Origin of the sequence: Streptomyces sp. NPDC050422 (assembly GCF_044458665.1) — a bacterium.
Taxonomy (GTDB): domain Bacteria; phylum Actinomycetota; class Actinomycetes; order Streptomycetales; family Streptomycetaceae; genus Streptomyces.
In genome coordinates, this window is the sequence record NZ_JBITIE010000022.1 from 1 (window position 1) to 55,511 (window position 55,511).

Below are 55,511 nucleotides of genomic sequence, written 5' to 3' on the forward strand. Positions count from 1 at the left end.
GGGCTACCTCGCCGCGGGGCGGCGCGGGGGGTGGGCGGCCTCGCACGGCGGGGGGCGGCACCGCGGCTGTGCAGCCTGACCCACCGGCACCGTCCCCCCGGGGCGGGGCCACGGACCCCGTGCCACCGCCCCGGCGTCATTCGCGCACCCGGGCCACCAGCAGGGCCACGTCGTCAAGGCCCTGGGGGGCTCGCAGCTCGCGCAGCAGCCGGTCGCAGAACTCCTCCAACGAAGGATCCGGTTCCTGCGACAGCCCGAGCAGGGCGTCCAGCCGGTTGTCGATGTCGTCGTCCCGCGTCTCCACCAGACCGTCCGTGTACAGCACGAGTCGGTCGCCGGGGCCGAAGGGAACGGTGACGTCGCTGAACGGCACACCGCCCACACCGAGGGGCGCCCCGGGCGGCAGGTCGAGCAGTCTTGGCGCGCCGCCCCGCGGAATCAGTACCGGCGGGAGGTGACCGGCGGTACTCACCCGGCACTCGCCGGTGGCCGGGTCGTACACGGCGTACACGCAGGTGGCGAAAGCCGGGTCCAGATCGGCGGTGATCTCGTCGAGGTGCCCCAGTACCTCGGCGGGCTGGAGGCCGAGCCTGGACAGGGTCTGGGTGGCGGTACGAAGCCGCCCCATCGTGGTGGCCGCGTTGATGCCGCTGCCCATCACATCGCCCACCACCAGAGCGGTCCGCCCCTCCCGCAGCCCGATCACGTCGAACCAGTCCCCGCCGACCTCGTACCGCGATGCGGCCGGCTGGTAGCGGGAGGCCACCTCCAGACCCACCGGATCGTGGTGGTCGCGCGGCAGCATGCTGCGCTGGAGGGTGAGCGCGGTCTCCCGCTGCTGCCGGTACAGCCGCGCGTTGTCGATACTGATCGCCGCACGGGCGGCCAGCTCGCACGCCATCAGCTCGTCGTCCTCGGTGAACGGCAGCGGATTGTCCGTCCGTATGAGGTCGATCGCGCCCAGCACCTCACCCCGCGCGATCAACGGCACCGCCAGGTAGGAGTGCGCACCCGCCTTCGCGAGCAACGCGGCCGAACGGCTGTCCCGGGCTATGTGCGCGAGTATCCCCGCGTCCAGGTACGGCTCCCGGACCGGCTGAGCAGTCCGCACACAGCGGGTGATCAGCCGGTCGGCGCCGTACTGCGCGGCATGGCCCGGCGGATCCGCGGCCTCCACCACGGGGTTCGGCCGTGCCGCGACGACAGCCAGGGCCTGGATGAGGAGTGGCCCCTCCGCCAGGCCGGGGCGCCCCTTCAGGACACTGTCCAGCACATCGACGGCGGCGACGTCGGCGAGCTCCGGCACGGTGACCTCGGCCAGCTCCCGGGCCGTCTGCTCCAGATCCAGCGTGGTGCCGATTCGTACCGAGGCATCGGCGACCAGCGACAGGCGGTGCCGGGCGCGCTCCGCCTCGGCCGCAGCCCGGTAGCGGTCGGTCACATCGATCAGCGACACGGCGATCCCGAGCACCCGGCCCCCGGAGTCGTCCAGCCGGTACAGCGACACCCTCCAGGCACGGTCCGTGTCCGGATCGGCCGGCGTACGCCCCACCACCTCGTGCGACACCTGCGGCACGCCACTCCTGAGGACCTCCTGCATCGCCGCCTCCAGGGTGGCGGAGTCCAGGAACGGCAGGGCCTCTCCCACCCTGCGGCCCAGGTGGCCGGCGGCGCTCAGCCCGTCCATCCGCTCCAGCGCGGGATTGGCGGCCAGATAGCGCAGATCGTGGTCCAGGACCGCCAGACCGATCGGCGACTGGTCGACCAGGCGCACGGACAGCGCGAGGTCGCGTTCGACCGCGCGGAGCGTCGCCCCGTCCGTGGCCAGCCCCAGCGCGTAGAAGGCACCGCGGTCGTCCTGGAGCCGCATGTTGCGGAACTCCAGCAGCCGGGAGGTGCCGTCCTTGTGCCGTACGGGAAAGACACCCGCCCACGCTTCGCCGCTGCTCATCACCTCGGTGAACAGCCTCAGCACCAGCTCGTAGTGTTCCTCGTCCACCAGGATCCGGGCGGCGAACCGGCCCAGCGCCTCTTCGGGGGAGTAGCCGAGCAGCCGCTCCGCCTGCGGGCTCCACAGCACGATGCGTCCCTCGGTGTCCAGCACCATCGCCGCCACCCCGAGGACATCGAGCAGGCCCCCCTCGGGTGACCGGTGCACGCCCTCCTGGCGCGCACCGCCCCAGCCGGTCCGCATGTCATCAGTGCCGCCCACAGACGATCCTTCCCATGCAGTCACCGCGCCCGGACGCAGGTCCGCTGTCTCCCATGGTCGCCCCGGAGCCACCACCCCCGCAGCTTCGGCGGCCGCAGGGCGTGTGCCGCAGGGGGTTTCGCACGCGCGACAGCGGTCACCCGCAGCGTACGGAGCCGAACGGACGAAAACGACCCTCAGGAGAGTGAGACCGCATGGAGAACTGGCGCACGCACGCGGCCTGCCGCGACGAGGACCCCGACCTGTTCTTCCCCATCGGGAGCACCGGCCCCGCACTGGTGCAGACCGAGGACGCCAAGGCGGTGTGCCATGGCTGTCCCGTGCGGGAGGAATGCCTGCGGTGGGCGTTGGAGAACGGCCAGGACGCCGGTGTGTGGGGTGGCCTCGGCGAGGCCGAGCGACGCGCACTGAAGCGCCGCTCGCGCAGGCAGGCGAAGGATTCCCGCTAGCGGCGAGGGCATCGTCACAGCCGTGACCGGCACCCTCACCTGGTGACTGACCGGCCGGCGGGTACACCATGAGGCATGGACACCACGGCTTGGATCGTCATCGGCGCGGCTCTCGTGCTGCTCACCGTGGGCGTCGCCGGCGTCCTCCTGCTGCGGGTACTGCGCGCCAGGAAGCTGCTGGCCGACGCCGGAATCCCGCTGCGTGACAAGGCACTGGTCTGGGCCGCGGTGATCTACACGGTGTCGCCCGTCGACCTGCTTCCGGACCCCGTCTACCTCGACGACATCGGCTTCCTGCTGCTGGCCCTGCGCTCCCTGCACACCGCCGCGCGGGCGGTCGGAGCCGGCAGGCGCGCGGAACGGCCGGTGGAGGCCGCGAGCCTCGTGCCGTAGGGCGGTCCAGGGCGCGGGTGGTACCGCCGGTGGGGGAGCAGCGTCCGGATTCCGGGCGTCCGTCACGTCCAGGGACCTGGATCCGTCACGCTCGTTGACAGCTGAGCGCGTACACGCCACTCTCCTGGGAGAGCGCTCTCCCATCCGGTTCCGGGACACCGGTCCCGCACTCTTCCGCCAGGAGAGAATGTGCACAGACCCCGTGCAGCCCTGCCCACGAGATCGCGTCCGGCCACGCTGCTGATCACTCTTCTAGCCCTTCTCGCGTCGTCGCTCGTGATGCTGACCGCACCCCCCGTCCGAGCCGCCGAGTCCCTGCTCTCACAGGGCAGGGCCGCGACGGACTCCTCCCACGAGGGGCCCGGCCTCGCGGCCTCCGCCGCCGTGGACGGAGACCTGACCGGCACGCGCTGGGCCAGCGAATGGCGCGATCCTCAGTGGATCCAGGTGGACCTGGGTGCCACCGCCGACCTCGGCAGGGTCGTACTGACCTGGGAGTCCGCCTACGGCAAGGCGTACGAGATCCAGGCCTCCGACAACGGATCGGACTGGCGGACCCTCAAGACCGTGACCGACGGGGACGGAGGTACGGACGACCTCGCCGTCTCCGGATCCGGCCGGTACGTCCGGATGTACGGCACCGTCCGCGCCGGGGGATACGGCTACTCCCTCTGGGAGTTCCAGGTGTACGGCACCACCGGCCCGCCGCCGGCGGGCGCGGGCGCCGTCCGCGTCTCCGGTTCGCAGGGGAACTGGCAGCTGACCGTCGACGGCAAGCCGTACCAGGTCAAGGGCCTGACCTGGGGGCCCTCCGTGGCCGACGCGGGCCGCTACCTCCCCGACCTGAGGTCGATGGGCGTCAACACCATCCGCACCTGGGGCACCGACGGTTCCTCCAAGCCGCTGCTGGACGCGGCCGCGGCCAACGGAATCCGGGTCGTCAGCGGCTTCTGGCTGCAGCCGGGCGGCGGCCCGGGCAGCGGAGGATGCGTCGACTACCTCACCGACGCGGCGTACAAAGCCGGCTCGCTCGCCGAGTTCGCCAAGTGGGTCGACACGTACAGGAACCACCCTGGCGTGCTCATGTGGAACGTCGGCAACGAATCGGTCCTCGGACTGCAGAACTGCTACAGCGGCGACGCGCTGGAGCAGCAGCGCAACGCCTACACGACCTTCGTCAACGACGTGGCCAAGAAGATCCACACGATCGACCCGAACCACCCGGTCACCTCGACCGACGCCTGGACCGGCGCCTGGCCCTACTACAAGCGCAACGCCCCGGACCTGGACCTGTACTCGGTCAACTCCTACGGCGACATCTGCGGGGTACGCGGCGCCTGGGAGTCCGGCGGCTACACCAAGCCCTACCTCATCACCGAGGGCGGCCCGGCCGGTGAATGGGAGGTTCCCGACGACGCCAACGGCGTCCCTGACGAGCCCACCGACGTCCAGAAGGCCGAGGGCTACACCAAGGCCTGGAACTGCGTCACCACCCACCAGGGCGTCGCCCTGGGCGCGACGCTCTTCCACTACGGAACGGAGCACGACTTCGGCGGCGTCTGGTTCAACGTGGTGCCCGACGGCAAGAAGCGGCTCTCGTACTACGCGCTGAAGAAGGCGTACGCCGGTTCGACGGCCGGGGACAACACCCCGCCCGTCATCACCGGAATGACGGTCCGCAACGCCAACGGGGCTGCGGCGGGTGCCGAGTTCACCGTCGGCGCCGACATCCGGGACCCGGACAACGACCCGTTGACGTACCGGATCTTCCTGAGCGGGAACTACGCCACCGGCGACAAGGCCCTGATCGAGGCCGCCTGGCGGGCCACGGGCAACGGCACCTTCGCGGTGAAGGCGCCGGAGCGGCTCGGGGTGTGGAAGGTCTACATCCAGGCCGAGGACGGACACGGCAACGCCGGCATCGAGACCAGGTCCGTGAAGGTCGTGGTGCCCCCGGTCACCGGCACCGACCTGGCCCTCGGACAGCCCGCCACGGCCACATCCGCGCAGACCGGCAGCAGTGGCTGCCCCTGCACCGCCGCGATGGCGACCGACGGCAGGATGGACACCCGCTGGGCGAGCGACTGGAGCGACCCGCAGTCGATCCAGGTCGACCTGGGCGAACGGAAGTCCTTCCGCCACCTCCAACTGGTGTGGGACCCGGCCTATGCCAAGGCGTACGAGGTACTGGTCTCGGACGACGGCGGCAACTGGCGGTCCGTGTACTCCACCACCACGGGCAACGGCGACGCCGACGACCTCGACCTCGCGCAGACCGCCCGCTACGTGAAGCTCAACCTCACGCAGCGGGGCACGGGTTGGGGCTACTCGCTCTGGGAGTTCGGCATCTACGGCTGACGGAGGGGTGGTGCCGGTGAGGTCAGGGGCGGCCCCTCACCGGCACCACCCGCGCGGGCGTGTCGATGGCGGTGCGCGGGCGGGGGAGCGGCCAAGGTGAGGGCATGAACGTCGCAGACATGCTGACCGATGGATACACCCGCATCAGGGAGACGGTGCACGCGGCCGTCGAGGGTCTCGAACCCGACGACCTCAACGCCCGCCTGGACGAGGGGGCGAACTCGATCGCCTGGCTGGTCTGGCACCTGACCCGCGTCCAGGACGACCACATCGCGGACGCGGCGGGCACCGAACAGATCTGGTTCACCGAGGACTGGGCCACACGTTTCGACCTGCCCGTCGCCAAGGCCGCCACCGGCTACGGACACAGCAGCAAGCAGGTCGGCGCGGTCCAGGTCGCCTCGGCGGAACTGCTGCTCGGGTACTACGACGCCGTGCACGCAAGGTCGGCCGAATTCGTCCGGGATCTCGACGCCGAGGCGCTCGACCGCATCGTCGACGAGGCATGGTCGCCGCCGGTCACCCTGGGCGTGCGCCTGGTCAGCGTCCTGTCGGACGACCTCCAGCACGCCGGGCAGGCGGCTTTCGTCCGGGGATGCCTGGAACGCCGGTAGGGAGCGCATCGGCTTGCGGCCACGGGCCGGCGGATCACCCGTGGAGCGAGCGGGCTCCTGGGCTGTCGCCCTGGAAGCACATGCCCGCGGCGATCCCCTCGCCGGCCACCGACCAAACGGTCCCTCGTCCTGGAAGGGGAGCGGGTCGACGCCGGCCGGAGTCCTCGTCGGGCTCACGCAGCAGGAGCGTCCCGGTGGGCACGCCGACGGTCCGCAGGAGGCGGGCGCCCCTCGGTGCCCCGGCGGAGCGCGGGAAGGCGGCGGCGGGCAGGGCCGCGAGCCGGTCCGCGCCGAGGACGTCGGCGAGTTCGTTGCGGCTGACGTCGAAGAGCACTGCCGGAACTCCGAACTCGGCGGCGGCTCGGGAGCCGTGGGACGCTGACTCGTCCGTCCGCGGGACGAGCGGTGAGCGTGCGGTCTGTTGCCGCACTTTCCCACGCGGCGCAGCGCGCTCCGTACCCGGTGGTGCCGGTACGCGGCGTCCCGTACGGTCGGTGAGTGATGATCGAAGCGGGCGAGCCGCGCAGGCTCGGCGTTCCGGAGGCCGAGGCGCGGTTGCGCTTCGAGGCGGAACAGCGGGAGTCCGGCGGCGGGCCGGGGCGCAGACTGCTCGTGGTGGACGGGCAACCCGCCTTCGAGCTCAGCTTCTGGTGCGGAACGTGCCCGTTCCTGTTCCGCCGGTTGGAGACCGCCCAGCAGAAGTTGTCGCTGGAGGGCGTGCAGGAGCGGCTCGAAGGGGCGCTGGCCGCTCCGGACGACGACGGCGTGATCGACGCGTTCGGTGCGTTGCTGCCGGAGGGGGAGTACCTTCCGGTGCTGCTCCGGGTGGAGCCCCGTCCGGTCGTCCCCGGCCGGGCAGGCGACTACTTCAGCGGGGAACAGGTGGCCACGTGGGGTGTCGACCAGTTCTGGGGCCTCCCCGTGTACCCGCACACCCCGTACTACCGGACCTTCGAGACCGCGGTCGGCGCGTCCGCTCACCTCTATGAGTTCGTCGTGCCCATGGTGCCCCCGACGTGGAACGAGAGGGAGCGTGTCGAGGAGTACGTCGAACTCATGGGCAGGGGAGAGGTCCCGACCGCTGTGGCGGTCTCCACGCTGGACGTGTGTGAGCCCGCCGTCGGTGCCCCGGACGACCGCTACCAGCACTGGGGCCTGACGCACTTCCTCCTCGACGGGCACCACAAACTGGAGGCCGCAGCCGCGACCGGCCGCCCGGTACAGCTCCTCGCGCTCCTGGCCCTGGGGGAAGGCCTGGCCACACCTGAGGACTGGGCCCGGCTTCCCGGCCTGCGCACGCGACCCCGCTCAGTCCGGGCGACCGGAGCCTGAACCCCCCGGCGCCGGACGCGGCGCACGACACCGCACGTGGGGGAAGCGTCGAACCGAGCAGTCTGTTCGACGACTACGCCGAATCGTCGATACCCTCCGTCGTCATGATGCGTGCGTGGATTCTGCCGATGCTGTTCGTGCTCTGCGGCTCGTTCGTCGCAGTCGGGGTTCTCCTCTCGGGTAGCCCTGGGGAGGCAGCGGCGCTCCTGGTGCTGTTCGTCCTGCTCGCAGGCGTGAACTCGCCCCTGATCTTCCCGAGGTCCATCGGTGCGCTGGAGGCGCAACGCCGCAGCGCGATCGATGGCCGGCCTGTCGTGTTCTGGCGGCCGGGCTGCACGTACTGTCTGCGACTGCGCTTCCGGTTGGGCCGCGGCGCCGGCCGGTTGCACTGGGTCGACATCTGGCGTGACCCGGAGGGGGCGGCAGTCGTCCGGGCCGCCAACGAGGGCAACGAGACCGTGCCGACCGTCGTCGTCGCGGGCCGGCCCCACGTCAACCCGGATCCCGCATGGGTGCGCGAACAGATCTCCTCGTAAGAGGGCTGGACCCCACTACCGCAAAGCCCCCGTACCGCCTTCCGGCTGCTGGTTGCCCGGTCCGGCCGCGTAAGCCTGCGGAGGGGCGATCGCCTGGGCATCGGCCCCCTCACCGACCCAGAGCGCGATGAACAACGCGGCGGTCGCCTCCAGGAGGCCCGCCCGTGCGAGGCCGCCCCCGGACACGGGTTCACAGCCCGCGTCCTGCACCAACTCGCGTACACGCGCGAGGGCCGCCTCGTCGTCTCCGCAGACGGGCACGGCCAGTGGCCTCCCGTCGAAGACGGGCGGCCGCATACGCCACACGTTCTCGTGACAGAGATTGAACGCCTTGATCACGTGGGCTCCCGGCGCTGCCGCGCCCGCCTCGCCTTCGACCTGTTCTCCAACACGTGGAACGCCGTGGTGCTCTGGGCGTTGCGCGACGGCCCCATGCGCCCGGTCGAACTACGCGAGCGCATCGGGGCATCAGTTCCAAGGTCCTCACCGAGACCCTCCGCCGACAGCAGTTCAACGGTCTGGTCGACCGGCAGGCACACCCCGACGCCACACGGGTCGAGTACCGGCTCACTGCCTTGGGCCGGACGTTGCCGGCTCCCATCGACGCCGTCGGCGCATGGGGCTTCGAGCACGGCGATGAGGTCATGACAGCCCAGGAAGCAGCATGCACGTCCGACCCGCAGCCCTCTCCTCTCGTCCTGCTCCCTGGACCGGTCGATCCGGGGGCCTCTGGCCGCTGCGTGGCCTGGCGGTCCGTTCGAACCGATGACGGGCGGAGGGCGGGCATCGAAGGACGGCCCACCGGGTTCCGGCTTCCTGAAGGGGCCTGGTGGGACGGGGACGGGTCACCTTCGAGGCCGTCGCCGGCAGGCCGCGTACCCGGGTTGATGGCGGCAGCGCCGGAGCCGGGCCATCACACCCGGGCGGCCGCGCCGCGGGTGCGGGCGTAGTGTCCCGGACCAGTGCCCACGACCCGCTTGAAGTGGCGCGTCAGATGGGACTGGTCGTAGAACCCCACGGCGCTCGCCACGTCCGACGCGGGGAGGCCCTGGAGGAGCAGCCCGCGCGCGAGATCGACGCGGCGGCCCGTCACGTACTGGTGCGGCGCCATGCCGAACTCGCGGCTGAAGGCCCGCACCAGGTGCGCGTGATGGGCGTGCAGCCGCAGGGCCGCCTCCTGGAGCGTGATCCCTTCCACGAACCGTTCGTCGAGCAAGTCCCGCAGCCGGTGGGCGATCCTGCGGTCGTGGACGTGCCGTACGGGCTCCGGGCGGCTGCGCAGATGCAGGTCGAGACGTTCGGAGACCAGGGCGAGACGGCTTGCCGCCTCCAGTTCGTCGCCCGGTCCGGCGAGCGTCGTGTGCAGGCGGTCGATCCCCCGGCGCAGAGCCGGATCGTGGAGGACGGGCCGGTCCACGGCCATACCGATGAGGTCCTCGTCGACCTGGGCGACGTCGAGGTACAGAACTCGCTTGCGGAACCCGGCTGCTGTGGCGGCGCCGCCGTTGTGCGGGACGTGCGGGGGCAGCAGGGTCACCACGTCGGTGAGCACCCCGTGCTCGTGATGGTCCAGGTCGTAGCGGACCATGCCCTCGTCCACGATGAGCAGCGTCCAGGCGTCGTGCGTGTGCATCGGGTAGGTGTGGTCGGTGAAGTGGGCGTGGAATACCTCGTCGATTCCCGCCACCGACGGACGCCACGCGGTGATGTCCGGACGTGCAGCCATGAACCGATCGTACGCCCGGCCCACCGGCCGCGGATCCGGTGGCGGCCGTGCAAAGTTCGTACAAGACGGGGCGGCGCACGGCCCGGCAGGCTCGGTCCCATGACAGAAGAACTCGCCCCCGTCCGCTTCGACACCAAGATCGCCGTGCTGCTCCGGGAGGACCTGGAGACCTGGCAGCGGCTCAACGTGACGGCCTTCCTGGTCAGCGGGCTCGGCACGGCCGTGCCCGAGGTGATCGGCGAGCCGTATGTCGATGCCGATGACACCCCCTATCTGCCGATGTTCCGTCAGCCGGTGATGGTCTTCGAAGGACCGAAGGAACTGCTGACGACGGCACACACCCGGGCTGTCAGCCGGGGGGTGGCCCTGTCGGTGTTCACCTCCGACCTCTTCGCGACGGGCAACGACCGGGACAACCGGGCCGCTGTCCGCGCGGTGCGGCGGGACGGTATGGACCTGGTCGGGCTGGCCGTTCACGGACCCCGCAACGCCGTGGACAAGATCCTCAAGGGCGCGTCGATGCACCCCTGAGCACGGTAGCCGGATGTGCGGCCGGCGGGCGGACCTCTGTCCGTCCGCCGGCCGCCCGGGACGTCATACGGTGCGTTCGGCGAAATACGGCAGCAGGGCGAGGAGGTCCGCCAGCGGGTCCGGCGCCAGCGTCACGCTCTCCAGACAGGCGCGGGCACTCTCCAGATGCCGGTCCGCCTCGGCCAGAGCCGCCTCCCGGCCGCCGGCCTCCTCGATCAGCCCGGCCGCCCGGCGGGCGCCCTCGTCGTCCAGCGCCTCGCCGGTACGCAGCAGCGCACCCAGTCGCAGAGCGGCGGGGCGACCGGTGGCGAGGGCGGTGAGGACGGGGTACGTCTTCTTCCGGCGGCGCAGATCGCTGTGGACCGGCTTGCCCGTGACCTCCGGGTCCCCCCAGATCCCGAGCACGTCGTCCACGGCCTGGAAGGCCACACCGAGGTGGCGCCCCGCCGCCGTGAGGGCATCGGTCTCCGAGCGCCCGGCGCCGCCGAGAACGGCGCCCAGACCCGTCGCGCAGCCCAGCAGCGCGCCCGTCTTCTGCTCGGCCATCCGCTGGTACTCGTACGGTTCCACGGCATCGGGTCCGGTCCAGGGCCGCGACTCGAAGAGCAGGTCGTCGGCCTGACCGCGGACCAGGTCGTTGAGCGTCCCGGCCAGCAGCCGGACCGCCGGGACGCAGGTGCCGCCCGGGGCCCCGGCGAGCGTCTGTACGGCCAGGGCGAAGAGCGCGTCCCCGGCGAGGACCGCGGGCCCTGTCCCGTAGGCCTTCCACGCGGTGGCCCGCTGCCTGCGGGTCTCGTCGCCGTCCATGATGTCGTCGTGGAGCAGCGAGAACGTGTGGATCAGCTCGACGGCGACCGCGCCGAGGACCGCGCTCTCCGCCTGCGCGCCGACGGCCTCCGCACCGAGTACGGCCAGCGCCTGCCGGACCCCTTTACCCTGCGCACCGGGGGCGGCGCGGCCGTCCGCCCCGTTCCAGCCGAGGGAGAACGCGGTGATCTCGGCATGCCACGGATGCAGCTGCCCGACCGCCCGGCCGAGCGCCGGACGGACGAGGTCGCGGCAGCGGGCGAGTATCCGTGGCGCGTCGGTCCGCTGGGCCACGGGGGGCGTCATCGTCGGCCGCCCGCCGGGGCCGCCGCACCGTCGGCCGGGGTCACGTCATCGGCCGGTGCCACATCCAGCTCCGCGTACGCCTTGTCCACCATGTCGCGGGCGTTGATCAGCCCGATCCGGTCCAGCGTGCCGCGCAGCTCGTCCAGCTCCGCGGCGGTCCCGGCACGGTCGCGGCCGAGCCGGGCCAGCGACTTCACGAGCCCGAGCCGGGCCAGCGCCTCGCCCCGGGGCTCGGTCATCGCGCGGAACTCGCCCAGCGCCTCCTCGTAGACCGACCGGGCCTCCTCGTACCGCCCGGCACGGTAGAGCACATTGGCGCGCATCTTGTGGTTGTAGGCGAGAGCGCTCGACAACTTCATCGCACGGCAGGTGAGTTCCGCCTCGGCGAGCAGGCCGAGTGCGCGTTCCGGGTCGTTGTCCCGTACGGAGATGATGTCGGCCATCCCCCGCAGCGCCCAGGCCCGCCCGCGCCGGTCGTCGGCGTCCCCGGCCAGCTGGGCCGCCTCCTCGAACATCTCCAGAGCGGTGTCGAACGATCCGGTGTTGCGGTGGATCTGGGCGATGCCCTCCAGGGCCCAGACGGTGTGGCGGGCCTCACCGCGCGCACGTGCCTCCGCGAGGAGCTGCTCATGCAGCGCGGCGACGGTCCGGTAGTCGCCCTGGATGCGCCCGGTCTCCGCGAGGCCGGCGAGTGAGTAGCCGCGCGCGACCACGTCCCCGCCCGCCTTCCCCAGGTCCGCGGCCAGCCGCAGGAGGCGGAAGGCGAGCCGCAGCCGGCCGCACTGGCGGGCGAGTGTCCCGCCGCTCCACAGCGCCCAGGCCATGGCTCCCGTGTCACCGGCCGACCGCGCGGCCCGGTAGCTGGCCTTCCAGGCCCGGTCGGCGTCCTGTACGTGCCCCAGCCTGCGGTGGGCCTCGGCCACCGCGAGTCCGGTGCGGGCGACTTCCTGGGGGGAGCCGGCCAGCTCGGCCTCCTTCAGATGGCGTTCTCCCTCGGCCAGTACGTCCGTGAGGGATGCGTTCACGGACAGCTTGGTGAGGGCGCCCTGGTACTCGGGCGCCATTGCTTTGCTGTGCATGGGAGCCTTTCGCGCGCGAAGGGGGCGGCCCGATGGCGTCATCTAAACACACTGTGTATACATCATGCGTATAGAGGCGTGGCGGTCGGACCCCTGCGCTCGTGGGGGGTTGGTTCGAGGTCGGTCGTGTGCGGTGTGCCGCCTTCTTGTGGATCAAGACGGCGAATGTGCGCGCAGGGTTGCTCGGCGATCAGGGAAACCATGTGAGACGCGGGGGTGAACGTCGGCCCCCGGGGCGAGGGGCAGCCGACGGGTGGGCCCCGCCTCAGGCGGATCGCGCGGCCAGATGTCCGGTGAACCACTCCCGCGCCAGTCCGGCGACTTCGTCGAGCGCGCCAGGCTCCTCGAAGAGATGCGTGGCACCGGCGACGACATCGAGCCGGCTCTCGCAGTGCAGTTGGGCCTGCGCCTGCCGGTTCAGCTCCAGGACACGGGTGTCGTCGCCGCCCACGATGAGAAGCGTCGGGGCCCGTACGTCGCCGAGGCAGTCACGCGCGAGATCGGGCCGTCCGCCCCGGGAGACGACGGCGCCGATGCCCGCACCGCGCTCCGTGCCGACGGTCGCGGCTGCCCGCAGTGCCGCCGCGGCCCCGGTGCTCGCCCCGAACACGCCGACCGGGACCGGGGTGCGGCGCTGCACCCAGGCGGTGGCGTCCACCAGCCGCCCTGCCAGGGTCACGATGTCGAAGACGTTGGCCCGGTCGGCCTCCTCGTCGGGGGTGAGCAGGTCGAACAGCAGGGTGCCGAGCCCCGCCCGGTTCAGGGCCTCGGCCACCGCGCGGTTTCGGGGGCTGTGCCTGCTGCTGCCGGAGCCATGGGCGAACACGACGAGCGCACCGGCGTCCCCGGGCTCGGTGAGCGCGCCGGGCAGCACCACGCCACCCGCTTCCACCGCCACCTCGACGGTGGGCCGGGTCGAGGCAGGCGCCGCGGCCCGGGCCAGCAACGAGACGACCTCCTCGTCCGGGGTCTGACCGAAGTCCCGGTACCACTCGCCCACGGCGGAGAAGCCGTGCGGTGTCGACAGGCAGACCAGCTCGTCGACCTGCCCGCCCAGCCGTTCGGCAGCCTCCGGCGGAGCCACCGGGACGGCCAGCACCACGCGCGCCGCGCCCTGGGCCCGGGCCACCTCGCACGCTGCCAGCGCGGTCGCGCCGGTCGCGATCCCGTCGTCGACGACGATCACGGTGCGCCCCGCCAGCGGGATGCGGGGCCGCTTGCCCCGGAACGCCCGCGCCCGCCGCAACAGCTCCGCCTCCTCGGCGTGCTCGACCGCGGCGACATCCGCCTCCGACACCCGGCCGCGGCGGACGATGTCCTCGCTGATGACCCGTACACCGCCCTCGCCGATGGCGCCGAAGCCCAGCTCCGGGTGGTGCGGGACGCCGAGCTTGCGCACCACGATCACATCGAGTGCGGCGCCGAGTTCCCGGGCGACGCGGTAGGCCACGGGCACTCCGCCGCGGGGCAGCCCCAGCACGACGGGGTCGCTTGCCGCCAGCGGGCGGAGGGCCTCGGCCAGCCGTTGTCCCGCGTCGGCGCGGTCGGCGAAGAGCACGAGGGTTCACCCCCGGATCGGGGAAGCGGGCGGTCGCTCGGACGGCACCTACTTCGAATCAACACCGTGCCCCGCCGGCCCGCAACCGCCGGAGGCCGCGCTGCCGCCATGAAGCGAGCCGGGGTGGCGCCCCGGGGAGAGTCCCCGCCCGCTAGATGACAATGAAAACGATTGTCGATAACGTGTGCCGAGTCAGGCGCGAGGCTCCCCGACGGGTGCTGACGCCTGCCCGAGTCCTGAACTGCATGACGAAGAGGGGTAGTCGTGGCGCATCTGCTGATGGTCGAGAGCTGGGTCGGATCGATGAGCAGGCTTCTGCCACGGGCGATCCGGGAGGGCGGGCACGAGTTCACCCTCCTCACCCGCGATCTGCACCACTACCTGCGCGCCGCGCCCGAGGGTGTCGCGCACCCGCTGCTCTCGGCCCGCCACGTGCTCACGGCGGACACCAACGACGCCGAGCTGCTGCTGCCGTTCGCCGAAGCGGCCCACGAGGCCCTGGGGTTCGACGGCGTGATCACGTCCTGCGACTACTACCTCCCCATGGCCGCCCGCATCGCCGCCCGGCTGAACCTGCCCGGGCCCGCTCCCGCTGCGGTGGAGAACGCCTGCCGGAAGGACGCCACGCGGCGGGTGCTCGCCGAAGCGGGGGTGCCGGGGCCGCGGTTCGCCGTCTGCGGTGACCATGCGGAAGCCGTGCGAGCCGCCCGGGAGCTGGGTCTGCCGCTGGTCCTCAAGCCCGTGGACCTGTGTGCCGGGATGTTCGTGCGGCGCGTCGACGACGAGGCGGGACTGGCCGAGGCCCACCGCGCGCTCACCGGCTTCCCCGTCAACGCGCGCGGCCAGCGTCGCGCACCCGTGGTGCTGCTGGAGGAGTTCCTCCCCGGACCCGAAGTCAGCGTGGAGACCGTCACGTTCGCCGGCCGGACCGAAGTCGTCGGGGTGACGGACAAGACCACCGGGGGAGAACCGGCCTTCGTGGAGACCGGCCACATGTTTCCCGCGGCGCTCGGCGACAAGGACGCCCGCGTGGCCAGGGAGACCGCGGTGCGGGCCGTCGACGCGCTCGGCCTGGACTCCGTGGTGGCGCACACCGAGATCAAGCTGACTCCGGACGGCCCGCGCGTGGTGGAGGTCAACCCCCGCCCGGCCGGCAACCGCATCACCGAACTGGTCCGCCATGTGACCGGCATCGACCTCGCGGCGGCATGCGTGGACCTGGCGCTCGGGCAAACACCGGACCTGCGCCCACGCGCCACCGGCCTGCACAGCGCGGCCATCGCCTTCCTGGTGCCCGGAACCGCGGGAGTCCTGGAAGGGGTCGACGGCGCCGACGGGGTGGGCGAGGCGTCCGACGTCCTCGAGCTCAGCGTCGCGGCACCCGGCACCCGGGTCGGCGCCGCGAGCAGCAACAACGACTACCTGGGCCATGTGATGGCCGGCGACGCCGACGGGCCGGGCGCCCGGGACCGCGTCGAGGCACTCCTTGCCCGGCTGCGCCCCCAGGTGGTGAACCGATGACCACGACAGCCCGCACCGCCCCCGCCCCCACCGCGGCCTCGTACGAGGATCTCGTCACCGGAGTTCTGGCCGGCCGCTTCGGTCCCGACCCGCGAACCCGCCACATCGCCATGGCCTTCACCACCCGGCAGTCCGTACGGCACCCGGGGCGCGGGAGCGGATACCGCAACGAAGTACTGAGCATGCGCCTCGGCGCGGCCGTCGGTTCCTGCGCCGTCGAGCCCGGGGAACTGCCCGCCGGAGTCGTCGACGACTGCGTCGGCGCGGATGTCGCCGCGCTGCTCGTCCACCGGCTGCGCCCGGTGCGGGTCGCCGCGCTCGACACGTATCTGATGGATGTGCTGCCCCACGGCCCGGGCACCGGCGCGCGGCCGTGCCCGCTGCCGGCCGGCGGTTCACTGGAGAAGTCCCGCGCACGGGCACGCGCCGTCGTCGGTCTGCTCGACACCCCGCCGGGCAGCACCGTGCTCGTCGTCGGCGTGGTCAACTCGCTGCTGGAGGCGCTGCGTGAGCGCGGCCTCGCCTACGTGCCGTGCGATCTCAAGGGCGGTACGACGGAATGGGGCGAGCCGGTACGGACCGAAGCGCCGGCCGAACAGGAGCGCTGCGACGCGGTCCTGGCCTCCGGCATGACACTCGGCAACGGAAGTTTCGAACCGCTGCGGGAGCACGCCCAGCGGCACGGTAAGCCGCTGGTCGTGTTCGCCCAGACCGGCAGCGCGGTGCTGCCCCGGCTCATCGGCGCCGGAGTGACCGCCGTGTCCGCGGAGCCGTACCCGTTCTTCTGGCTCGACGGCGGCGCAGGGACCGTGCACCACTACGGAGGCGCCCTGTGACCACGGCACTCCTGCGCCCCGCGGGCAACCGGGAACTCCTCGGACTCGTCGGCCGCACCCCGCTCGCCCGCATCACCGCCGATCTGCCCTGTCCGCACCCCGGCTTCTGGGCCAAACTCGAAGGCTTCGCCGTGGGGGGCATGAAGGCGCGAGCCGCCGTGTCCATGCTGCTGGGAGCCGAGCAGCGCGGCGAACTACGCCCCGGCGCACCGGTGGTGGAGTCGACCTCCGGCACCCTCGGCATCGGGCTCGCCTTCGCGGGCCAGGCGCTCGGCCATCCGGTGGTGCTGGTCGGCGACACCGAACTCGAACCGTCGATGCGCAGTCTCCTGCACGCCCATGGTGCCGGGCTGGAACTCGTCGACCGACCGGCCCCCGAAGGCGGCTGGCAGGCCGCCCGGCTGGCCAGGCTGCGGGAACTCCTCGCCGAACTGCCGGGCGCGTACTGGCCCGACCAGTACAACAACCCGGACAACACCGCCGGTTACGCCTCACTCGCCGCCGAGATCGCCGATCGTCTCGATCACGTGGACGTCCTGGTGTGCAGTGTCGGAACGGGCGGACACAGTGCGGGAGTCGTCGGTCCGCTGCGCAGACGCTGGCCCGGACTGCGCTTGATCGGCGTCGACGCCACCGGCTCGACGATCTTCGGACAGCCCGCACGGCCCCGCCTGATGCGTGGACTGGGCAGCAGCATCCATCCACGCAACGTGGCCCACGACCAGTTCGACGAGGTCCACTGGGTCGGACCGGCGGAGGCCGCGGACAGTTGCCGGCGGCTGGCCCGGGACAACTTCGTCAGTGGCGGCTGGAGCACCGGTGCCGTCGCACTCGTCGCGGCCTGGGCGGCCCGCGTCCACCCGGGCGCCGTCGTCGCGACGGTCTTCCCCGACGGACCGCACCGCTATCTCGGCAGCATCTTCGACGACGGGTTCAACGCCCTGCACGGGCTGGGCCCGGAGGCCGCGGCCGCCCGCCCGGTGGAGATCCGCCACCCGCAGGCCGTGGAGGCGACCGGCTGGACCCGCTGCCGCGCGGTCGCCGGGCGGTGGGAGGAGCGACGGCCCGCACGCCTGCCGGTGTCCCGTGTGCCCGGGGGCGCGACGGCCCCTCTCGTGCCCGGGCGAAACACCCCGCCGCACTCCCGCCCGTACACCGTCCGACTGCCGTACGAACCCGGGGAGGCCCGATGAAGGCGAGCCTGCGCACCGTGCGGCTGCGGCTGGCCGAGCCGCTGCGGATCTTCCGTTCCACGACGACGGCCCGTGACGCCGTCCGTCTGTCCATCGAGCACCAGGGGCTGCACGGCCACGGCGAGACCGTCACCAGCGTGTACTACGGTCTGGACACCGCGACCGTCGCCCACTGGCTGGACCGGTGCGGCCACGCACTCGCGCGGTTCCCCGATCCGGAGACGGCCCTGGAATCTCTGTCCACCCCGGCCGGGCAGGCCCCCGGGGACGCCGGAGGTGCCGGCGGACCGGTCGTACCCGGAACGCCGCCGGCCGTCACGGCCGCCGTCGAGTCGGCGCTGCTCGATCTCGTCGGCAAGCGCGCCGGCCTGCCGGTGCACCGCCTCCTCGGCACGGCCACCACACCCGTCGCCGCCACCGCCCGGACCATCGGAATCACCACACCCGCCAACGCCGCGACCCTCGCCGCCCGCCTGGCGGCCGACGGGTTCACCGTCATCAAGCTCAAGGCCGGCTCATCCGACCCGGAGGACGACGTGGCACGCGTACGCGCCGTGCGCGCCGCCGCCCCGCACGTGCGGCTGCTCCTCGACCCCAACGGCGGCTGGAGCGGCTCAGCGGCGCCCGCGCTGCTCGGGCGCTTCGCCGAACTCGGCGTCGAGGCCGTGGAACAGCCCGTCGCCCCGGGCGCCCCCGAGGCGCTGGCCCGGCTCGCCGCCCGCTCACCCCTGCCCGTGATCGCTGACGAGGACGCGGTCGGCATCGAGGACGCCCGGCGGCTCGCCGGCCGGGTCCACGGCATCAACGTCAAACTCGCCAAGTGCGGAGGCGTGAGCGCCGTGCTGCGCATCGCCGGACTGATCGCCGGCAGCGGCACCGGCCTCATGCTCGGCTGTCTGACCGCCAGTTCGCTCGGCATCGCCCCGGCCGTGCACCTCGCCGACCGCGCCCGGTGGACCGACCTGGACGGACACCTGCTGCTCGACCACGACCCGTGGACGGGGATCGGCGGCACCGACGGCATCGTGCGGGCGAGCAGCCACCCGGGACTGGGCGTGCGCCCGCGTACCCCGTTCGACGGGCCCCGGTCGCACCCCGTGGCGGACGCCACCGCACGGGAGCCTGTCCACGAAGGAGGGACGAACCGGTGAAGACCTGGCGCGAGATAGGTACCTTCCCCCCGGCCGTGCGCCTCCTGCTGGTCAACCAGTTCGGCGTCAACACCGGCTTCTACCTGCTCATCCCCTACCTCGCCGTGCACCTGAGCGACGACCTCGGGATGTCCGCCGCCGTCGTCGGCACCGTACTCGGTGTGCGCAACCTCAGCCAGCAGGGGCTGTTCGTCATAGGAGGGTCGGCCGCGGACCGGCTGGGAGCCCGTGGGGTGATCATCGCCGGATGCGCGCTGCGGACAGCCGGCTTCGCTCTCTTCGCGCTCGGTGACGGGATCGGGGTCCTGCTCGCCGCGTCCCTGCTCAGCGGGCTGGCCGGCGCCCTGTTCAACCCCGCCGTCCGCGCCCACCTCGCCCAGGAGGCGGGGGAGCGCAAGGCGGAGGCGTTCGCGCTCTTCAACGTCTTCGCGACGACGGGGGCCCTCATCGGCCCCCTCCTCGGCAGCGCCCTGCTCCTGGTCGACTTCCGGGCGGCCGCCCTCACGGCAGCCGGGATCTTCGCCGTGCTGACCGTGGCCCAGGCCCTGGTGCTGCCGCCCGGCCGGGTCGCGCCCCCGACGAACGGTGTACTCGCCGACTGGCGTGAAGTGGTCCGCAACCGCCCCTTCATGGCCTTCGCGTACGCGATGGCCGGGATGGTGGCGCTCGAGAGCCAGCTCTATCTGCTGCTTCCCGACGGCGCACGCCGGGCCACCGGCTGGGACGGTGCGGCAGGCATGGTGTTCCTCGTGGGCACGCTCGCCGGACTCGCGTTCCAACTGCGCATCACCCGTGTTCTGAAACGGCGGGGCAGCCGGGCGAAGTGGATCGCTGCGGGCCTCGCGCTGATGGCCGCGGCCTTCGTACCGCCCATGCTGGTGACATCCGGGGCCCCGCCGGACGCGGACGCGAGCCAGGCGGTGCTGCGTGCGATCCCTGTTCTGGCGGGCGCTCTGCTGCTCCAGACCGGGCTGATGGCCGCTCAGCCGTTCATGATGGAACTGATCCCCGACTTCGGCCGGGCCGGTCTCACCGGCACGTACTTCGGAATCTTCTACGTCGTGTCCGGCATCGCCGCCGCACTCGGGAACGCCGCCGTCGGATGGGCGATGGACACCGGTCAGCGCATCGGAGCCGGCTGGCTTCCCTGGGCCTGCTGCCTGGTGCTCGGACTCGTCTCGGCCGCGGGCATCGTCCGGCTGCACCGTCGCGGAACGCTGCCCGGCCGGCCGGTCTCCGTACCCGCCCATGCCTGAGGAGAGCCCCGTGGACGACACCAATCTGCTCACCGACAACCCTGCGCTGTACGAGGCCCGCTTCCCGGACCCCGAGCGGCTCGCCGGACATTGGACCGAGGAGACACTGACGCGGTACGGGGCCGGCCCCCGTGTCCTGGACATCGGCTGCGGCACCGGCCGCGACGCCGCGTACCTCCAGTCGGCGGGGCGCACCGTGACCGGCGCCGACCTCTCCGACGCGATGCTCCGGTACGCCGCCCGGGAGCACCCGGGCCCTGAGTATCTCCGCGCCGACCTACGCGAGTTCGACCTGGGCGCACGGAGATTCGAGGCCGTCGTGTGCCTGGACAGCGCGCTGCTGTACTGCCGGACCGACGCCGAGACCGACAGCTTCCTCACCTCCTGCCGGCGCTGTCTGGCGCCCGGAGGGCTTCTCGTCGCGGAGATGCGCAACGGCGCGTACTTCCTCGGCCGCGCCGCGCTCCCCGTAACCCCGTCCGTCCACACCTTCACCCACCGCGGCATCGTCCACCGCTCCGTCACCCGGCTGCGCGTGGACCCGGCTGCCCGGCTGCTCCACCGCAGCCGCACCTGGACCACCGACGACGGAATGCCGCCGGTCGAACAGCGCTCGGCCTGGCGCCTGTTCCTGCCCGCGGAACTACGCCGGGCGCTCATCGCGCACGGATTCGACGTCGTCGCGCTCCACGACGGCCCCGGGCCCCGTACCGAACCCCCCTGGCGCGAGGGCGACCTGCCCGCCGGAACGGCCGACGCCGACCGGCTCCACCTGATCGCCCGCCTCACGGACGGCTGACCAGCCCCGCCCCCCCCGCACGCTCCCACCGGATCAAGGACACCTCCATGCACAGCGACGACATGCACAGCGACGACATGCGCACCTCCACAGCGACGTCCTTCCCCGGCCTCCACCGCCGTGGCTTCCTCGCCGCCTCCGGGGCGGCCGGTCTCGGCGCCTTCGCCCTGGCCGGCTGCGCCGGCACCTCCGGAACAGCCCCCGACGACGCCGAGGGGGACGGCAGGCCGAAGCGGGGCGGCAGGCTGCGGGCCGCCTTCGCCGGGGGCGGGGCGAGCGAGACCCTCGACCCGCATCTGAGCAACCTCTTCGCCGACGCCGCCCGGGCCAAGGCCCTCTACGACAAGCTCGCCGACTACGGCGGCGACCTCTCCGCCCGGCCCCGCCTCGCCTCCTCCTGGGAACCCAACAGAGGCCTCGACCGGTGGAAGGTCTCCCTGCGGGCAGCGGTCTTCCACGACGGGCGGCCCGTGACCGCGAAGGACGTGCTGCACAGCTACCGGCGCATCGCCGACCCCGCGCGGGCCTTCCGCGCCAGGGCCTCCCTCGAACCGATCGACCTGGCGGCCAGCCGCGCCCCGGACGAGCGGACCGTCGAGTTCGTCCTCAAGCGGCCGACGGCCGAATTCCCCAACGTCATGGCGGCGTTCGGCGCCTACATCGTCCCCGCGTCCGCCAGGGACGGCGACTTCGACCACAGTCCCGTCGGCAGCGGACCGTTCCGTCTGGTGTCCTTCGCCCCGGGCCGGTCCACCGTCCTGCGGCGCAACGACGACTACTGGGACGGCGCCCCGCACCTGGACGAGCTGGAGTTCGTCGTCGCCAACGAGGAGTCCGCACGCGTCAACGCCCTGCTCGGCGGCCAGGTCGAATACGCCCACGAGCTGAACCCGGCGACCGCCCGCGCCCACGAGGACGGCGGCCGGATCCGGATCGTACGGCTGCGCAACAGCGCGATGCAGTCCTTCGCCATGAAGACCGACAGGCCCCCCTTCGACGACCGGCGCGTCCGCCAGGCCCTGATGCGCGTCGCCGACCGCGAGGAACTCGTCCAGGGGGCCCTCTCCGGCGCCGGGGAGATCGGCAACGACCTGTTCGGCAAGGGATACGAGTACTACGCCGACGGCCTGCCCCAGCGCGAACACGACCTCGGCCGGGCCCGCAGCCTGCTGAAACAGGCCGGCGCCGAGGACCTGCGGATCACACTCGACACCTCACCCGTCGCCGCCGGATTCACCGAGGCCGCCGCCGTCCTGCGTGACCAGGCCGCCGAAGCCGGCATCAGGGTCGAGGTGAGGACCGGCAGCAAGGACACCTACTGGAAGGACATCCTCGACGCCGGCACCCTGTGCTGCTACCGCTCCGGCGCCATGCCCATCGAGTCCCACCTCTCCCAGCGCCTGCTGACGGAATCGACCACCAACGCGACTAAGTGGCGCCACCAGGACTTCGACGCCCTCTACCAACAGGCCCAGTCCACCCGCGACCCGCAGCAGCGCGCTGGCGTCTACGCCCGCATGCAACGCCGCCTGCACACCGAGGGCCCCTTCCTGATCTGGGGCTTCGCCGACTGGATACTCGGCACCGCCCGCCGTGTCCGGGGCATCGAGCAGCAGGCACCCGCCAACACCCTCGACTGGGCCCGCTTCGACAAGGTGTGGCTGGCGTGAGCGGACCCATGCCCTGGGCGGCTCGGCGGCTGCTCCTGGCAGGTGCGCAGACCGCGGCCGTGGTGCTCCTCGTCTTCGCCCTCACCGAGGCACTGCCCGGCGACGCCGCCGTGGTCCACGCAGGCGACCAGCCGGACCCGGAACGGATCGAAGCGGTGCGGGCCGCGCTGCACCTTGACCGGCCGCCCCTCGAACGCCTGCTGGACTGGTCGGCCGGGCTGCTCCGCGGCGACCTCGGGGTCTCGCTGACCTCGGGGCGGCCCGTCAGCACCTACCTCGCGGACGGCTTCGGGCCGACCCTCCTCCTCGCCGTTCCGACGGTCCTGCTGCTGGTACCCGCCGCGGTCGGGCTGGGGGTGCTCGCGGCCCGGCACGAAGGCCGTCCCGTCGACCGGATCGTCAGCGCGGTGACGCTGGGCCTCTACGCCGTACCGGAGTTCGCCCTCGGCGTGCTGCTGGTCACGGTTTTCGCGCTCCGGCTCGGCTGGCTGCCGCCGACCGCCGTCGGATACGGCACCGATCTGCTCGCCCATCCGGCCGCCCTCGTGCTTCCCGTCCTGGTCCTGCTGGCGCGCCCGGTGTGCTCGCTCGCCCGGCTGATCAGGGCCGGCATGACCGACGCACTGGCCTCGCCGTACGTCGCCCAGGCGCTCCGCTGCGGCGTGCCGGGCGCGCGGGTCCGCTACGCCCATGCCCTGCCCAACGCGATCGCCCCGGCCGCTCAGCAACTGGCCCGCACGGTGGACTGGCTGCTGTGCGGGGTGGTCGTCGTGGAGGCGCTGTTCGTGATTCCCGGCCTCGGCACGGTCCTGATGAACGCCGTCGCGGAACGGGATGTCCCGGTGGTGAAGGGCCTCGCGGTGGTCTTCGGCGTTGCCACCGTAGTGCTCAATCTCGGGGCGGACATGGCCACCCGCCGCCTCGCGCCGCGCACGGGGGTGGCGGCGTGATGGCTCTCGCGCTCGCCCGTTCCCGGCGCGGGCTGAAGGCACTCGTCGTCGGGGAGCGGCGTTCGCACGTCCGGACGAGCCGCTTCCTTCCCGGCCTGCTCATCGTCTCCGTTCCCCTCGTACTCGCCCTCGCGGGGCCCCTGTTCGCCGGGGACGCCGGGCCGCGCGGCACCTCGCTCAGCACCGGTGACGGGTACTGGCTCGGCACGGACTTCATCGGCCGGGACGTCCGCAGACAGGTGCTGCTGGGTGGCCGGTCGGTGGTCGTGGTCGCGCTCGCCTCGACGGCCCTCGCCTACGCGGTGGCGCTGCCGGTCGGGTTCGTCTGCGCCCTCACCCGCCGCAGGTGGGTGGAGGAACTGCTGATGCGCCCGCTGGACGTGCTGCTCTCCGTGCCGTCGCTCCTCCTGATCCTGCTGGCGGCCTCCGCCGTCGCACCGGGACCGGCCGGGCTCGCCCTCCTGGTGGCACTCGTCAACCTTCCGGACGCGGCCAGGGTCGTGCGCGCCGCCGGGGCGGAAGCCGCCTCGCGACCGGCGGTGGAAGCGCTGCGCATGCAGGGCGAGAGCTGGGCACGGATGGCGTTCGGCTACGTCGGCAGGTCGGTCGCCCGGACCCTCGCCGCCGACGCGGGCGTCCGTCTGACGGGGGCGCTGTACCTCGTAGCCACATCGGCCTTCCTCGGCGTCGGCGTCGCACCGGACGCCGCCGACTGGGCGGTAATGGTGGACCGCAACCGCACCGGCCTGTTCGTCCAGCCGTGGGCGGTGGTGGTCCCGGCCCTGTTGATCGTCGCTCTCACCATGGGCGGAAACCTGCTCGTGGACGCGGCACTCGCCCGCCCCGACACCAAGGAGAACCTGGTATGAACACGGCCGCACAGCCCCGGACGGGGGCGGAGCCCGTAGCCGTGATCGAGGGGCTCAGGGTGGAGATCGGCGGACGGGCGATCGTCGACGGCGTCAGCCTGCGCGTGCTGCCGGGGCGGATCGTCGCGCTGGTGGGTGCGTCGGGCAGCGGCAAGACCACCACGGGGCGGGCCCTGTTGGGGGAGTACCCGCCCGGCGCGCGCGTGACGGGGGACGTGCGGATCACGGACGGCCTGATCGGTTACGTGCCGCAGCACCCTGCCACCGCACTCAACCCCGCCCGCCGGACAGGCGCCCTGCTCGGCGAAATCGCCCGCGGCCGGGTACGCCACCTGCCGGCGCCCCGGCGCAGGGCGGCGGCGCGGGAGCAGGTTCTCGACGCCCTCGCCCGTGCCGAGCTGCCGTCGGACGGCGCGCTGCTGCACCGCTACCCCCACCAGCTCTCCGGCGGCCAGCAGCAGCGCGTGGTGCTGGCCCAGGCGCTGCTGCTGGGCGCCCGCGCGGTGGTCGCGGACGAGCCCACCACCGGGCAGGACCCCCTGACGAAACGGTGCATCGTGGAGCGGCTGGCGGCGGTGGCCCGCCGCGGCGTCGCCGTGGTCCTGCTCAGCCACGACCCGGACGTCGTCCGCGCCCTCGCCGACGAGGTGGTCGTCCTGCGCGACGGAAAGGTCATCGAGGCGGGGCCCGCGGAGCAGGTCCTGCGCGCGCCGGACCGCGCGTGGACCCGTGAACTCCTCGCCGCGCCACGGGACATGCGCGCGGACCCGGCGCGCGCGGACACACGGGCCGCCACCGTCCTGGAGGTCCGTTCCCTCACCGCGCGCCACGGCCGGACCCCGGTGCTCCACCACGCGGCCCTCACCCTGCGCGCCGGTGAGAGCCTCGCCGTCGTCGGCCGCTCCGGAAGCGGCAAGACGACACTGGCCCGCTGTCTGAGCGGCCTCCACAGCGACCACGACGGCGAGGTGCTCCTGGACGGGATGCCACTGCCACGCAGTCTGCGCGACCGCGACCGCGAGGAACTGGCCGCGGTCCAGTACGTCTTCCAGGACGCGCAGGCGGCCTTCGACGCCCACCGCCCCGTACTCGATCAGATCGCACGGACGGCCGTACGGCTGCGCGGCGCCGGCCGGGCCGCGGCGAGAGCCGAGGCACTGGCCGTACTGAGCCTGCTGGACCTCCCGGCCCAGCGTGCGCTGCGCGTACCCGCGCGGCTGTCCGGCGGTGAGCTCCAGCGCGCCGCCCTGGCCCGCGCCCTGCTCGCCCGGCCACGGGTCCTGGTCTGTGACGAGATCACGTCGGGCCTCGACACGGTCGCCCGGCGCTCTCTGCTCGGTCTGCTCGCGGAACTGCTCCGGTCCGGCGCGGTCCCGGCCCTGGTCCTGATCACCCACGACCTGGGCACCGCGGCCCTCGCCGACCGCGTCGCCGTGCTGGAGCAGGGCGAGATCGTCGAGACCGGTGCGGCGGCCCGCGTGCTGACCGCGCCGCGGCATCCCTTCACCGTCGAACTGACCACCGCGGCACGCTCGATGAAGGTCACCGGTCGCTGACGCACCGAGCTGTCGGGAGGAGGCAGCTCACCGCGTGCCGGAGCGCGCGACGCGGAATCCCGTGTCGTCGATCCGGAACGTCGGGTGACTGCGGCGGCGCACCGAGGCCCGGCAGCTCCAGCGCTCGTCGAACCAGCCACCACCGCGCAGCACCCGGTAGGTGCCGTACACCTCGGCGTCGTAGACGTCCCAGCACCACTCCCACACATTGCCCAACGTGTCGTGCAGGCCCCACGCGTTGGGCTGCCGGCCGCCCACGTCGTGCGGCCGCTCCTGTGAGTTGCCGCGATGCCAGGCGATGTCGTCGAGCGGCCCGTACCGTGCCTCCGTCGTGCCGGCCCGGCACGCGTGCTCCCACTCGGCCTCGGCCGGCAGCCGGTACCCGTCGCAGGCCGTGTCCCACGCGACCCGGGCGGCGTCCTCGTGGAGGGAGTAGGCGGGCGCCAGCCCCTCGCGCAGGGACAGGGCGTTGCAGAATCGGACGGCGTCCAGCCAGGAAACCCCTTCCACGGGCAGCAGTTCGCCCTGCGCGGTGCTCGGCCGCTCGCCGGTGACCTGCGCGTACTGGGCCTGGGTGACCGGGAACACCGCGAGCCGGTACGGTGCGAGATCGACTGCCCAGCTGTGCTGCGTACGACGGTCGGACAGGGTCACCCGTCCCGGTGGAAGGTCGGCCATGACGATCTCGGTACTGGTGTCCATAGGGCGGTGATCCTATCAATCACGCTTCCTGCGGATTGAACGTGCGACGGGTCAACCGCCTTCGTTCCCCGGTGGCTTGAGCGGGCACAGGTTCAGCCTGCCGAGGCCTCACGGCCGATCTGTTCGAACCGGGCTCCCATGGCCGCGGCCAGTGCCTGCGCGGCCGAAAGGGGCCGGACCATGACCATCAGGTCGTCGATCTCGCCCGCCTCGTTCATGTGCAGGAAGTCGCAGCCGTTGATCTTCCGGTCACCCACCTTCGCCTCGAAGACGAGCGCGTGGTCGCGGCCGTCGTCGCTCGTCATCTCCCGGAGGTAGCGGAAATCCGTGAAGACCTCGTCGACCGCCCGCAGGATGGCGGCGGTGAGGGCCTTGCCGAGGTAGGGCTTGAACGCCACCGGGCTGGTGAAGACGACGTCCTCGGCCAGCAGTGCCTCGACCGCGCCGAGGTCGTGCGCCTCGACGGCCTTACGGAAAGGGTGCATGCCGAGCTCCATAGTCAATTTGTTGAATAGGTGTGAAGGAGACTAATCACATCGGCGCAGACGTGTCCAGACCTGCGCCGGTGAACGGCACGGCCGGGCCAGGAGCAACGCGGGGCCCCTGCCCTCGGACCGAGGCGTTGTCATACCCCTCGGCTACGTTTTCCCCATGACTGATTTCGTGTTGGTGGCGGGGGCCTGGCTCGGAGCGCCGGCGTGGGACGACGTGGTGCCCGGCCTGCGAGCGGCCGGACACGGCGTGTACCCGGTGACCTTGTCCGGCATCGGTGAGAAGCAGGACAGACCGGTCGGCCGGCAGACCCATGTGGCCGACATCGTCCACGAGGTGGATCGCCGCGGTCTGCGTGACGTCGTTCTGGTCGGACACAGCTACGCGGGCATCCCCGTCGGACAAGCCGCCGAACGCATCGGTGACCGCCTGGCCCGCGTCGTCTTCGTGGACGCGAGCGTCCCGGCCGACGGCGAGTCGTTCGTCTCCACCTGGTGGCAGGGCCCGGCCGCACTGGAGGCAGAGCTCGCGGGGAACGGCGGCTCCTGGGCTCCGCCGGCCGCGCCCGACTTCGCAGGACAGGGCCTCACCGACGCGCAGACCGCACGGATCGTGAACGGCGCCACGCCGCACCCGGGCGCCGCGCTGAGCGACCCCGCGGTGCTGAGCGGCCCGCTCGGCGAGCTTCCGGCGAGCTACATCAAGTGCCTTCTCGACGGCCCCGAACCGGGCGATGACGTGGCCGCGTTGCTGACCGGTGAGCGGTGGGAGCTGATCACGATGGACACGGGCCACTGGCCGATGTTCTCCCGGCCGGACGAACTGGTCACGATCCTGAACGGCGTAGCAGCGCGCTGACCGGCCGCCGCTCAGGCTCACCCGTCCGGGGGGTGTGCCACGCCGCACGCCCTCGGACAGTCGATCAGGACGCGCGCCCCCGCACCGCTCCGGGCTGCAATGGACGGGTGATCGCGCCCCCGGACGACTGCCTCGCGCGCAACGAGTGGATCTGCGGCGCCTATCTGAGCAGCCGTCGGCACATCCTCTGGGACGCCATGCTGCAACACCTCCAGCTGACCGCGGTCTCCGTACTCATCGGACTGGTCATCGCACTGCCGCTCGCCCTCGCGGCCCGCCGCTGGCGCTGGGCCGCAGGACCGGTGCTGGGGGTGACGACCCTCCTCTACACCGTCCCGTCCCTCGCCATGTTCTCGCTGCTGCTCCCCGTGTACGGACTCTCCGCCTCACTCGTCGTGGCGGGCCTCGTGCTGTACTCGCTCACCCTGCTCGTACGGAACATCCTGGCCGGGCTGCGCGCCGCACCCGAGGAGACCCGGCAGGCGGCACGCGGCATGGGGTACGGGCCCGTACGGCTGCTCGTCGCCGTGGAACTCCCGCTCGCCCTGCCGGCCGCCATGGCCGGCCTGCGCATCGCCACCGTCTCGGCCGTCTCCCTGGTCACCATCGGCGCGATCGTCGGTTACGGCGGACTCGGCAACCTCATCTACTCCGGGATGAACACCTACTTCAAGGCCCAGGTGCTCACCGCCTCCGTCCTGTGCGTCGTCATCGCCGTCGCCGCCGACCTGCTGCTGCTCCTCGCGCAGCGCCTGCTCACCCCCTGGACACGGAGGCAGTCGTGAACACCCTCTCCGACGCCTGGAGCTGGCTCACGACCTCGGCGCACTGGTACGGCGACGACGGCATCTGGTTCCGGCTGGCCCAGCACCTCGTCCTCACCGTCGTCTGTCTGCTGATCAGCTGCCTCATCGCGCTGCCCGTCGCCCTGGTCCTCGGCCACCTCGGCAAGGGCGGCGCCCTTGCCGTCAACATCTCCAACGTCGGACGCGCCGTCCCCACCTTCGCCGTCCTCGTCCTGCTGCTGCTCACCCCGATCGGGCGGTTCGGGGAGGGGCCGACCGTCGTCGCGCTCGTCCTGTTCGCCGTACCACCGCTGCTCACCAACGCCTATGTCGGCATGCGCGAGGTCGACCAGGACGTCGTACGGGCGGCCCGGGGCATGGGCATGACGGGCCGGCAGATGCTCACCCAGGTCGAGGTGCCGCTCGCGCTGCCGCTGATCCTGACGGGCGTACGGATCGCGGCGGTCCAGCTCGTCGCCACCGCCACCATCGCCGCGCTGGCAGGCGGCGGGGGACTGGGCCGCATCATCACCGCCGGCTTCAACCGCGCCTCCACCGCCCAGGTGGTCGCCGGGGCGGTGCTGGTCGCCGTGTTCGCCCTGATCGTGGAAGGCCTCTTCGAGCTGGCACAGCGGCTCGCCCCCGACCGGTTCGGCGGCGGGAACGCCGGATGAGGGCCCGGCACACGATCGCCGTGGCCCTGCTCCTGCTGGCACCGGTCTCCGCCTGTACCACCGGACCCACCCTGGAGAACCAGGGCGACGTCACCGCCCCGCCCGGCGACAGCAAACACCTCACCATCGGCTCGGCCGGATTCACCGAGAGCGATCTGCTGGCCCAGATGTACGCGCTGCTGCTCGACCGGGCCGGATACTCCACGGAGATCATCTCCGTCACCAACCGGGAGATCTACGAACCGGCGCTGGAGAGCGGCCAGATCGACGTCGTGCCCGAATACGCCGCCACGTTCGCCGACTGGCTGAACGCCAAGAAGAACGGCGCCGGCGCCGCCCCCGTCGGCTCGCCCGACCTCGCCACCACCATGAAGGCGCTGCGCGCCCTGGCCGCACCCCGCGGCCTCACCGTCCTGGACCCCGGCCGCGCCGTCGACCAGAACGCCTTCGCGGTCACCTCCGCCTACGCGACGAAGCACCGCCTGAAGTCGCTGAGCGATCTGGGGAGGTCGGGGCTGCCGGTCCGCCTGGCCGCGGGCGACGAATGCGTCCTGCGCCCCTACTGCGCCCCCGGGCTCAAGAAGACGTACGGCATCGACGTCACCGGGGTCGACCCGAAGGGCGTCGGCACGACCCAGGCCAAGCAGGCCGTCCGGAGCGGCCGCGACCAGATGGTGCTGACCACCACCACGGACGCCACCCTGGACGACTTCGGCCTCGTCCTGCTCCCGGACGACAAGCACCTGCAGAACGCCGACTACCTGGTACCCGTCGTCAACCGGTCCCGGGCGGGCAGCGAAGGCGTCCGTACGGCGCTGGGCAAGCTGAACACCGTGCTGACGACCAAGGACCTGGCCCGGCTGAACGAACAGGTGGACAGCTGGCGCCGGCTCCCCGAGGACGTGGCCCGCACCTATCTGCGGTCCCACCACCTCATCTCCGACGACTGACCGCCGCACGCGGGTTCACCAGACGAGCTCCGCGAGCCGTGCCTCGATCCGCTCGCGCTCCCACGCCCCGTCCGCGACGACCACCCGGTAGCGCCGGGCCAGCGTGGCCCCGGGCGCCAGGACGAGTTCGTCATGGAAGGCGAAGGACGGGGCGACCGCGGCGAAGGGGTCGTTGCGGACGAACCAGTGCGCGGGGTGCTCACCGCCCGCACCCGTGTGGTCGTTCTCCGGAGCGTGGGCGAAGACGAGCGTCGCATGGCCGTCCGCCCCGTCGTGCTCGCCGCCGTACGCCAGCCAGGAGGCCTGCCGGCCCATCACCTCGGGGCCCTCGCAGTCCGGGGTGAGGATCCGGCCGTCACGGAAGGCGCGCGGGCCGCGCCAGAACAGCCCCGTGTAGCCCGCGCCCGCCCGCCCGTGCGTCGTCGGACTGCCGAACCGCAGGGGTTCGTCCCGCCGGTTGGTGACGGTCGACGACCACGTCAGCACCCAGCTGCCGGACGCCGGATCGATGTCGTGCACCTCGACCCGGCGTACCTCGTCGGCCCACAGCTCACCGCTGTACGGATGCCAGCTCAGCCGCTCGGCGACCGTGGCCCCGTCCTCCCGCACCGACACCTCGTCGAAACCGCGGTGCGCCATGGATCCCACCCGCTCGGGCAGCGGCTGATACCCCTCGCCCCGCACATAGGTGTTGCCGCCCCACAGGTTCTGCCCCGACAGGTGCGAGGCGGTCAGCTGCAGCCCCTTGTGCCAGCGATGGTCGTTGGGCCGGTAGCCGGTCACCACCCGGCCCGACAACGTGCGCAGCGGATGGATGTACGGCTTCGGCGCCTCCCAGGCCGCCTCGGGCCGGTACACGTACCGCAGGAGTTCGACCCCGCTGTCCGCCACCGAGACGCCGATGTGGTCGCCGTGGCGGTGCACCAGGGCCGGCCGGCCGGTCACGCGGACGTCTCCACCGGCTCGGGCGCCCAGCCGGGGGCGTTGCCGTGCAGGGCGCTGTAGTACGGGTCGCCGGGGCCGATCTCGCCGGCCCGGACCGTGTTCCCGGTGAAGGCGGCCTTGTACAGGGCGGCGACCAGTTCCAGGCTGGTACGTCCGTCGGCGCCGCTGCTGCGTGGCCGGCGGCCGGCCCGCAGGTCGCTGAGCAGGCCGCGCAGCTGGGCCTCGTGGGAGCTGGGCACATCGGCGCCGAAGTCCCGCCAGCGGGTTACCTGTTCGGCCGTCACCCCGGGAGCCGGGGTGATCCGCCAGTCGGCGTTGCGATGGCCGTACAGGTGGGTGAGCTCGACCGTGGCGCGCTCGCAGTCGATCCGGATCCGGCTGACCTCGTCCGGGCTGAGGACGCTGTTGACGATCGTGGCCATGGTGCCGTTCTCGAAACGGACGAGTGCTGTGGAGACGTCCTCCGTCTCCACGTCGTGCACCAGCCGTCCCGCCATCGCGCGGATCTCCGACCACGGACCCAGCAGATCCAGCAGCAGATCCATCTGGTGGATGCCGTGGCCCATCGCCGGGCCGCCGCCCTCCGTGCTCCAACGCCCGCGCCAGGGTGCGGAGTAGTACGCCGTGTCCCGGTACCAGGTGGTCTGACAGTGGGCGACCAGGGGGCGCCCCATCGCCTGTTCGGCCAGCAGCGCCCGGACGTGGTCCGAGCCGGAGCCGAACCGGTGCTGGAACACGATCGCGGCATACGGGCCGCCCCGGTCGGGCCCCTCCGCCGCCTCGATGGCGTCGAAGTCCTCCAGCGAGGGGCACGGAGGCTTCTCGCACCACACCCAGGCCCCGGCACGCAGCGCGGCGACGGTCTGGTCACGGTGGAAGCGGGGCGGGGTGCCGAGCGTGACCAGATCGGGGCGCTCCTCGGTGAGCATCCGGCCGAGATCCGTGTACGGCCGGCCGGCGCCCGCATCGGCGCAGAACCCCTCCACGGACGCGGCGTCGACATCGACCGCCGCGATGATCTCCAGGGGCTGTTCGGCGGCCAGCGCACGCAGGGCAGGCAGATGGCTGACGCGCGCGATCGCGCCCGTGCCGACGATCGCGACCCGGATCGGCCTGCTGGGGGAAGCCTGGCTGGGCGTGACAAACACCTCCGCGGTGAAGGGGGCGCCCGCCCGATAGCAAGCGCTTTCTCCCGAGCGGAAACCTAGGCTTCACGCAGGGCTCGGGTCAAGGGAGACGGTCCCCGGCGGCTGCCGCCGATGAGTTCGCACCCTCGCGGGAGTCATCCTGTCGACCCCTACGCGAGAAGGCGGAACGATGAACACCCTGCGCGAAGTACTGGAAACGCACGCACGCGATGGATCGGTGCCGGGAGCCGTGGCCCTGGTGGCCGGGGGAGACCGGGTGGACGTGCAGGCAGTGGGAAGCGCCGACGTCGGCGGCGGCACCCCGATGGCCCCGGACTCGATCTTCCGGATCGCCTCCATCACCAAACCCGTCGCCGCCGCGGCGGCCATGATGCTGATCGAGGACGGCCGGTTCGGGCTGGACGACCCGGTGGCGCCCTGGCTGCCCGAACTGGCGTCGCCCGTGGTCGTGCGCACCCCCGGGAGTCCGGTGCACGACGTGGTCCCGGCTGCCCGGCCCATCACCGTGTTCGACCTGCTGACCTCCCGGGCGGGGTACGGATTCCCGTCGGACTTCTCGTTGCCCGCCGTCGCGCCCCTGTTCGGCGAGTTGAAGCAGGGCCCGCCACAGCCTCGGGCCGTCGCCGCCCCGGACGCCTGGATGGCGACGCTCGCACACATCCCGATGCTGTACCAGCCGGGGGAGGCGTGGCTGTACAACACCTGCTCCGACATCCTGGGCGTCCTGATCGCCAGGGCCTCCGGGCAGTCGCTGCCGGAGTTCCTGGCCGAGCGGCTGTTCGAGCCGCTCGGCATGACCGACACCGGTTTCCACGTACCTGCGGAGAAGCTCCACCGCTTCACCAGCTACTACCGGGCCGGTGAGGCGGGGAACCTCGAACTCGTCGATGCCCCTGACGGGCAGTGGAGCAGCACGCCGGCCTTCCCGTCGGCGGCCGGCGGCCTGGTCTCGACCGTCGCCGACTGGTACGCCTTCGGCCGGATGCTGCTCGACGGCGGGAGCGCGGGCGACCGCGCTCTGCTGACCCCCGCATCGGTGAGGCAGATGACGACCGACCACCTGACACCGGAACAGCGCAAGGCGAGCGGACTGTTCACGGAGGGCCAGGGGTGGGGGTTCGGCGGTTCGGTGGACGTCGAGCGGACCGATCCCTGGAACGTACAGGGCCGCTACGGCTGGGTCGGCGGCACCGGAACCACGGCGCACATCATCCCGGCCACCGACACCGTCGCGATCATGCTCAGTCAGGTGGAGATGGCCGCTCCCAAGCCGCCCCGGATGATGCGGGACTTCTGGCGCCACGTCGGCGGCGCGTGAACCCCGTACACCCGGGGGAACACCGGGAGCTGTCCGTCAGGCGTCCGCCACCGAGTCGAACTGCACCTCGTCGCGTCCCACGCCCTGCGCGTCCGCGTCCACCGAACGGCGCAGGGCCTCATGCAGTTTGGCCGGAGTGAGCACACCGAGGAAGCGGGCCCCGTCCAGCACCGCCACCCACCCGGCGTCGTGCTGGAGCATCTCGCTGAACGCCTGCTTGAGCGGGGCCCCCACCGGCACCCACGCGTCCATCCGGCGGGCCAGTTCACCGACCGTCCCGTGCTCCCCGGCGATCCGCAGCGCGTCCGCCGACACCCAGCCGTGCAGCTCACCGTCACCGTTCAGCACCACCGCCCACCGCGAAGCGGCGGCGCCGAGCCGGGCCGCCGCCACCGAGGCCCGCTCGTCCAGCCGGGCGACCGGCGGCTCCTCCAGGTCGTGCGGCTCGATCGTGGTGACCGACAGCCGCTTCAGCCCGCGGTCCGCGCCGACGAACCGCGCCACGTACGGGGTCGCCGGCGACCCGAGCACCGCGCCCGGGCTGTCGAGCTGCTCGATGCGTCCCTCCCCGTACACCGCGATCCGGTCACCCATGCGCACCGCCTCCTCGATGTCATGGGTGACCATCAGCACCGTCTTCCTGACCGTGGCCTGCAGGCTCAGGAACTCGTTCTGCAGCCGCTCCCGCACCACCGGGTCCACCGCGCCGAACGGTTCGTCCATCAGCAGCACCGGCGGGTCCGCGGCCAGGGCCCTGGCCACCCCGACCCGCTGGCGCTGGCCGCCCGAGAGCTGGGCGGGATACCGTGAGCCGTACGTACCGGGGTCCAGGCCCACCAGATCGAGCAGTTCGGCGGCGCGCGCCCGCGCCCGGGAACGCTTCCAGCCGACCAGCGCCGGGACCGTCGCCGTGTTGTCGAGGACGGTCCGGTGCGGGAAGAGCCCGACCTGCTGGATGACGTAGCCGATCCGGCGGCGAAGCTTTACCGGGTCGACCTTCGCGATGTCCTCACCGTCGACCAGGATGCGGCCCGAGGTCGGTTCGATCAGCCGGTTCACCATCATCATCGTGGTCGTCTTGCCGCAGCCCGAGGGGCCGACCAGGGTGACCAGTTCCCCCTCGGCGACCTCGAAGGACAGTTCGTCGACCGCGGTCGTCCCGTCCGGGTAGACCTTGCCGACCTGCTCGAACCGGATCATGACTGCACGGTAGGAGCCGGACGGGTCCGCCGCACACGGGCCGGGACCGTCCGGGGCACGACGGTGTGCTGAACTGTCCGTGAACCATCGATCCAGGAGCCCCCTTGAACAGCTATCGTCAGCCCGGCCTCGTCCTCACCGACCGTCACTTCACCGTGCCGCTCGACCACACCGACCCCGGCGGTGAGCAGATCGAGATCTTCGGCCGCGAGGTGGTGGCCGGCTCCCGGGCCGGCGAGGAACTGCCGTGGCTGCTCTACCTGGAGGGTGGCCCCGGCTTCGGCGCCCGGCGTTTCACCGGCGCGGAGGCCTGGCTGGGACGGGCGGTGAAGGAGTTCCGGGTGCTGCTGCTCGACCAGCGCGGCACCGGCCTGTCCTCCCCGGCCAACCGGCAGACGCTGCCGCTGCGCGGCGGTCCGCGCGAGCAGGCCGACTACCTCGCGCACTTCCGCTCCGACAGCATCGTGCGGGACTGCGAGCTGATCCGGCCGCAGTTGACGGGCGGCGCGCCCTGGACCGTCCTCGGTCAGTCCTTCGGCGGCTTCTGCGCCGTCCGGTACCTCTCGTCCGCACCGGAGGGTCTCAGCACCGTCCTGATCACCGGCGGTCTGCCCGCTCTCGACGCCCATGCGGACGATGTCTACCGCGCCGCGTACCCGAGGATCGAGCGGAAGGTCGCCGCGTACTACGCCCGCTACCCGCAGGACGTCGAGCGCGCCCGCGAGATCACCGCTCACCTTGCGGAGCACCGCCCGGAGAGTGCCGGACACCGGCTGACACCCGAGGGGTTCCAGTCCCTCGGCATCATGCTCGGCGGGGGCAATGGCAACCACCAGCTGCACTATCTGCTGGAGAACGCCTTCGTCACCACCCCGCACGGCACCGAGCTCTCCGACACCTTCCAGGAGGCAATGCGCACGGCCAACTCGTTCGCCGGGCACCCGCTCTACGCGGTCCTGCACGAGGCCATCTACGGCCAGGACGAGCGCCCCACCGGCTGGGCGGCCGAGCGGGTCCGTGCGGAGTTCCCGCAGTTCGACGCGGAGGCCGCCCTCAAGGGTGACGGTCCGGTCCTGTTCACGGGCGAGAGCATCCACCCCTGGCACTTCGACGTCGACCCGGCACTGCGCCCGCTCCGCGAGACCGCCGAGCTGGTCGCCACCCGCGGCGACTGGGAGCCGCTGTACGACATCGAGCGCCTGGCCGCCAACGAGGTGCCGGTGGCCGCCGCCGTCTACCACGACGACATGTACGTGGACACCGCGCACGCGCTGCGCACCGCCGCCGCGATCCGCGGGCTGCGCACCTGGGTGACCGACGAGTTCGAGCACGACGGACTGCGCGCGGGCGGACCGCGGGTGCTGGACCGGCTGCTCGCCCTGGTCCGCGACGAGGCCTGAGTTCGGGTACGGGCACGCGCCACCCGGTACGGGCACGCGCCACCCGGTACGGGCACGCGCCACCCGGTACGGGCGGGGGCCGGTCGCACGCGTCGTGCGACCGGCCCCCGCCCGTTGTGGGGCTCAGCCCTGGAGTGCGTCCAGCGTCGCGTTCAGGTTCGCGGCCGAGCGCGGGGCGCGGTTGTGCGGGAGCTTCGCCAGCACCGCCGCCATGCCACAGGTGTTCGTCACGGCGGAGAAGACGAGACCGGCTCCGATGCCGGCGGACAGCCAGCGCGCGGCAGGGCGGCGCACCCCCACGAGGAGACCGGCCACCACGAGCGATCCGGCGGCGAGCCGCACCTGACGTTCCATCGGCCAGGTGGCCCCGCCGCCCTCCGGGCGGTCGAGGCCGTGGCCTTCGCCCTCCCAGGCAGAGGTTCCGCCGGAGAGTGTCGCGGCGTCGATGTCGGCCGCCGAGAGGATGTCGCAGGCCCGCGTCGAGCGGACACCGGAGGCGCACACCACGAGCAGGTCGCCACGGGCCGAGGCGGACTTGAGCGCGGGCACCGCCTCGGAGAGACGGTCGAGGGGAATGTTCAGGGCGCCGGGGACGTGCCCCGACGCGTACTCGCCGGGAGCGCGTACGTCGATCACGGTGAACTCCGCGAGACGGGCGGCCGCCTGGGCGGGGGAGAGGGATACGGGGCTGGTCACGAGCAGTGTTTCCTTTCGTTCACCGGGTGTGAGGCGGAGACTCGGTCTCTCCTGCCCCGGACGGGCTAGAATACCCCTTGGGGTATGAAAAGGAGGATGTGTGGAACTCGACATGGCGGCCGATGAACTCAAATCGGTGCTCAATCGCCTGCGCCGCGCACAGGGTCAGCTCACCGGAATCATCAGGATGATCGAGGAAGGGCGCGACTGCGAGGACGTCATCACTCAGATGGCGGCCGTTTCGCGGGCGCTCGACCGGGCCGGCTTTGCGATCATCGCGACGGGACTTCAGCACTGCATGGCCGACGGCAGCAGTGAACCCGCGGACCGGGACCAGATGCGGGCCCGGCTGGAGAAGCTGTTCCTCTCGCTGGCCTGAGGCGGAGCGGCGGCGCCCGGCGCCGTTTCGCACGACGTCGCGTTCATACGACGGCGTCGACGGCCATGAACGCGGCGACGGCCAGCAGGACCGCCCCGAAGATGCGTTGCAGCGCGTCCGTGGAGACCTTGGCGGCCAGCCTTTTCCCGTCCCAGGCACCGAGGACCGCCGTCGCCGTGAACGGGGCGATGAGCGCCCAGTCCAGCACCGTGGGCGTCGCGAGCCGGGCGGCCAGTGCGGCCGTGGAATTCACCGTGATGACGAGCAGGCTGGTCCCGACGGCAGCCGACATCGGCACGGCGAGGACGGTGACCAGCGCGGGAACGGCGAGGAAACCGCCGCCCACCCCGAGCAGACCCGTCACCGCACCGAGCCCGGCTCCTGCCCCGGCAGCCCTCCCGACCGGCACCGCGTCAGGCCGTTTCCCGTCCGGCTGCGGCGTACCGCTCGTGCGGAGCATCCGGACCCCGGCGACGACGGCGAGCACCGCGAAGGCCGCGGTCAGGACCCCGGAGGGGATGCGCACCGACAGCGCCCCGGCGAGTGCCGCCGGCACGATGCCCGCCGCTGCGAAGAGCCCGCCGGTCCGCCAGCGCACCTGCCCGTCCCGGGCGTGGGCGAGCAGGCCGGTGAGCGAGATCGCGATGACGATGAGGAGACCGGCGGTGGTGGCCGCTGCCGGGCCGAAGCCGAGCAGATAGATCAGTGCGGGCACGGCGATCACGCTGCCGCCGCCGCCCAGTCCGCCGAGCGCGAGGCCGACCACCGCGCCGGCGATCAGCGCCAGAACGAGCGGGGTCATGCGACCGTGCCCGCGTTGCCGCGCCGGTCCCGCACCGGGAAGCCCGCTGCGGCCCAGGCGGTCATGCCGCCCATGACATCGACGACGGGAACCCCGCGGCCCGAGAGGATGCGGGCGGCCTGCCGGGAGCGGTGGCCGGAGCGACAGACCACCACCACGGTTCGGCCGGCCGGGGCGGGCGGCGGAGCCCCTTCGACGAGCGCGGACAGCGGCAGGTGGGCGGCTCCGGGCGCGTGACCGGCGTTCCACTCGGACGGTTCGCGTACGTCCAGCAGGACGGCCGCACCGTCGGCGGTGCGCCGCCGGGCCTCGGCGGCGCCGATCCGGCCGGGGCCGCGACGGAAGAGGGACTTCAGGGATGGCATGGAAACAACTCCGGAAGGGACGGGAGACACGCTCTGGCCGGCGGCCGGCGTCAGGCGGCGGACCGGGGCGCGATCACGGTCAGGCCGGCCGCGGCGGCGGCGGCGAACCCGTCGTCCACCGCCACCACCGCCCGGCCCGCGGCGTCCAGCAGCGATGCGGCGATCGCCGCACGCATGCCGCCCGCGCAGTGCACCCACACCACTCCCGGCGGCACCTCGTCCAGGCGCCCGGGCAACTCGTGCACCGGGATGTGCACCGAGCCGGCGAGCGCGCCGTTCGCGCGCTCGGCGGTGCGCCGGACATCGAGGACAGGCGGTTCCTCGCCGCGCTCCCGCGCCGACGCGAGGTCCGCGAAGCCGGCCCTGGGGAAGGACCGGAGCTCCTTTGGTCCGCTCACCCAGGACTCGGGAGCGCCGGTGGCCGCGGCGACGGGCCGGCCGATGCCCACCCGGGCCAGTTCGCGCTGGGCGTGTGCCACCTCCTCGGCCGTGCTCGCGAGGAGCGTGACCGGCCTGCCCCAGGGGATCAGCCAGGCCAGATACGTCGCGAGCTGCCCCGCGCCCTCGAAGTTGAACGAACCGGCCACATGCCCCTGTGCGAACGCCACCCGGCTGCGCAGATCGACCACCCACTCGCCGGCCGCCAGCCGCCCGGCGATGTCCTGGGCACCGGCCCGAGCCGGCGGTGTCAGGTCCACGAGGGACGGGCCCGCCGCGTTCGCCGGCCCCATGTGCGCGTAGTACGCGGGTACGTCGTCCAGGCCCGCGAGCAGGTCGGCGACGAACGTGTCCACGTCCTTGACGAGTGCGGCGTTCCGCCCCCGTTCGGCACCGATCGTCGACGAGGTCCCCTCGGCGTGGGAGGAGGAGCAGAAGCTGCCGAAGCCGTGCGTCGGCAGCACTTCGACCGCGTCGTCCAGCTCGTCGGCGAGGCGGTGCACGGAGGCGTGCTGGGCCCGCGCGAGCGTGCCGGTCAGCCGGGGCTCCACCAGGTCGGGCCGCCCCACGCCGCCGATCAGCAGCGAGCCGCCGGTGAACGCGGCTACGGCGCGACCGTCCTCTTCCAGGACGTACGCCGTGTGGTGCGGGGTGTGTCCCGGCGTGGCCAGCGCACGCAGCGCGAGTCCGGCGTCGACCGGTGCTCTGTCGCCGTCGGCCACCGGGGTCCGGGCGAAGGACACCGCCGCGGCAGCGGGAACCAGATACGCGGCGCCGGTGAGGCGCGCCAGTTCCAGCCCGCCGCTCACGTAGTCGTTGTGCAGATGCGTCTCGGCCACCGCGAGGATCCGCACCCCGCGCACCGCGGCTGCCGCGATGACCCGGTCGATGTCGCGCGGCGGGTCCACCACCACGGCGGACCCCGGCCCTCCCGCCAGATAGCTGCGGTTGCCGAGGCCCGGTGTGTCGATGGTGTCGACGAAGAACACGACACGCTCCTTCCGTAACGATGCGTGATGTACCCCCGGGGGTATTTACTCCGAGGCTAACACTGATACCCCCAGGGGTATTCATGCGGTGGCTGAGACGTACGAGACACAGAGCCCCGCACGGCCGGGCCGGTTAGCCTGCGGACATGACGGAGCAGCTCGAACCCATGCCCGCGGACTGGCAGCGCGCCCTCGCCGTCGTCGCTCACCCCGACGACCTGGAGTACGGCTGCGCGGCGGCCGTCGCCGGATGGACCGACGGCGGGCGTGACATCACCTACCTCCTGGCCACGCGGGGTGAGGCCGGGATCGACACGCTCGAACCGGTGAGATGCGCCCCGTTGCGCGAGCAGGAGCAGCGCGCGAGCGCGGCGGTCGTCGGCGTCTCCCGCGTCGAGTTCCTCGACCACCGCGACGGAGTGATCGAGTACGGCATCGGCCTGCGCCGGGACATCGCGGCGGCCGTCCGCCGCCACCGGCCGGAGTTGGTGATCACGCTCAACCACCGCGACACCTGGGGCGGTGTCGCATGGAACACCCCCGACCACTGCGCGGTCGGGCGCGCCACGCTCGATGCGGCGGCCGATGCCGGAAACCGCTGGATCTTCCCGGAGCTGACCGGGCAGGGCCTCGAACCGTGGGACGGCGTGCGCTGGGTGGCCGTGGCCGGGTCGTCCACGCCCACGCACGCCGTCGACGCGACAGCCGGTCTCGAACGGTCCGTGCAGTCGCTCCTGGCACACCGCACGTACATCGAGGCCCTCACGGACGAGGACCCCGAGGCGTACTGCCGCACCTTCCTGACGGGCAACGCGCAGGCCTCCGCCGAGCGCTTCGGCGGCCGCCCGGCGGTCGCCTTCGAGCTCTTCGCGCGCTGAGCGCGGACGGGCTCTGGCCCCGTGCGGGTGGGGCGCCGTACGCTGAGCCGCGCACCGGAATCTGACGGTGCGTCAGTCAAGGGAGGGGTGGGGCCGTGCTCGACATCCTGGACCACGAGATCCCGCACGGCCAGGAGCGGATGACGCTGCGGATCGAGGACGGTGTCGGTCTGTTGACGCTGTGCAGGCCGCAGCAGCTGAACGGCTGGAGCTGGGAGTCCAGCAGGCAGCTCGGCATCATGGCCGACCGGCTCCGCTTCGACGACTCGGTCCGGGCGGTCCTGTTGCGGGGTGAGGGCCGGGCCTTCTGCGCCGGAATCGATGTCACGGCGCCCGGCGGCGACATCACCGGCCGCACCTCCGCCGAGCGCATCCAGCGCTACTACGAGGGCATCCGCTGGGTTCACGAGCGCTTTGCCGCGTTCGCCGGGCTTCCGCAGCCGGTCATCGCCGCCGTACAGGGCTACTGTCTCGGCTTCGGCTTCGAACTCGCGCTCATGGCCGACATCCGGATCGCCGCGGACGATGCCGTGTTCGCGCTGCCCGAGGCCGGGATCGGGGTGGCGGTCGACGCCGGCGGCGACATGCGGATCGCCCGCGAGGCCGGGGCGGGCTGGGCGAAGTACCTCGCGCTCACCGGCCGCCGGATCGACGCGGCGACGGCCGAGCGGATCGGGCTGCTCCAGGCCGTCACGCCCCTCGGTGAACTGGAGGGCGCCGCCCGGTCCGTCGCCGAGGCCGTGGCCGCGAACGCGCCCCTGGCCGTACGCCACATCAAGCGCTCCGTCGACGCGTACGCGGACGCCGGCCTCGGCGAGGCGCTGGACCGCACGGCCCTGGCCGCGGCTCTCACCCTCACCTCACAGGACGCCGCCGAAGGCTATGCCGCGAAGGCGGCCCGCCGCCCGCCGCACTTCGACGGGATCTGACGCCGCCGTCCGCACCCCTTCGCGGCTCGGCTCATTCGGTGTCGGGCAGGGTGAAGGGCCCGCGGCCCAACTGCTCGCGCACCGGCACGACGGGCGGCGCGACCAGGGAGCGCCGCTGCCAGTTCGCCCCGTCGACCACGAGCGAGTGGCCGGAGACGAACGCGGCGTACGGCGAGGCCAGGAACGTGGCCGCCCAGCCCAGTTCGCGCGGCAGGCCCACCCGCAGCGCGGGCTGCCGCGCGTCGAGCTCCCCGCCCGCGCTGCCCGCTTGCGCCTCGTCCCGGTCGAGGTGGCCGCGGATGTCACCGGTCATGTCCTCGTGCGGCATCAGCCCCGGCACCAGCCCGTTGACGCGGATTCCGTACGGTCCCCACTCCACGGCGAGGGTCTCGACCAGGTTCTTCACTCCGGCCTTCGCCGCCGCGGAGTGCGCGTACCCGGGGCCGCCCGTCCAGGCGTACGAGGCGCCGACGCACAGGATCGACCCGCCGGTCGCTGCGGCGAGGTGGCGGCGCCCGAACTCCCGGGTCATGAACCAGGTGCCGGTCAGCGTGATGTCGAGCACCGCCCGCCAGGCGTTCGGCGACAAATCCTCGGCGGGTGACGGGAAGTTGGCTGCCGCGTTGTTGACGAGCACGTCGGGCGGCCCCAGTTCGGCCTCGGCCGCGTCGAACACCTCCGTGATCCTCCCCGGGTCGCGGATGTCGCCCGTTACGGCCAGGACCCGGCCCCCGGTGAGGGGTGCCAGCTCCTCGCGGGCGGCGGCCAGCCGCTCGGCGTTCCGGCCGACGAGCACCAGATCGGCGCCCAGCCGGGCGAACTCGGCCGCGACGGCCTTGCCGAGACCGGACCCGCCGCCGGTCACCAGGACCACGCTGCCGTCGTACGTGCCGGGGGGCAGGGCGCTCGCGCCGAGCGGGGGAGGGGCGGCGATTCCGGGAGTGTGCGTGCTCTCCGTCATGCACGCATGGGTACCGCTTCCGCCGGCACAAGGCCAGGCCTGGGAGGTAAAAGGTAGGGGCTCGTACGAGATGAAAGTCCAGGGTTGCGAGACGAAAGTCCAGGTCCAGGCGCTGATGTTGTCCAGACCATTGACATGCAAGCGCCAGAATGTTGAATTCGGTGTCGTTGTGTTGCGCGACCCTGGTGACTTGAGTGACCGATGGAGGATCTGTGACGCCTCGCCCACCCCGCCTCACCGCAATCGCCGCGGCAGCGGCCCTGCTCGCCGGTGGTCTGCTGACCGCCCTGCCCACCGCGCAGGCGGCCGACGGCAGCCCGGCCGGCCCGCCGGCCAAGGCCCAGGACACCCCGGCCATCACCCCGACCCCGCAGTCCGTGCAGAACAGACCGGACCGGGTCACGATCACGCCCACCGTCACCCTGGTTGCCGGGGGGACTGCCGACGGACCGACGCTCGACGTGGTGACGGCAGCCCTGCGCAAGGCCGGTGCACAGCGGGTCGTCCGTGCCACGAGGCCGGCCCCGAACGGGCTCAACGTCCACGTCGGCGACTCCGGCGCACTGGCCGCCCAGAAGCTCGAAGGGCCCTCCGAGCTGCCCGCCGACGGATACGTCCTCGGTATCGGAGCGGGCCGGATCGTCCTCGCCGGCAAGGACGCCACCGGCACGTACTACGCCGCGCAGACCCTGCGCCAGATCCTGCCGCAGCAGGCACACCCTGGGGCTCGCGTCGCCGGACTCGCGGTCCGGGACTGGCCCGGCACCGCGCTGCGCGGCGTCATCGAGGGCTTCTACGGCACCCCGTGGTCCCACGAGGCCCGCCTCGATCAGCTGGACTACTACGGCGAGCACAAGATGAACATCTACGTGTACTCGCCCAAGGACGACGCCTACCTCCGCGAGAAGTGGCGCGACGCGTACCCCGCCGACCAGCTGGCCCAGATCAAGGACCTCACCGACCGCGCGGTTCAGCGGCACGTCGAGTTCACCTATGCGCTCTCTCCCGGCCTGTCGGTCTGCTACAGCTCCGACGCGGACGCGAAGGCGCTCGTCGACAAGTTCCAGACGATCTGGGACATCGGTGTACGCACCTTCGCGGTGCCGCTCGACGACATCAGCTACACCAACTGGAACTGTGACGCCGACAAGGCGAAATGGGGGACCGGCGGCGGTGCGGCAGGCGCGGCACAGGCGTATCTGCTGAACAAGGTCAACCAGGAGTTCATCGCCACCCACCCGGGTGCCGAGCCGCTCCAGATGGTCCCCACCGAGTACTACAACGTGTCCCCGTCCCCGTACAAGGCGGCCCTCTCCGAACAGCTCGACCCGGACGTGCTCGTCGAGTGGACCGGTGTCGGCGTGGTCGCGCCGACCATGACGGTGGCTCAGGCCGACGCGGCCCGGAAGGTGTTCGGGCACCCGATCCTGACCTGGGACAACTACCCGGTGAACGACTACGCGACCAACCGGCTGCTCCTCGGCCCGTTCAACGGCCGCGAGAAGGGGCTGCCGGGCCGGCTGGCCGGGATCACCGCCAACCCGATGATCCAGCCGTACGCCTCGAAGCTCTCGCTGTACACCGTCGCGGACTACGCCTGGAACGACGGGGCGTACGACGCGCGCACCTCGTGGGGCAAGGGCCTCAAGGAGTACGCGGGCGGCGACTCCCGTACGGAACGGGCACTGCGTGCCTTCGCCGACGTCAACTACAGCTCGGCGCTCAACACCGACAAGGCGCCGGAGCTGTCCGCCGAGTTCGCCCGCTACTGGAAGTCCGGTGACGCGAAGCGGCTCACCTCGGTGCTCACCGACCTCGGTGCCGCTCCGGCCCGGCTGCGCGCGGACCTTCCGGACCGCGGCTTCATCGAGGACTCGGGCCCCTGGTTGGACGCTACGGAGTCCTGGGCGACCGCGGCCCGCACCGCCCTGCGGATGGTCGAGGCGGCCCGCGCCGGAGACGGCGGCCGGGCCTGGGCGCTCCGGCAGCAGCTGCCCGCGCAGGTCGAGCACGCCAAGTCCTTCACGTACACCGGGCTCGGCGGAGGCAAGGTGCCGGTCCTCGTGGGTGACGGGGCCCTGGACGGTTTCATCGGCGCGGCCACGGCCGAGCACGACAAGGAGCTCGGTGTGAGCGGCCGGCCCACGGCGGCGACGAGCCTCGGCACGTACCAGTCCAACACCCTCGCCCGGATCCTCGACGGCGACGACTCCACCTACTTCTGGAGTGACGGGGCGCCCGCGGCGGGCGACCAGCTCACCGTCGACCTCGGGGAGACGAGGGACTTCAGCGGAGTCACCCTCGCCATGGCCAAGCCCGGCAGCACCGAGGACTACCTCCACGCGGGCGTGCTGGAGTACTCGTCCGACGGGCAGGACTGGACACGGCTCACCGAGTTCTCCGGCAAGCCCGATGTCACCGCGACCGTCCCCGCGGGCACCGAGGCCCGCTACGTGCGGGCCAGGGCGACCGCCGGTCAGAACAGCTGGCTCGTCGTCCGTGAGTTCAGCGTGGCGACCACGGACGGCGAGATCACGGGCAACCCGCCGGCCGCCGCCGGATCGGCGCTGCGCTCGGCGGCCGACGGCGACCCGGGCAGCGTGTACCGGGCCTCGCGCGCACCCGAGGCGGGCGAAGGGCTTCAGGTGAACCTCGTCGCCGCGCGTGCGGTGGGGGCGGTCACGGTCCTCCAGCCGGCCGGCTCCGAGGCCGCGGCCGACATCCAGGCGCGGAACGCGGACGGGAGCTGGCAGACCATCGGCACGCTCGACGGCCCGTACACGAGGATCGACGCGGCGGGCCGGACCGCCGACGCCGTACGCCTCGCCTGGCACGCGGGCTCCGCGGCCCCCGTGATCGCGGAGGTCGTGGTCGGGAAGTAGCGGCACCGTTTGCCCGTGCGCCCGGCGCCGCCGCACCTCCAGGGGCGGGGCCGGGCGCACTCATGTCGCCGCCCGGCCGAATCGGTCACCCGCAGGTTGTTCCCACAGGGGCAAGCGACCGCTTAGTATGCGCCGGAGCAGTGGTAATGCCGACAGTGTTGTGGAGGCCCCTCATGCAGGCATGGCGAGTGCACCGGAACGGCGAGCCGAGCGAGGTGATGCGGCTCGAGGAAACGGACCGGCCGACGCCCGGCGACGGGCAGGTGCTCATCGAGGTGCTCGCGGCGAACATCAACTTCCCCGACGCGCTGCTCTGCCGCGGCCAGTACCAGGTGCGGCCCCCGCTGCCCTTCACGCCCGGCGTGGAGATCTGCGGCCGGACCGAGGACGGGCGCCGGGTGCTCGCCACCCCGGCCCTGCCGAACGGCGGCTTCGCCCAGTACGTCGTCGCGGACGAGGCGGCCCTGCTGCCGGCCCCCGACGCGCTGGACGACGCCGAGGCGGCGGCCCTGCACATCGGCTACCAGACCGGCTGGTTCGGACTGCACCGCCGAGCGCGTCTCCAGGCCGGTGAGACCCTCCTCGTCCATGCCGCGGCAGGCGGCGTCGGCAGCGCGGCCGTCCAGCTCGGCAAGGCCGCAGGCGCCACCGTCATCGGCGTGGTCGGCGGCCCGGAGAAGGCCAAGGCCGCCGCCGAACTCGGCTGCGACCTGGTCATCGACCGCCGTACCGAGGACATCGTCGCCGCGGTCAAGGAGTTCACCGGCGGTCGTGGCGCCGACGTGGTGTACGACCCGGTCGGCGGCGACGCGTACGCCAAGTCCGTGAAGTGCATCGCCTTCGAGGGCCGGGTGATCGTCGTCGGCTTCGCCAGCGGTGTCATCCCCACCCCGGGGCTCAACCACGCCCTCGTCAAGAACTACTCGGTCCTTGGGCTCCACTGGGGCCTGTACAACACGAAGGACCCGCAGGCGGTCCGCGACTGCCACGAGGAGCTCACCCGCCTCGCCGCGCAGGGCGTCATCAAGCCGCTGATCAGCGAGCGCGTCGCGATGGACGGGGCAGCGGCCGCCGTCCAGCGCGTCGCCGAAGGCACCAGCACCGGCCGCATCGTCGTCCTCCCGTCAGGAGCCGCCCGATGACCGTCCCGGACGCGGCGGAACTGCGCCGCCGAACCCGCGAACTGCTCACGGCGTACCCCCCGGCCACCACCGACCGCACCGACTTCCTCAAGGCGCGCTTCGACGCCGGACTCGCCTGGGTGCACTACCCGGCCGGGCTCGGCGGCCTCGACGCGCCGCGCTCCCTCCAGCCCGTCGTCGACGCCGGACTCGCCGCGGCGAACGCCCCGGACAACGACCCGCGCCGCATCGGCATCGGCCTCGGCATGGCCGCCCCGACCATCCTCGGCTTCGGCACCGACGAGCAGAAGCGGCGCTTCCTGCGCCCCCTGTGGGTCGGCGAGGAGGTCTGGTGCCAGCTCTTCAGCGAACCGGGCGCCGGCTCCGACCTGGCCGCCCTCGGAACCCGCGCCGTGCGCGACGGCGAGGAGTGGGTGGTCGACGGGCAGAAGGTCTGGACGTCCAGCGCCCACGTGGCACGCTGGGCGATCCTCATCGCCCGCACCGACCCGGACGTGCCCAAGCACCGCGGCATCAGCTACTTCATCTGCGACATGACCGACCCGGGCGTCGAGGTGCGGCCGCTGCGCCAGATCACCGGCGAGGCCGAGTTCAACGAGGTCTTCCTCACCGGGGTGCGCATTCCCGACAGCCGGCGCCTCGGCGCGGTCGGCGAGGGCTGGAAGGTCGCGCAGACGACGCTCATGAACGAGCGCGTCTCCATCGGCGGATCCCGCATCCCGCGCGAGGGCGGCATGATCGGCCCCGTCGCCAGGACCTGGCGCGAACGCCCCGAGCTGCGCACCCACGACCTGCACCAGCGCCTGCTGACCCTCTGGGTCGAGGCCGAGGTCGCCCGTCTCGCCGGCGAGCGCCTGCGCCAGCAGCTCGTCGCCGGACAGCCGGGACCCGAGGGCTCCGGCATGAAGCTCGCCTTCGCCCGGCTCAACCAGGAGATCAGCGGCCTCGAAGTCGAACTCCTCGGCGACGAAGGGCTGCTGTACAGCGACTGGACCATGCGCCGCCCGGAGCTCGTCGACTTCACCGGGCGTGACGCCGGCTACCGCTACCTCCGCTCCAAGGGCAACTCCATCGAGGGCGGCACGAGCGAGGTACTGCTCAACATCGTCGCCGAACGCGTGCTCGGCCTGCCCGCCGAGCCGCGCAACGACAAGGACGTCGCCTGGAAGGACCTCTCCCGATGACCGCACAGACCGAACCCGGCCAGGCGCCGGACCTGCTGTACTCGGAGGCCGAGGAGGATCTGCGCGCCGCGGTCCGCTCCCTGCTCGCCGACCGGGCCGACGCGCCGACGGTGATCGCCCGCACCGAGTCCGACACGCCGTACGACCCGCAGCTCTGGAAGGCCCTCGCCACCGACATCGGCGCCGCCGGCCTGCTGGTGCCCGAGAAGCTCGGCGGGCAGGGCGCCACCCACCGCGAGGCCGCCGTCGTCATCGAGGAGCTCGGGCGCAGCGTCGCTCCCGCGCCGTACCTGACCAGCTCCGTCGTCGCCACCGAGACGCTCCTGGCGCTCGGCCCGGAGGATGGGCCCGTGGGCGAGCTGCTCGCCGAACTGGCCGCGGGCCGCAAGGTCGCGGTGCTCGCCGCGCCCTTCTCCGCCGCGGCGTCGGACACGCCGGTGGTGACCGCAGCCCTCGACGGGACACTCGGGCCGGTCGCCGACGCGGCCGCCGCCGACGTGCTGCTGGTGCCCACCGCCGACGGCCTCTACGCGGTCGACACGGACGCGCCCGGTGTCGCCGTTCAGCCGCTCGTCCCGCTCGACCTCACCCGTCCGCTCGCCACCGTCACCCTCACCGGCGCCACCGGCACCCGCCTCGCGGACGCCGGGGCGGCTCGGGCCGCGGTGGACCGGGGGCTGCTGGCCGGTGCGGGACTCCTCGCCTCCGAGCAGCTCGGACTCGCCGAATGGTGCCTGACCGAGACGGTCCGGCACACCCGGGAGCGCCACCAGTTCAACCGCCCGGTCGGATCCTTCCAGTCGCTCAAGCACCGCATGGCGCAGCTCTGGCTGGAGGTCGTGTCGGCCCGTGCGGCGGCGCGGAACGCCGCCGACGCGCTCGCGACGGGCAGTCCCGACACGCCGTTGGCAGTGGCCGTGGCGCAGGCGTACTGCTCCAAGGTCGCCGTCCACGCCGCGGAGGAGTGCGTCCAGCTGCACGGCGGCATCGGGATGACGTGGGAGCACCCCGCGCACCTGTATCTGAAGCGGGCGAAGGCTGACGCGACCGCCTTCGGAACCGCGGGCCGTCACCGTGACACCGTCGCCGCCCTGATGGAGCTGCCGGCGCCGTAGCGACAACGTCAGGACCGGAGCGGGGACGCGTGGACGCGCCCCCGCTCCGCCGTGATTGCGGCAGGGCCGTTTCGTACGGATCCGGCCACGGCGGGCGGAACGCGGGCCGACACGCGGGCGGCGAACGAGCCAACTCTGGTCATCCGCACCCATGTTGCTGCGCGAGGCTTCCATACTCGGTCGCGTCCGCTCGTCCGGCACGCCTCGCAACCGGGAGATTCCATGGCGTTCCCCACCCGCCGCCGCGTCGTCACCACCGCTCTGGCCACCGCGGCCGCAGCCACCTTCGTACCCCTTCGGACGGCCACCGCGAGCGAAGCCCCGTACGGCCGGGGCCCCCGGCCGCTGCTGCGGGCGCACGCGCACAACGACTATCTGCACGCCCGCCCGCTCCACGACGCACTGGCCCAGGGATTCACCAGTGTCGAGGCCGACATCTTCCTCGTGGACGGCGAACTGCTCGTCGCCCACGAGGCCACCGACCTCGACCCCGCCCGCACCCTCTCCGCGCTCTACCTCGATCCACTCCTCGCCAGGGTCCGGGCCAACCACGGGACCGTGTTCCCCGGCGACCGCACCCCCGTCCAACTGCTGATCGACATCAAGACGGACGGCGCCGCCGCCTACGCGGAACTCGACCGCCAACTCCGCCGCCACCGGCAGATGCTGACCTCCTTCCAGCACGGCCGGGTGCGGCCCGGAGCCGTCACCCCCGTCATCTCCGGCGACCGGGCCGCCCGCGCCCCGATGGAGGAGCAGCACACCCGGTACGCCTTCTACGACGGCAGGCTCGACGACCTCGGCACCGCGGCCACGGCCTCGTTCATCCCTCTCATCAGCAGCAGTTGGACGGAGACGTTCAGCTGGCTCGGTGCGGGCCCCGTCCCGGCCGCCGAACGGGAAGCGCTGCGCGCGATCACCGCCGCCGCCCACCGCGCGGGGCAGCGCGTGCGCTTCTGGGCCACGCCCGATGTCCCGGGCCTCGAGCGCGAGGCGGTCTGGGCCGAGTTGCTGGCCGCCGGGGTGGACCACCTCAACACCGACGACCTCGCGGCACTCGCCCGCTTCCTCCGTACCCACGACCGGCAGGCGCGGTAGCCGCAGGGCCCACCGCCAACGCGCCGCAGCCGTACCCGTTTGGCGGACACGCCAGTGCGCCGGATGGCTCCTCCGCTACGCCAAACTGACGGCGAATGCCGCAATTCCGGCGCGGCGGAGGAGGTTGGCCATGGCCATTTCGATCTCACTGGTGCTGCTCCTGCTGATTCTTGCGGTGATCTTCCTCCGCAACGGCGGACTGAAGGTCTCGCACGCCCTGGTCTGCGCCCTCCTCGGGTTCTTCCTCGCGGGCACGAGCATGGCCCCCACCATCCAGGAGGGCCTCACGGCCACAGCGGACGTCGTCAGCAGCATCAAGCCCTGACGAGGGACGGAGTCACCGGACAGGGCCCGCAGTGCCGTGGCCAGCCGGTCCCTCACCGCCGCGAACGGCTGGCCGTCCTCGAAGGGCGGATCGCCGCCCAGACAGACCGCACTGGCCGGACCGGTGGCTTCGCGCTCTCGTAGTGGCGCAACGCACGTGCGGTCGTACCGGTCGCCTCGGCCAGTTCACCGATCAGCACCCCCACCACCTCCGCCTTCACTCCTGTCACGCCACCACCGTCGACCGGGAGAGTCACACCGGTGATGAACGAGGCGTCCGGGGAGGCGAGACGGACGATGGGCCGCCGGCGGCCTCCAGCAGGGGGAGTGCGGCCTGGGAGAGCAGGACGGGCGCGACCAGGTTGGTGGCGATCTGCGGATCGATCATCGCGGTGGAGAGGGTGCCGAGTGCGCCACTACGGACCACGGCGGCGTTGTTGACCAGCACATCGAGCCGGCCGTACGTCTCCTGCGCGGTCCGGACGATGCGCTCGGGCTACCCGGCGCCGGTGACGTCGGCCACCAGCGGCACGATCCGCTCGTTCCGGCAGCGGTCTCCGCGAGCGGTCCGGGGCGACGGCCGACGGCGAACACGGTGGCCCCCTCGGCGGCGAAGCTGTGCGCGGTGGCGCGGCCGATGCCGGTTCCGGCTCCGGTGACAACGACGATCCGGCTGAGGGAGGCTGCTGGGCTGCTGTTCATGCCGTGATCGTGCAACCCTGCCGCCGGCGGCAAGGTCAAGCAGCGGTCCGGGAACGCGCACGAACGGTCCCGGCCGGAACCGAACATGATCATTTCGGTCAACGGGTCGCATGATGCGTACCATCGGGGGTCCCTGGCATTCGGGTGTGAAACGGTCGGGTGGGGCGCGGGCGGGTCGGACCGCGGTCCCGCCCGGCGTGGCAACGACTGCCGGGCGTCGCACCGAACCGGGACCCGGAGAGCGCAGCCATGTCATTTCCTGCCTTTGGACGCGATCCGGGCGCCGTCCATCACGAACACTGCAGGAGCAGCCGCTGCTGCCGGTGCCAGCAGCGGCCCTGGACGACCGCAGTCGGAGCCGAGCGCCTCTGCGGACTCTGCGCGTCCTGCTGCCGGGAGTGCGGCCGGGCGCCCGCCCCGCATCTGGACGGTCTCGACCACGGGCTCTGCGGCGACTGCCGAGGACTGTGCGGGCGATGCGGAGCGCTGCTCGCGGCCGACGGCGAGTGCCAGTGCCCGCGATGGCAGCGGCCGGCAGCCGATCCGATCGGCTATCTCCTGCACGCGCTGCCGCCGCCGCTCATGCGCGCGTTCGGCGGCCGCTACCCGAACGAACTCGTCGCCCTGATCCGGCGGGAACTGGGACGGCGCAGCCCCGACCAGCTCCTGGACCGGGTCGAGCGGCGGTGGAACTCCCGGTGGTCCCACACGCTCCAGGAGAAGGACGACGAAGGGCGCAGGCGGCAGCCCTTCGAAATTGCCGAACAACTGCTCAGGCCGGGACTCTGCGCCGATCCGAGGTGCGAGGACGGCCGGCTGATCACCACCGACTCCCCGTGTCCGCGCTGCGCGAGCCCCCTGCACCGCTTCGTGCCGGCCCAGGCCGACGGCAGGGCACCCTCGGACCGGGCCAGGAGCACGGCGGCAGCGATCAGGCGGGAGATGCTCGACCGCCGTACCGGCGGGCGGCGTTGAGGCACCGGACGGCACCGCGCTCACGTACGCTCAGCCGGCCGCGGCCCAGGCATAGCGGTGCTCGGGCCGGCCGGTGTCGCCGTACTTCAGGCTGAGGCTGATCCGGCCCGCCCCCTCCAGGTACTTGAGATAGCGATGGGCGGTCGAGCGGCTCAGGCCCGCCCTGGCCGCCACCTCGTGCGCCGACAGCGGTTCACCGGCCGCCGACAGCACCTGGCGGATCACGTCCGCGGTGGGTGCCGAATGCCCCTTGGGCAGTCCGGCCCCCGGCACGGACTCCGTGGTGCGCAGGGCCCCGAAGATCTGGTCGACCTGCTCCTGCCCGGCCTCGCCCCGGCGGCTCTCCACCCCCTCCAGCGTGCGGCGCAGCGTCGCATAACTCTCCAGCTTGGAACGCAGACCTGCGAAGCTGAACGGCTTGACCAGATACTGCAGTGCCCCGTACCGCATCGCCGTCCGTACGGTCACGACATCGCGGGCGGCCGTCACCATGATCACGTCGGCCGGGTGACCGAGCCGGTGCAGCTCACGCACGAGCGTCAGGCCCGTCCGGTCCGGCAGATAGTGATCGAGCAGGATCAGGTCCACATGCTCGCGGTCGAGCACGGACAGGGCCTGCGCGGCCGTGTGCGCGCGGGTGACCACACGGAACCCGGGCACCTTGGCCACGTACGCCGCGTTGATCTCCGCCACACGGAAGTCGTCGTCCACCACCAGAACATCGATCACTGCGACTCTCCCACTTCGCTCAGCTGCCGTACGGCGAGCGCCTCGGGCAGCACCACGGTGAAGACCGCACCGCCACCGGCCCGGGCCGTGATCCGGGCCGCGCCGCCGTACCGCTCGGCGAGGCGGCGCACCAGCGCCAGTCCGAGGCCACGCTCCCGGTGCGACGCGGGCTCCTTGGTGGACCAGCCCTCAGTGAAGATCCGGTCCCGCATCGCGACCGGCACCCCGGGGCCGTTGTCGCTGACCCGCAGCACCGCGTCGGCGCCCTCGGCGAGGAGTTCCACCTCGACCAGCGTGGCGACGTCCAGGGCGTTGTCGATGAGATTGCCCAGCACCGTCACCAGATCGCGCGGGTCCACCACGACATCGGGCAGCCGGGTGGCGGGGGAGATGCGCAGGGACGCGCCGCGTTCGGCGGCGACCGACGACTTGCCCACCAGCAGAGCCGACAGCAGGGGGTCGCTGACCCGCTCGGCGATCTGCTCGGCCGAGGCGCGGCGCCCGTCCGCCACCTCGGTGACGAACTCGACCGCGGCCGCGTGCCGGCCGAGCTCCAGCAGACCCAGCAGGGTGTGCAGCCGATTCGCGTGCTCGTGGTCCTGGGCCCGGAGCGCGTCGAGCAGACCGTGTGTGGAGTCCAGTTCACGGCCCAGCAGTTCGAGTTCGGTGCGGTCGCGCAGCGTCACGACCGCACCGCCGTCCCCCGTCGGCATGCGGTTGGCGATCAGGACCCGCCCCCGGCACACCGTGAGGAGATTCGCCCCGTCCACCCGCCCCGCCAGCACCTCCGCCGTACGGCCCGGAGCCAGCACCTCGCCCAGGGGCCGCCCGACCGCCTCCGGGGTCAGGTCCAGCAGCCGCTGCGCCTCGTCGTTGAGCAGCCGGATCCGGCCCCGGGCGTCCAGTGCCAGTACGGCCTCGCGAATGCTGTGCAGCATGGCCTCACGCTCGTCCAGAAGCGCGGAGATGTCGGCGAAGGCGAGACCGTGGGTGTTGCGCTGCAGCCGACGCGAGACGGCGAGGGCCGCCAGGACCCCGACGGCCAGTGCGGCACCCGCGTACTGCAGAAGAGCCGGAATGGTGCCCAGCAGCCCCTGCCGGACACTCTTGTAGGCGATGCCCACCGAGACCGCCCCGACCACCGTGCCGTGCCGGTCGCGCAGCGGAACCTTGGCGCGGGCCGAGCGGCCCAGGGTGCCGATGTCGATCTGCATGATCTCGCGCCCGGACAGCGCCGTGCTCGGATCGGTCGACACATGCCGGCTGATCCGGTCGGTCTCGGTGTGCGACCAGCGGACCCCCCGGGTGTCCATCACCACGATGTACAACGCCCCGGTGGCCCGCCGGATCTGCTCCGCCTCGGCCTGCACGGGCCCGGACGGACTGGGCTCGGTGTTCAGCAGCTTGTCCACCAGTCCGGGTTCGGCGGCGGTGGTCTGGGCGATGGACAGGGCCCGGCGCATCGCCTGGTTGTCCAGCTCGTGACTGAGGGGGGCCAGGAAGAGCCCGGTGACGAGCATGACCACGCCCGCGGTGATGGCGACCTGGGTGAGCAGGACCTGTGCGAAGACACGACGGGGCCAGTGGATCCGCATGCCGTCGCCCCTCTGCCGTTTCGCCGCCCTCGAATCCGGTGCTCCGATTCGTTCCGTGTGCACGCAACGTAAACGCCCCCGCCCCTGCTGCCTAGCCCCCGGCTCCGCTTCGTTGTAAGGGTGTGAGCACAATGGGCAGAACCACGGGTTACGGGCACAACCCGCAGTTGTGGGCGCAAGGCTCCCGCCCGTGCCGCACCGCCCCTAGCGTCCCGCCCCATGAACAGCGAAACGAGCCCCGCCATCGAGCTGCGGGGGGCGAGCAAAGCGTTCCGGACTCCGTCGGGGGCGCTCCACACCGCCGTACGGGATCTGGATCTGACGATCGGCAGGGGCGAGTTCGTCGCCGTGGTCGGACCGACCGGATGCGGCAAGTCGACCACCCTGACCCTGATCAGCGGGCTGGAGGAGCCCACCGAGGGCGAGGTACTGGTCGCCGGCCGGCCGGTGAGCGGCATCGGCGACAAGGTCGGCTTCGTCTTCCAGCAGGACGCGGTCTTCCCCTGGCGGACCGTCCTGTCCAACGTCATGGCAGGACCCCGCTTCCGGGGCGTGCCGAAGACCGAGGCGAAGGAGCGTGCTCGGGCCTGGCTGGCGAAGGTAGGCCTGACCTCGTTCGAGGACCGCTATCCGCACCAGCTCTCCGGCGGACAGCGCAAGCGGGTCGCCCTCGCGGCCACGTTCGTCAACGACCCGGAGATCCTGCTGATGGACGAGCCGTTCTCGGCCCTCGACGTGCAGACCCGGGCCCTGATGTCCGACGAACTCCTGGAGCTGTGGGCGGGCACCGGCGCCTCCGTCGTCTTCGTCACCCACGACCTGGAGGAGTCCATCGCCCTGGCCGACAAGGTCGTCGTGATGACTGCGGGCCCGGCCACCGTCAAGGAGGTCTTCGAGATCGGGCTGCCGCGCCCGCGCAAGGTCGAACAGGTGCGGCTGGAGCCGAGGTTCCTGGACATCTACCGCGAGATCTGGTCCTCGCTGGGCGAAGAGGTCCGCATCACGCGTGAGAGGGGCGCCGCAGATGCTGCCTGAGACCGTCACCGTGAAGCCCGCCGCCGCGGGGACCGGGCGGACCGCCGCCAGGGCCCGGGCCGCCCGCAACCGCCGGATGCTGGTGCTGGGCAGCCGGATCGCCGTACTCGTCGCGGTCG

General features: G+C 72.4%; 53 protein-coding genes and 4 pseudogenes (1 of these 57 running past the window's edge). 36 read left to right on the top strand and 21 right to left on the bottom strand.

The features are described 5' to 3' along the window. Positions 1–136 precede the first annotated feature (136 nt). Positions 137–2,194, bottom strand: a complete 2,058-nt coding sequence (locus ACIBJG_RS30600; protein WP_399312617.1) for a SpoIIE family protein phosphatase — start codon at positions 2,192–2,194, stop codon at positions 137–139. Positions 2,195–2,406: 212 nt separating this feature from the next. Here ACIBJG_RS30600 and ACIBJG_RS30605 point away from each other — a divergent pair, with 212 nt between their 5' ends. From ACIBJG_RS30605 to ACIBJG_RS30620, 4 genes are all read left to right on the top strand, one after another. Next, a complete protein-coding gene (locus ACIBJG_RS30605) occupies positions 2,407–2,661 on the top strand; it encodes a WhiB family transcriptional regulator (RefSeq protein WP_399312376.1) in 255 nt (84 codons plus the stop codon). Between the two features lie 75 nt (positions 2,662–2,736). Then, positions 2,737–3,054: a YkvA family protein gene (locus ACIBJG_RS30610; RefSeq protein ID WP_399312378.1), complete on the top strand. Its 318-nt coding sequence runs from the start codon at positions 2,737–2,739 to the stop codon at positions 3,052–3,054. Positions 3,055–3,243: 189 nt separating this feature from the next. Further along, positions 3,244–5,412 carry a discoidin domain-containing protein gene (locus tag ACIBJG_RS30615; protein ID WP_399312380.1) on the top strand — a complete coding sequence of 723 codons (2,169 nt, stop codon included), beginning with the start codon at positions 3,244–3,246 and terminating at the stop codon, positions 5,410–5,412. Between the two features lie 104 nt (positions 5,413–5,516). After that, positions 5,517–6,026, top strand: a complete 510-nt coding sequence (locus ACIBJG_RS30620; protein ID WP_399312381.1) for a DUF664 domain-containing protein — start codon at positions 5,517–5,519, stop codon at positions 6,024–6,026. A 34-nt stretch (positions 6,027–6,060) separates the two neighbouring features. On the opposite strand, the gene ACIBJG_RS30625 is transcribed toward ACIBJG_RS30620, so the two are convergent. Further along, on the bottom strand, positions 6,061–6,360 hold the full coding sequence (locus ACIBJG_RS30625; RefSeq protein WP_399312383.1) for an SUKH-4 family immunity protein: 300 nt from the start codon (positions 6,358–6,360) through the stop codon (positions 6,061–6,063). 167 nt (positions 6,361–6,527) lie between these two features. On the opposite strand from ACIBJG_RS30625, the gene ACIBJG_RS30630 reads away from it, so the two are divergent. Beyond that, on the top strand, positions 6,528–7,358 hold the full coding sequence (locus ACIBJG_RS30630; protein ID WP_399312619.1) for a hypothetical protein: 831 nt from the start codon (positions 6,528–6,530) through the stop codon (positions 7,356–7,358). 104 nt (positions 7,359–7,462) lie between these two features. Continuing rightward, positions 7,463–7,894, top strand: a complete 432-nt coding sequence (locus tag ACIBJG_RS30635; RefSeq protein WP_399312385.1) for a glutaredoxin domain-containing protein — start codon at positions 7,463–7,465, stop codon at positions 7,892–7,894. A 15-nt stretch (positions 7,895–7,909) separates the two neighbouring features. Here ACIBJG_RS30635 and ACIBJG_RS30640 read toward each other — a convergent pair. Then, a pseudogene (locus tag ACIBJG_RS30640) lies at positions 7,910–8,257 on the bottom strand (NADP oxidoreductase); the annotation flags it as partial. On the opposite strand from ACIBJG_RS30640, the pseudogene ACIBJG_RS30645 reads away from it, so the two are divergent. After that, positions 8,234–8,565, top strand: a pseudogene (locus ACIBJG_RS30645) (winged helix-turn-helix transcriptional regulator); the annotation flags it as partial. The pseudogenes ACIBJG_RS30640 and ACIBJG_RS30645 sit on opposite strands and share 24 nt — an antisense overlap. Before the next feature lie 242 nt (positions 8,566–8,807). Here the strand turns inward: ACIBJG_RS30645 and ACIBJG_RS30650 are convergent. Beyond that, a complete protein-coding gene (locus ACIBJG_RS30650) occupies positions 8,808–9,620 on the bottom strand; it encodes an AraC family transcriptional regulator (protein WP_399312387.1) in 813 nt (270 codons plus the stop codon). Between the two features lie 99 nt (positions 9,621–9,719). Here ACIBJG_RS30650 and ACIBJG_RS30655 point away from each other — a divergent pair, with 99 nt between their 5' ends. Then, the gene (locus ACIBJG_RS30655) at positions 9,720–10,151 is read left to right on the top strand and encodes a DUF2000 family protein (RefSeq protein WP_399312390.1); all 432 of its coding nucleotides are present in this window, start codon (positions 9,720–9,722) and stop codon (positions 10,149–10,151) included. 63 nt (positions 10,152–10,214) lie between these two features. Here ACIBJG_RS30655 and ACIBJG_RS30660 read toward each other — a convergent pair whose 3' ends face one another. The 3 genes from ACIBJG_RS30660 to ACIBJG_RS30670 form a co-directional block, all read right to left on the bottom strand. Next, positions 10,215–11,264: a polyprenyl synthetase family protein gene (locus ACIBJG_RS30660; protein ID WP_399312392.1), complete on the bottom strand. Its 1,050-nt coding sequence runs from the start codon at positions 11,262–11,264 to the stop codon at positions 10,215–10,217. Further along, positions 11,261–12,343 carry a tetratricopeptide repeat protein gene (locus tag ACIBJG_RS30665; protein WP_399312393.1) on the bottom strand — a complete coding sequence of 361 codons (1,083 nt, stop codon included), beginning with the start codon at positions 12,341–12,343 and terminating at the stop codon, positions 11,261–11,263. The genes ACIBJG_RS30660 and ACIBJG_RS30665 overlap by 4 nt, the downstream gene beginning before the upstream one ends. A gap of 265 nt (positions 12,344–12,608) precedes the next feature. Further along, positions 12,609–13,901 carry a phosphoribosyltransferase family protein gene (locus ACIBJG_RS30670; RefSeq protein ID WP_399312395.1) on the bottom strand — a complete coding sequence of 431 codons (1,293 nt, stop codon included), beginning with the start codon at positions 13,899–13,901 and terminating at the stop codon, positions 12,609–12,611. A gap of 264 nt (positions 13,902–14,165) precedes the next feature. On the opposite strand from ACIBJG_RS30670, the gene ACIBJG_RS30675 reads away from it, so the two are divergent. Genes ACIBJG_RS30675 through ACIBJG_RS30720 form a run of 10 tightly spaced genes read left to right on the top strand, consistent with a single transcriptional unit; the run spans position 14,166 to position 25,702 of the window. Beyond that, positions 14,166–15,422 carry an ATP-grasp domain-containing protein gene (locus ACIBJG_RS30675; RefSeq protein WP_399312397.1) on the top strand — a complete coding sequence of 419 codons (1,257 nt, stop codon included), beginning with the start codon at positions 14,166–14,168 and terminating at the stop codon, positions 15,420–15,422. After that, complete coding sequence (locus tag ACIBJG_RS30680; RefSeq protein ID WP_399312398.1) at positions 15,419–16,258, top strand: Rossmann-like domain-containing protein; 840 nt, start codon at positions 15,419–15,421, stop codon at positions 16,256–16,258. Before ACIBJG_RS30675 ends, ACIBJG_RS30680 begins: the two co-directional genes overlap by 4 nt. Further along, positions 16,255–17,451 (top strand): PLP-dependent cysteine synthase family protein, encoded by a 1,197-nt coding sequence (locus ACIBJG_RS30685; RefSeq protein WP_399312400.1) that lies wholly within the window; start codon positions 16,255–16,257, stop codon positions 17,449–17,451. The genes ACIBJG_RS30680 and ACIBJG_RS30685 overlap by 4 nt, the downstream gene beginning before the upstream one ends. Next, positions 17,448–18,602 (top strand): enolase C-terminal domain-like protein, encoded by a 1,155-nt coding sequence (locus ACIBJG_RS30690; RefSeq protein WP_399312402.1) that lies wholly within the window; start codon positions 17,448–17,450, stop codon positions 18,600–18,602. The genes ACIBJG_RS30685 and ACIBJG_RS30690 overlap by 4 nt, the downstream gene beginning before the upstream one ends. Continuing rightward, entirely contained in the window at positions 18,599–19,858 is a 1,260-nt protein-coding gene (locus ACIBJG_RS30695; RefSeq protein WP_399312403.1) for an MFS transporter, read from the top strand. Before ACIBJG_RS30690 ends, ACIBJG_RS30695 begins: the two co-directional genes overlap by 4 nt. Positions 19,859–19,868: 10 nt before the next feature. Continuing rightward, complete coding sequence (locus ACIBJG_RS30700; RefSeq protein ID WP_399312405.1) at positions 19,869–20,657, top strand: class I SAM-dependent methyltransferase; 789 nt, start codon at positions 19,869–19,871, stop codon at positions 20,655–20,657. A gap of 47 nt (positions 20,658–20,704) precedes the next feature. Then, positions 20,705–22,327: an ABC transporter substrate-binding protein gene (locus tag ACIBJG_RS30705; protein ID WP_399312407.1), complete on the top strand. Its 1,623-nt coding sequence runs from the start codon at positions 20,705–20,707 to the stop codon at positions 22,325–22,327. 8 nt (positions 22,328–22,335) lie between these two features. Beyond that, positions 22,336–23,277 (top strand): ABC transporter permease, encoded by a 942-nt coding sequence (locus ACIBJG_RS30710; RefSeq protein ID WP_399312621.1) that lies wholly within the window; start codon positions 22,336–22,338, stop codon positions 23,275–23,277. Then, the gene (locus tag ACIBJG_RS30715; RefSeq protein WP_399312408.1) at positions 23,277–24,146 is read left to right on the top strand and encodes an ABC transporter permease subunit; all 870 of its coding nucleotides are present in this window, start codon (positions 23,277–23,279) and stop codon (positions 24,144–24,146) included. Before ACIBJG_RS30710 ends, ACIBJG_RS30715 begins: the two co-directional genes overlap by 1 nt. Next, the gene (locus ACIBJG_RS30720) at positions 24,143–25,702 is read left to right on the top strand and encodes an ABC transporter ATP-binding protein (protein WP_399312410.1); all 1,560 of its coding nucleotides are present in this window, start codon (positions 24,143–24,145) and stop codon (positions 25,700–25,702) included. Before ACIBJG_RS30715 ends, ACIBJG_RS30720 begins: the two co-directional genes overlap by 4 nt. A 27-nt stretch (positions 25,703–25,729) precedes the next feature. Here ACIBJG_RS30720 and ACIBJG_RS30725 read toward each other — a convergent pair whose 3' ends face one another. Continuing rightward, on the bottom strand, positions 25,730–26,404 hold the full coding sequence (locus tag ACIBJG_RS30725) for a formylglycine-generating enzyme family protein (protein WP_399312411.1): 675 nt from the start codon (positions 26,402–26,404) through the stop codon (positions 25,730–25,732). A 92-nt stretch (positions 26,405–26,496) separates the two neighbouring features. Next, the gene (locus ACIBJG_RS30730) at positions 26,497–26,889 is read right to left on the bottom strand and encodes a nuclear transport factor 2 family protein (RefSeq protein WP_399312413.1); all 393 of its coding nucleotides are present in this window, start codon (positions 26,887–26,889) and stop codon (positions 26,497–26,499) included. A 166-nt stretch (positions 26,890–27,055) separates the two neighbouring features. Between ACIBJG_RS30730 and ACIBJG_RS30735 the strand changes: the two genes are divergently transcribed. From ACIBJG_RS30735 to ACIBJG_RS30750, 4 genes are all read left to right on the top strand, one after another. Then, positions 27,056–27,754 (top strand): alpha/beta fold hydrolase, encoded by a 699-nt coding sequence (locus ACIBJG_RS30735; RefSeq protein WP_399312415.1) that lies wholly within the window; start codon positions 27,056–27,058, stop codon positions 27,752–27,754. A gap of 107 nt (positions 27,755–27,861) precedes the next feature. Further along, positions 27,862–28,539 carry an ABC transporter permease gene (locus ACIBJG_RS30740; RefSeq protein WP_399312417.1) on the top strand — a complete coding sequence of 226 codons (678 nt, stop codon included), beginning with the start codon at positions 27,862–27,864 and terminating at the stop codon, positions 28,537–28,539. Continuing rightward, on the top strand, positions 28,536–29,213 hold the full coding sequence (locus ACIBJG_RS30745; protein WP_399312419.1) for an ABC transporter permease: 678 nt from the start codon (positions 28,536–28,538) through the stop codon (positions 29,211–29,213). The genes ACIBJG_RS30740 and ACIBJG_RS30745 overlap by 4 nt, the downstream gene beginning before the upstream one ends. Beyond that, the gene (locus ACIBJG_RS30750) at positions 29,210–30,163 is read left to right on the top strand and encodes an ABC transporter substrate-binding protein (RefSeq protein WP_399312421.1); all 954 of its coding nucleotides are present in this window, start codon (positions 29,210–29,212) and stop codon (positions 30,161–30,163) included. Before ACIBJG_RS30745 ends, ACIBJG_RS30750 begins: the two co-directional genes overlap by 4 nt. A gap of 15 nt (positions 30,164–30,178) precedes the next feature. Here ACIBJG_RS30750 and ACIBJG_RS30755 read toward each other — a convergent pair whose 3' ends face one another. Both ACIBJG_RS30755 and ACIBJG_RS30760 read right to left on the bottom strand, forming a co-directional pair. Then, positions 30,179–31,108 (bottom strand): PmoA family protein, encoded by a 930-nt coding sequence (locus ACIBJG_RS30755; RefSeq protein ID WP_399312423.1) that lies wholly within the window; start codon positions 31,106–31,108, stop codon positions 30,179–30,181. Beyond that, positions 31,105–32,256, bottom strand: coding sequence for a Gfo/Idh/MocA family protein (locus ACIBJG_RS30760; protein ID WP_399312425.1), 1,152 nt, complete (start codon positions 32,254–32,256; stop codon positions 31,105–31,107). Before ACIBJG_RS30760 ends, ACIBJG_RS30755 begins: the two co-directional genes overlap by 4 nt. Positions 32,257–32,425: 169 nt before the next feature. On the opposite strand from ACIBJG_RS30760, the gene ACIBJG_RS30765 reads away from it, so the two are divergent. Further along, positions 32,426–33,574 carry a serine hydrolase domain-containing protein gene (locus ACIBJG_RS30765; protein WP_399312427.1) on the top strand — a complete coding sequence of 383 codons (1,149 nt, stop codon included), beginning with the start codon at positions 32,426–32,428 and terminating at the stop codon, positions 33,572–33,574. Between the two features lie 36 nt (positions 33,575–33,610). Here ACIBJG_RS30765 and ACIBJG_RS30770 read toward each other — a convergent pair whose 3' ends face one another. Further along, positions 33,611–34,774 carry an ABC transporter ATP-binding protein gene (locus ACIBJG_RS30770; protein ID WP_399312428.1) on the bottom strand — a complete coding sequence of 388 codons (1,164 nt, stop codon included), beginning with the start codon at positions 34,772–34,774 and terminating at the stop codon, positions 33,611–33,613. Between the two features lie 104 nt (positions 34,775–34,878). Between ACIBJG_RS30770 and ACIBJG_RS30775 the strand changes: the two genes are divergently transcribed. Continuing rightward, on the top strand, positions 34,879–36,174 hold the full coding sequence (locus tag ACIBJG_RS30775; protein WP_399312430.1) for an alpha/beta fold hydrolase: 1,296 nt from the start codon (positions 34,879–34,881) through the stop codon (positions 36,172–36,174). 123 nt (positions 36,175–36,297) lie between these two features. Here ACIBJG_RS30775 and ACIBJG_RS30780 read toward each other — a convergent pair whose 3' ends face one another. After that, positions 36,298–36,870, bottom strand: coding sequence for a rhodanese-like domain-containing protein (locus ACIBJG_RS30780; RefSeq protein ID WP_399312432.1), 573 nt, complete (start codon positions 36,868–36,870; stop codon positions 36,298–36,300). Positions 36,871–36,970: 100 nt separating this feature from the next. Here ACIBJG_RS30780 and ACIBJG_RS30785 point away from each other — a divergent pair, with 100 nt between their 5' ends. Continuing rightward, positions 36,971–37,249, top strand: a complete 279-nt coding sequence (locus ACIBJG_RS30785) for a metal-sensitive transcriptional regulator (RefSeq protein WP_359080136.1) — start codon at positions 36,971–36,973, stop codon at positions 37,247–37,249. Between the two features lie 43 nt (positions 37,250–37,292). Here ACIBJG_RS30785 and ACIBJG_RS30790 read toward each other — a convergent pair whose 3' ends face one another. From ACIBJG_RS30790 to ACIBJG_RS30800, 3 genes are read right to left on the bottom strand one after another with little or no spacing between them, the layout of a single operon-like run. Beyond that, the gene (locus ACIBJG_RS30790) at positions 37,293–38,051 is read right to left on the bottom strand and encodes a sulfite exporter TauE/SafE family protein (RefSeq protein ID WP_399312434.1); all 759 of its coding nucleotides are present in this window, start codon (positions 38,049–38,051) and stop codon (positions 37,293–37,295) included. Next, positions 38,048–38,416: a rhodanese-like domain-containing protein gene (locus ACIBJG_RS30795; RefSeq protein ID WP_399312436.1), complete on the bottom strand. Its 369-nt coding sequence runs from the start codon at positions 38,414–38,416 to the stop codon at positions 38,048–38,050. Before ACIBJG_RS30795 ends, ACIBJG_RS30790 begins: the two co-directional genes overlap by 4 nt. 50 nt (positions 38,417–38,466) lie before the next feature. Next, positions 38,467–39,843, bottom strand: a complete 1,377-nt coding sequence (locus ACIBJG_RS30800; RefSeq protein ID WP_399312438.1) for a rhodanese-like domain-containing protein — start codon at positions 39,841–39,843, stop codon at positions 38,467–38,469. A 146-nt stretch (positions 39,844–39,989) separates the two neighbouring features. On the opposite strand from ACIBJG_RS30800, the gene ACIBJG_RS30805 reads away from it, so the two are divergent. After that, on the top strand, positions 39,990–40,721 hold the full coding sequence (locus ACIBJG_RS30805; RefSeq protein WP_399312439.1) for a PIG-L deacetylase family protein: 732 nt from the start codon (positions 39,990–39,992) through the stop codon (positions 40,719–40,721). A gap of 95 nt (positions 40,722–40,816) precedes the next feature. After that, positions 40,817–41,650 carry an enoyl-CoA hydratase/isomerase family protein gene (locus ACIBJG_RS30810; protein WP_399312441.1) on the top strand — a complete coding sequence of 278 codons (834 nt, stop codon included), beginning with the start codon at positions 40,817–40,819 and terminating at the stop codon, positions 41,648–41,650. 31 nt (positions 41,651–41,681) lie between these two features. Here ACIBJG_RS30810 and ACIBJG_RS30815 read toward each other — a convergent pair whose 3' ends face one another. Then, the gene (locus ACIBJG_RS30815; RefSeq protein WP_399312443.1) at positions 41,682–42,611 is read right to left on the bottom strand and encodes an SDR family oxidoreductase; all 930 of its coding nucleotides are present in this window, start codon (positions 42,609–42,611) and stop codon (positions 41,682–41,684) included. A 212-nt stretch (positions 42,612–42,823) separates the two neighbouring features. On the opposite strand from ACIBJG_RS30815, the gene ACIBJG_RS30820 reads away from it, so the two are divergent. The 6 genes from ACIBJG_RS30820 to ACIBJG_RS30845 all read left to right on the top strand — a co-directional run bounded on the left by ACIBJG_RS30820 (position 42,824) and on the right by ACIBJG_RS30845 (position 50,357). Beyond that, positions 42,824–45,493 (top strand): beta-N-acetylglucosaminidase domain-containing protein, encoded by a 2,670-nt coding sequence (locus tag ACIBJG_RS30820; RefSeq protein ID WP_399312445.1) that lies wholly within the window; start codon positions 42,824–42,826, stop codon positions 45,491–45,493. Positions 45,494–45,666: 173 nt separating this feature from the next. Continuing rightward, positions 45,667–46,635: an NADPH:quinone oxidoreductase family protein gene (locus tag ACIBJG_RS30825; protein ID WP_399312448.1), complete on the top strand. Its 969-nt coding sequence runs from the start codon at positions 45,667–45,669 to the stop codon at positions 46,633–46,635. Further along, a complete protein-coding gene (locus tag ACIBJG_RS30830) occupies positions 46,632–47,819 on the top strand; it encodes an acyl-CoA dehydrogenase family protein (protein WP_399312450.1) in 1,188 nt (395 codons plus the stop codon). Before ACIBJG_RS30825 ends, ACIBJG_RS30830 begins: the two co-directional genes overlap by 4 nt. Beyond that, positions 47,816–48,934 carry an acyl-CoA dehydrogenase family protein gene (locus ACIBJG_RS30835; RefSeq protein WP_399312452.1) on the top strand — a complete coding sequence of 373 codons (1,119 nt, stop codon included), beginning with the start codon at positions 47,816–47,818 and terminating at the stop codon, positions 48,932–48,934. Before ACIBJG_RS30830 ends, ACIBJG_RS30835 begins: the two co-directional genes overlap by 4 nt. 222 nt (positions 48,935–49,156) lie before the next feature. Next, positions 49,157–50,032, top strand: a complete 876-nt coding sequence (locus ACIBJG_RS30840) for a phosphatidylinositol-specific phospholipase C/glycerophosphodiester phosphodiesterase family protein (RefSeq protein ID WP_399312454.1) — start codon at positions 49,157–49,159, stop codon at positions 50,030–50,032. Between the two features lie 130 nt (positions 50,033–50,162). Further along, positions 50,163–50,357, top strand: a complete 195-nt coding sequence (locus ACIBJG_RS30845; RefSeq protein ID WP_362544789.1) for a hypothetical protein — start codon at positions 50,163–50,165, stop codon at positions 50,355–50,357. Between the two features lie 130 nt (positions 50,358–50,487). Here the strand turns inward: ACIBJG_RS30845 and ACIBJG_RS30850 are convergent. Together ACIBJG_RS30850 and ACIBJG_RS30855 are read right to left on the bottom strand one after the other, a co-directional pair. Further along, positions 50,488–50,556, bottom strand: a pseudogene (locus ACIBJG_RS30850) (MerR family DNA-binding transcriptional regulator); the annotation flags it as partial. A 101-nt stretch (positions 50,557–50,657) separates the two neighbouring features. Next, positions 50,658–51,058 (bottom strand): annotated as a pseudogene (locus tag ACIBJG_RS30855) (SDR family NAD(P)-dependent oxidoreductase); the annotation flags it as partial. Positions 51,059–51,307: 249 nt separating this feature from the next. On the opposite strand from ACIBJG_RS30855, the gene ACIBJG_RS30860 reads away from it, so the two are divergent. After that, a complete protein-coding gene (locus tag ACIBJG_RS30860; protein WP_399312456.1) occupies positions 51,308–52,033 on the top strand; it encodes a hypothetical protein in 726 nt (241 codons plus the stop codon). Between the two features lie 30 nt (positions 52,034–52,063). Here ACIBJG_RS30860 and ACIBJG_RS30865 read toward each other — a convergent pair whose 3' ends face one another. Both ACIBJG_RS30865 and ACIBJG_RS30870 read right to left on the bottom strand, forming a co-directional pair. Further along, entirely contained in the window at positions 52,064–52,762 is a 699-nt protein-coding gene (locus ACIBJG_RS30865; RefSeq protein ID WP_399312457.1) for a response regulator, read from the bottom strand. After that, a complete protein-coding gene (locus ACIBJG_RS30870; protein WP_399312459.1) occupies positions 52,759–54,357 on the bottom strand; it encodes an ATP-binding protein in 1,599 nt (532 codons plus the stop codon). The genes ACIBJG_RS30865 and ACIBJG_RS30870 overlap by 4 nt, the downstream gene beginning before the upstream one ends. Before the next feature lie 219 nt (positions 54,358–54,576). On the opposite strand from ACIBJG_RS30870, the gene ACIBJG_RS30875 reads away from it, so the two are divergent. Together ACIBJG_RS30875 and ACIBJG_RS30880 are read left to right on the top strand one after the other, a co-directional pair. After that, on the top strand, positions 54,577–55,392 hold the full coding sequence (locus tag ACIBJG_RS30875; RefSeq protein WP_399312461.1) for an ABC transporter ATP-binding protein: 816 nt from the start codon (positions 54,577–54,579) through the stop codon (positions 55,390–55,392). Further along, positions 55,382–55,511 carry the 5' portion of an ABC transporter permease gene (locus ACIBJG_RS30880; RefSeq protein WP_399312463.1) on the top strand. The gene runs 734 nt beyond the window's last position, so 130 of the gene's 864 nt are visible here — the first part of the coding sequence; its start codon is at positions 55,382–55,384; its stop codon lies off the right edge, out of view. The genes ACIBJG_RS30875 and ACIBJG_RS30880 overlap by 11 nt, the downstream gene beginning before the upstream one ends.

Bases quoted from the DNA above. Each gene is read 5' to 3' on its own strand.
- ACIBJG_RS30600 (WP_399312617.1), bottom strand. From the start codon at position 2,194: ATGCGGACCGGCTGGGGCGGTGCGCGCCAGGAGGGCGTGCACCGGTCA.
- ACIBJG_RS30605 (WP_399312376.1), top strand. From the start codon at position 2,407: ATGGAGAACTGGCGCACGCACGCGGCCTGCCGCGACGAGGACCCCGAC.
- ACIBJG_RS30610 (WP_399312378.1), top strand. From the start codon at position 2,737: ATGGACACCACGGCTTGGATCGTCATCGGCGCGGCTCTCGTGCTGCTC.
- ACIBJG_RS30620 (WP_399312381.1), top strand. From the start codon at position 5,517: ATGAACGTCGCAGACATGCTGACCGATGGATACACCCGCATCAGGGAG.
- ACIBJG_RS30630 (WP_399312619.1), top strand. From the start codon at position 6,528: ATGATCGAAGCGGGCGAGCCGCGCAGGCTCGGCGTTCCGGAGGCCGAG.
- ACIBJG_RS30635 (WP_399312385.1), top strand. From the start codon at position 7,463: ATGATGCGTGCGTGGATTCTGCCGATGCTGTTCGTGCTCTGCGGCTCG.
- ACIBJG_RS30650 (WP_399312387.1), bottom strand. From the start codon at position 9,620: ATGGCTGCACGTCCGGACATCACCGCGTGGCGTCCGTCGGTGGCGGGA.
- ACIBJG_RS30655 (WP_399312390.1), top strand. From the start codon at position 9,720: ATGACAGAAGAACTCGCCCCCGTCCGCTTCGACACCAAGATCGCCGTG.
- ACIBJG_RS30660 (WP_399312392.1), bottom strand. From the start codon at position 11,264: ATGACGCCCCCCGTGGCCCAGCGGACCGACGCGCCACGGATACTCGCC.
- ACIBJG_RS30665 (WP_399312393.1), bottom strand. From the start codon at position 12,343: ATGCACAGCAAAGCAATGGCGCCCGAGTACCAGGGCGCCCTCACCAAG.
- ACIBJG_RS30680 (WP_399312398.1), top strand. From the start codon at position 15,419: ATGACCACGACAGCCCGCACCGCCCCCGCCCCCACCGCGGCCTCGTAC.
- ACIBJG_RS30690 (WP_399312402.1), top strand. From the start codon at position 17,448: ATGAAGGCGAGCCTGCGCACCGTGCGGCTGCGGCTGGCCGAGCCGCTG.
- ACIBJG_RS30705 (WP_399312407.1), top strand. From the start codon at position 20,705: ATGCACAGCGACGACATGCACAGCGACGACATGCGCACCTCCACAGCG.
- ACIBJG_RS30710 (WP_399312621.1), top strand. From the start codon at position 22,336: ATGCCCTGGGCGGCTCGGCGGCTGCTCCTGGCAGGTGCGCAGACCGCG.
- ACIBJG_RS30715 (WP_399312408.1), top strand. From the start codon at position 23,277: ATGGCTCTCGCGCTCGCCCGTTCCCGGCGCGGGCTGAAGGCACTCGTC.
- ACIBJG_RS30720 (WP_399312410.1), top strand. From the start codon at position 24,143: ATGAACACGGCCGCACAGCCCCGGACGGGGGCGGAGCCCGTAGCCGTG.
- ACIBJG_RS30725 (WP_399312411.1), bottom strand. From the start codon at position 26,404: ATGGACACCAGTACCGAGATCGTCATGGCCGACCTTCCACCGGGACGG.
- ACIBJG_RS30730 (WP_399312413.1), bottom strand. From the start codon at position 26,889: ATGCACCCTTTCCGTAAGGCCGTCGAGGCGCACGACCTCGGCGCGGTC.
- ACIBJG_RS30735 (WP_399312415.1), top strand. From the start codon at position 27,056: ATGACTGATTTCGTGTTGGTGGCGGGGGCCTGGCTCGGAGCGCCGGCG.
- ACIBJG_RS30750 (WP_399312421.1), top strand. From the start codon at position 29,210: ATGAGGGCCCGGCACACGATCGCCGTGGCCCTGCTCCTGCTGGCACCG.
- ACIBJG_RS30765 (WP_399312427.1), top strand. From the start codon at position 32,426: ATGAACACCCTGCGCGAAGTACTGGAAACGCACGCACGCGATGGATCG.
- ACIBJG_RS30770 (WP_399312428.1), bottom strand. From the start codon at position 34,774: ATGATCCGGTTCGAGCAGGTCGGCAAGGTCTACCCGGACGGGACGACC.
- ACIBJG_RS30790 (WP_399312434.1), bottom strand. From the start codon at position 38,051: ATGACCCCGCTCGTTCTGGCGCTGATCGCCGGCGCGGTGGTCGGCCTC.
- ACIBJG_RS30795 (WP_399312436.1), bottom strand. From the start codon at position 38,416: ATGCCATCCCTGAAGTCCCTCTTCCGTCGCGGCCCCGGCCGGATCGGC.
- ACIBJG_RS30805 (WP_399312439.1), top strand. From the start codon at position 39,990: ATGACGGAGCAGCTCGAACCCATGCCCGCGGACTGGCAGCGCGCCCTC.
- ACIBJG_RS30815 (WP_399312443.1), bottom strand. From the start codon at position 42,611: ATGACGGAGAGCACGCACACTCCCGGAATCGCCGCCCCTCCCCCGCTC.
- ACIBJG_RS30825 (WP_399312448.1), top strand. From the start codon at position 45,667: ATGCAGGCATGGCGAGTGCACCGGAACGGCGAGCCGAGCGAGGTGATG.
- ACIBJG_RS30830 (WP_399312450.1), top strand. From the start codon at position 46,632: ATGACCGTCCCGGACGCGGCGGAACTGCGCCGCCGAACCCGCGAACTG.
- ACIBJG_RS30835 (WP_399312452.1), top strand. From the start codon at position 47,816: ATGACCGCACAGACCGAACCCGGCCAGGCGCCGGACCTGCTGTACTCG.
- ACIBJG_RS30840 (WP_399312454.1), top strand. From the start codon at position 49,157: ATGGCGTTCCCCACCCGCCGCCGCGTCGTCACCACCGCTCTGGCCACC.
- ACIBJG_RS30845 (WP_362544789.1), top strand. From the start codon at position 50,163: ATGGCCATTTCGATCTCACTGGTGCTGCTCCTGCTGATTCTTGCGGTG.
- ACIBJG_RS30860 (WP_399312456.1), top strand. From the start codon at position 51,308: ATGTCATTTCCTGCCTTTGGACGCGATCCGGGCGCCGTCCATCACGAA.
- ACIBJG_RS30870 (WP_399312459.1), bottom strand. From the start codon at position 54,357: ATGCGGATCCACTGGCCCCGTCGTGTCTTCGCACAGGTCCTGCTCACC.
- ACIBJG_RS30875 (WP_399312461.1), top strand. From the start codon at position 54,577: ATGAACAGCGAAACGAGCCCCGCCATCGAGCTGCGGGGGGCGAGCAAA.